This is a genomic window from Brevundimonas sp. LPMIX5 (genome assembly GCF_003576505.1).
In the GTDB taxonomy this organism is placed as follows: domain Bacteria; phylum Pseudomonadota; class Alphaproteobacteria; order Caulobacterales; family Caulobacteraceae; genus Brevundimonas; species Brevundimonas naejangsanensis.
In genome coordinates this window covers 1-57,671 of record NZ_QWTZ01000017.1, presented here as the reverse complement: position 1 = coordinate 57,671, position 57,671 = coordinate 1, and the positions used below count along the sequence as shown (strand labels likewise).

At 63.9% G+C, this 57,671-nt stretch carries 44 protein-coding genes and 2 pseudogenes (1 of these 46 running past the window's edge); 13 read left to right on the top strand and 33 right to left on the bottom strand.

The genetic code is table 11. The features are described from left to right. The 4 genes from D1604_RS14475 to aguB all read left to right on the top strand — a co-directional run. A protein-coding gene (locus D1604_RS14475) for a capsular biosynthesis protein (protein WP_233552119.1) crosses the window boundary here: on the top strand, window positions 1-412 show its end. It extends 752 nt beyond the left edge of the window; only the last 412 of its 1,164 coding nucleotides appear in the window; its start codon lies off the left edge, out of view; it ends in the stop codon at window positions 410-412. Window positions 413-582: 170 nt separating this feature from the next. Further along, window positions 583-3,873, top strand: a complete 3,291-nt coding sequence (locus D1604_RS14470; protein WP_119413859.1) for a TonB-dependent receptor — start codon at window positions 583-585, stop codon at window positions 3,871-3,873. Window positions 3,874-4,145: 272 nt separating this feature from the next. Continuing rightward, window positions 4,146-5,147 carry an agmatine deiminase family protein gene (locus D1604_RS14465; RefSeq protein ID WP_119413865.1) on the top strand — a complete coding sequence of 334 codons (1,002 nt, stop codon included), beginning with the start codon at window positions 4,146-4,148 and terminating at the stop codon, window positions 5,145-5,147. Beyond that, window positions 5,147-6,013, top strand: a complete 867-nt coding sequence (aguB, locus tag D1604_RS14460) for an N-carbamoylputrescine amidase (RefSeq protein ID WP_119413858.1) — start codon at window positions 5,147-5,149, stop codon at window positions 6,011-6,013. Before D1604_RS14465 ends, aguB begins: the two co-directional genes overlap by 1 nt. An 86-nt stretch (window positions 6,014-6,099) precedes the next feature. On the opposite strand, the gene D1604_RS14455 is transcribed toward aguB, so the two are convergent. The 7 genes from D1604_RS14455 to D1604_RS14425 form a co-directional block, all read right to left on the bottom strand. Further along, window positions 6,100-9,048, bottom strand: coding sequence for a TonB-dependent receptor domain-containing protein (locus D1604_RS14455; protein ID WP_233552118.1), 2,949 nt, complete (start codon window positions 9,046-9,048; stop codon window positions 6,100-6,102). Between the two features lie 213 nt (window positions 9,049-9,261). Beyond that, window positions 9,262-10,227, bottom strand: coding sequence for a right-handed parallel beta-helix repeat-containing protein (locus tag D1604_RS14450; RefSeq protein ID WP_119413856.1), 966 nt, complete (start codon window positions 10,225-10,227; stop codon window positions 9,262-9,264). A gap of 27 nt (window positions 10,228-10,254) precedes the next feature. Then, window positions 10,255-11,079: a PA-phosphatase gene (locus D1604_RS14445; protein ID WP_119413855.1), complete on the bottom strand. Its 825-nt coding sequence runs from the start codon at window positions 11,077-11,079 to the stop codon at window positions 10,255-10,257. Beyond that, the gene (locus D1604_RS14440) at window positions 11,079-11,546 is read right to left on the bottom strand and encodes a hypothetical protein (protein WP_233552117.1); all 468 of its coding nucleotides are present in this window, start codon (window positions 11,544-11,546) and stop codon (window positions 11,079-11,081) included. Before D1604_RS14440 ends, D1604_RS14445 begins: the two co-directional genes overlap by 1 nt. Window positions 11,547-11,627: 81 nt before the next feature. Continuing rightward, complete coding sequence (locus D1604_RS14435) at window positions 11,628-11,948, bottom strand: ribonuclease (protein WP_119413853.1); 321 nt, start codon at window positions 11,946-11,948, stop codon at window positions 11,628-11,630. Window positions 11,949-12,097: 149 nt separating this feature from the next. After that, the gene (locus D1604_RS14430; RefSeq protein ID WP_024355263.1) at window positions 12,098-13,150 is read right to left on the bottom strand and encodes a 1,9-bis(guanidino)-5-aza-nonane synthase; all 1,053 of its coding nucleotides are present in this window, start codon (window positions 13,148-13,150) and stop codon (window positions 12,098-12,100) included. A gap of 126 nt (window positions 13,151-13,276) precedes the next feature. Next, entirely contained in the window at window positions 13,277-14,539 is a 1,263-nt protein-coding gene (locus D1604_RS14425; protein ID WP_119413852.1) for a type III PLP-dependent enzyme, read from the bottom strand. Window positions 14,540-14,758: 219 nt separating this feature from the next. Here D1604_RS14425 and D1604_RS14420 point away from each other — a divergent pair, with 219 nt between their 5' ends. From D1604_RS14420 to D1604_RS14400, 5 genes are all read left to right on the top strand, one after another. After that, window positions 14,759-15,991, top strand: coding sequence for a DUF2254 domain-containing protein (locus D1604_RS14420; protein WP_119413851.1), 1,233 nt, complete (start codon window positions 14,759-14,761; stop codon window positions 15,989-15,991). Window positions 15,992-16,101: 110 nt separating this feature from the next. After that, window positions 16,102-16,896: a phosphonate ABC transporter ATP-binding protein gene (gene phnC / locus D1604_RS14415; RefSeq protein ID WP_024355260.1), complete on the top strand. Its 795-nt coding sequence runs from the start codon at window positions 16,102-16,104 to the stop codon at window positions 16,894-16,896. Continuing rightward, the gene (phnD, locus tag D1604_RS14410; RefSeq protein ID WP_003168683.1) at window positions 16,893-17,903 is read left to right on the top strand and encodes a phosphate/phosphite/phosphonate ABC transporter substrate-binding protein; all 1,011 of its coding nucleotides are present in this window, start codon (window positions 16,893-16,895) and stop codon (window positions 17,901-17,903) included. The genes phnC and phnD overlap by 4 nt, the downstream gene beginning before the upstream one ends. Next, complete coding sequence (gene phnE / locus D1604_RS14405) at window positions 17,900-18,718, top strand: phosphonate ABC transporter, permease protein PhnE (protein WP_119413850.1); 819 nt, start codon at window positions 17,900-17,902, stop codon at window positions 18,716-18,718. Before phnD ends, phnE begins: the two co-directional genes overlap by 4 nt. A gap of 78 nt (window positions 18,719-18,796) precedes the next feature. Then, a complete protein-coding gene (locus D1604_RS14400; RefSeq protein ID WP_119413849.1) occupies window positions 18,797-19,867 on the top strand; it encodes a substrate-binding domain-containing protein in 1,071 nt (356 codons plus the stop codon). Between the two features lie 411 nt (window positions 19,868-20,278). Here D1604_RS14400 and D1604_RS14395 read toward each other — a convergent pair whose 3' ends face one another. Both D1604_RS14395 and D1604_RS14390 read right to left on the bottom strand, forming a co-directional pair. Then, window positions 20,279-21,364: a glycosyltransferase family 4 protein gene (locus tag D1604_RS14395; protein WP_119413864.1), complete on the bottom strand. Its 1,086-nt coding sequence runs from the start codon at window positions 21,362-21,364 to the stop codon at window positions 20,279-20,281. A gap of 158 nt (window positions 21,365-21,522) precedes the next feature. Further along, a complete protein-coding gene (locus tag D1604_RS14390) occupies window positions 21,523-23,748 on the bottom strand; it encodes an AGE family epimerase/isomerase (protein ID WP_119413848.1) in 2,226 nt (741 codons plus the stop codon). A gap of 305 nt (window positions 23,749-24,053) precedes the next feature. On the opposite strand from D1604_RS14390, the gene putA reads away from it, so the two are divergent. Together putA and D1604_RS14380 are read left to right on the top strand one after the other, a co-directional pair. Then, window positions 24,054-27,164, top strand: coding sequence for a bifunctional proline dehydrogenase/L-glutamate gamma-semialdehyde dehydrogenase PutA (gene putA / locus D1604_RS14385; protein ID WP_119413847.1), 3,111 nt, complete (start codon window positions 24,054-24,056; stop codon window positions 27,162-27,164). A gap of 86 nt (window positions 27,165-27,250) precedes the next feature. Continuing rightward, window positions 27,251-28,465 carry a tetratricopeptide repeat protein gene (locus tag D1604_RS14380; protein WP_119413846.1) on the top strand — a complete coding sequence of 405 codons (1,215 nt, stop codon included), beginning with the start codon at window positions 27,251-27,253 and terminating at the stop codon, window positions 28,463-28,465. Window positions 28,466-28,518: 53 nt separating this feature from the next. Here the strand turns inward: D1604_RS14380 and D1604_RS14375 are convergent, their stop codons facing one another. The 3 genes from D1604_RS14375 to D1604_RS14365 form a co-directional block, all read right to left on the bottom strand. Continuing rightward, window positions 28,519-29,511 (bottom strand): class I SAM-dependent methyltransferase, encoded by a 993-nt coding sequence (locus D1604_RS14375; RefSeq protein WP_158584946.1) that lies wholly within the window; start codon window positions 29,509-29,511, stop codon window positions 28,519-28,521. A gap of 123 nt (window positions 29,512-29,634) precedes the next feature. Beyond that, window positions 29,635-30,558 carry a hydroxymethylglutaryl-CoA lyase gene (locus tag D1604_RS14370; protein ID WP_119413844.1) on the bottom strand — a complete coding sequence of 308 codons (924 nt, stop codon included), beginning with the start codon at window positions 30,556-30,558 and terminating at the stop codon, window positions 29,635-29,637. After that, the gene (locus D1604_RS14365; protein WP_119413843.1) at window positions 30,555-32,231 is read right to left on the bottom strand and encodes an ArnT family glycosyltransferase; all 1,677 of its coding nucleotides are present in this window, start codon (window positions 32,229-32,231) and stop codon (window positions 30,555-30,557) included. The genes D1604_RS14370 and D1604_RS14365 overlap by 4 nt, the downstream gene beginning before the upstream one ends. A 104-nt stretch (window positions 32,232-32,335) precedes the next feature. On the opposite strand from D1604_RS14365, the gene D1604_RS14360 reads away from it, so the two are divergent. Continuing rightward, window positions 32,336-33,073, top strand: coding sequence for a glycosyltransferase family 2 protein (locus D1604_RS14360; RefSeq protein WP_024355243.1), 738 nt, complete (start codon window positions 32,336-32,338; stop codon window positions 33,071-33,073). Window positions 33,074-33,212: 139 nt separating this feature from the next. On the opposite strand, the gene D1604_RS14355 is transcribed toward D1604_RS14360, so the two are convergent. The 3 genes from D1604_RS14355 to trhA all read right to left on the bottom strand — a co-directional run bounded on the left by D1604_RS14355 (window position 33,213) and on the right by trhA (window position 34,982). After that, entirely contained in the window at window positions 33,213-33,578 is a 366-nt protein-coding gene (locus D1604_RS14355) for a hypothetical protein (RefSeq protein WP_119413842.1), read from the bottom strand. A gap of 6 nt (window positions 33,579-33,584) precedes the next feature. Next, complete coding sequence (phaR, locus tag D1604_RS14350) at window positions 33,585-34,166, bottom strand: polyhydroxyalkanoate synthesis repressor PhaR (protein ID WP_119413863.1); 582 nt, start codon at window positions 34,164-34,166, stop codon at window positions 33,585-33,587. A 120-nt stretch (window positions 34,167-34,286) separates the two neighbouring features. Then, window positions 34,287-34,982 carry a PAQR family membrane homeostasis protein TrhA gene (trhA, locus tag D1604_RS14345; protein WP_119413841.1) on the bottom strand — a complete coding sequence of 232 codons (696 nt, stop codon included), beginning with the start codon at window positions 34,980-34,982 and terminating at the stop codon, window positions 34,287-34,289. A 183-nt stretch (window positions 34,983-35,165) separates the two neighbouring features. Here trhA and D1604_RS14340 point away from each other — a divergent pair, with 183 nt between their 5' ends. Continuing rightward, entirely contained in the window at window positions 35,166-36,338 is a 1,173-nt protein-coding gene (locus D1604_RS14340) for an acetyl-CoA C-acetyltransferase (protein ID WP_119413840.1), read from the top strand. Window positions 36,339-36,467: 129 nt separating this feature from the next. Here the strand turns inward: D1604_RS14340 and D1604_RS14335 are convergent, their stop codons facing one another. The 18 genes and pseudogenes from D1604_RS14335 to D1604_RS14250 form a co-directional block, all read right to left on the bottom strand. Continuing rightward, the gene (locus D1604_RS14335) at window positions 36,468-38,783 is read right to left on the bottom strand and encodes a S8 family peptidase (protein WP_233552115.1); all 2,316 of its coding nucleotides are present in this window, start codon (window positions 38,781-38,783) and stop codon (window positions 36,468-36,470) included. A 96-nt stretch (window positions 38,784-38,879) separates the two neighbouring features. Continuing rightward, window positions 38,880-39,749: a 2,3,4,5-tetrahydropyridine-2,6-dicarboxylate N-succinyltransferase gene (dapD, locus tag D1604_RS14330; RefSeq protein ID WP_119413839.1), complete on the bottom strand. Its 870-nt coding sequence runs from the start codon at window positions 39,747-39,749 to the stop codon at window positions 38,880-38,882. Continuing rightward, window positions 39,746-40,483 carry a pyrimidine 5'-nucleotidase gene (locus D1604_RS14325; protein ID WP_119413838.1) on the bottom strand — a complete coding sequence of 246 codons (738 nt, stop codon included), beginning with the start codon at window positions 40,481-40,483 and terminating at the stop codon, window positions 39,746-39,748. Before D1604_RS14325 ends, dapD begins: the two co-directional genes overlap by 4 nt. Then, window positions 40,480-41,409: an acetylglutamate kinase gene (argB, locus tag D1604_RS14320; protein WP_119413837.1), complete on the bottom strand. Its 930-nt coding sequence runs from the start codon at window positions 41,407-41,409 to the stop codon at window positions 40,480-40,482. The genes D1604_RS14325 and argB overlap by 4 nt, the downstream gene beginning before the upstream one ends. 357 nt (window positions 41,410-41,766) lie before the next feature. Then, window positions 41,767-41,954 (bottom strand): annotated as a pseudogene (locus D1604_RS15960) (transposase); the annotation flags it as partial. 387 nt (window positions 41,955-42,341) lie between these two features. After that, complete coding sequence (locus D1604_RS15690; RefSeq protein ID WP_147399931.1) at window positions 42,342-45,209, bottom strand: glycosyltransferase; 2,868 nt, start codon at window positions 45,207-45,209, stop codon at window positions 42,342-42,344. Between the two features lie 271 nt (window positions 45,210-45,480). Then, complete coding sequence (locus tag D1604_RS14305) at window positions 45,481-47,562, bottom strand: tetratricopeptide repeat protein (protein WP_158584945.1); 2,082 nt, start codon at window positions 47,560-47,562, stop codon at window positions 45,481-45,483. Window positions 47,563-47,798: 236 nt separating this feature from the next. After that, window positions 47,799-48,668 carry a glucose-1-phosphate thymidylyltransferase RfbA gene (gene rfbA, locus D1604_RS14300; protein ID WP_119413835.1) on the bottom strand — a complete coding sequence of 290 codons (870 nt, stop codon included), beginning with the start codon at window positions 48,666-48,668 and terminating at the stop codon, window positions 47,799-47,801. A 2-nt stretch (window positions 48,669-48,670) separates the two neighbouring features. Beyond that, entirely contained in the window at window positions 48,671-49,573 is a 903-nt protein-coding gene (gene rfbD / locus D1604_RS14295) for a dTDP-4-dehydrorhamnose reductase (protein ID WP_119413834.1), read from the bottom strand. Next, window positions 49,566-50,624: a dTDP-glucose 4,6-dehydratase gene (rfbB, locus tag D1604_RS14290; RefSeq protein WP_119413833.1), complete on the bottom strand. Its 1,059-nt coding sequence runs from the start codon at window positions 50,622-50,624 to the stop codon at window positions 49,566-49,568. Before rfbB ends, rfbD begins: the two co-directional genes overlap by 8 nt. 47 nt (window positions 50,625-50,671) lie before the next feature. Continuing rightward, complete coding sequence (rfbC, locus tag D1604_RS14285; RefSeq protein ID WP_119413832.1) at window positions 50,672-51,238, bottom strand: dTDP-4-dehydrorhamnose 3,5-epimerase; 567 nt, start codon at window positions 51,236-51,238, stop codon at window positions 50,672-50,674. A 351-nt stretch (window positions 51,239-51,589) separates the two neighbouring features. Then, window positions 51,590-52,453, bottom strand: coding sequence for a hypothetical protein (locus tag D1604_RS14280; protein WP_119413831.1), 864 nt, complete (start codon window positions 52,451-52,453; stop codon window positions 51,590-51,592). 2 nt (window positions 52,454-52,455) lie between these two features. Further along, complete coding sequence (locus D1604_RS14275) at window positions 52,456-53,124, bottom strand: ABC transporter ATP-binding protein (protein WP_119413830.1); 669 nt, start codon at window positions 53,122-53,124, stop codon at window positions 52,456-52,458. Next, the gene (locus tag D1604_RS14270; protein ID WP_119413829.1) at window positions 53,124-54,284 is read right to left on the bottom strand and encodes a chain-length determining protein; all 1,161 of its coding nucleotides are present in this window, start codon (window positions 54,282-54,284) and stop codon (window positions 53,124-53,126) included. Before D1604_RS14270 ends, D1604_RS14275 begins: the two co-directional genes overlap by 1 nt. A gap of 44 nt (window positions 54,285-54,328) precedes the next feature. Continuing rightward, window positions 54,329-55,153: an ABC transporter permease gene (locus D1604_RS14265; protein ID WP_119413828.1), complete on the bottom strand. Its 825-nt coding sequence runs from the start codon at window positions 55,151-55,153 to the stop codon at window positions 54,329-54,331. Between the two features lie 5 nt (window positions 55,154-55,158). After that, window positions 55,159-55,422, bottom strand: coding sequence for an adenylyl-sulfate kinase (locus D1604_RS14260; RefSeq protein ID WP_119413827.1), 264 nt, complete (start codon window positions 55,420-55,422; stop codon window positions 55,159-55,161). 59 nt (window positions 55,423-55,481) lie between these two features. After that, window positions 55,482-55,996 (bottom strand): annotated as a pseudogene (gene cysD / locus D1604_RS14255) (sulfate adenylyltransferase subunit CysD); the annotation flags it as partial. A 4-nt stretch (window positions 55,997-56,000) separates the two neighbouring features. Beyond that, complete coding sequence (locus D1604_RS14250) at window positions 56,001-57,323, bottom strand: glycosyltransferase family 4 protein (RefSeq protein WP_119413826.1); 1,323 nt, start codon at window positions 57,321-57,323, stop codon at window positions 56,001-56,003. Window positions 57,324-57,671: the final 348 nt, after the last annotated feature.

Below are 57,671 nucleotides of genomic sequence, written 5' to 3'. Positions count from 1 at the left end.
CCATCCGCTGGATCCCGGCGTGATCAACCTGGGCCGTGAGACGCGGCGCCTTGCGGCCAGGCATGGCCTGACTGGCCGTGTCGACTTCATCGACGGGGGCAATCTGGCTCAGCTGTGCCGGGCTTCGCGCGGCATGGTGGTCAATAACTCTAGCGCGGCCCTGTCGGCGCTTGGTTTCGGCACGCCCGTCAAGGTGTTGGGGCAGGCCTTTTTTGATTTCGAGGGGCTCACCGACCAGAAGTCCCTGGATGCATTCTGGGGCGCGCCGACGCCCGCGGACCGCAGCCTGTTCACGGCCTTCCGCGCCTATGTGATCAGTCGGACCCAGATCAACGGCAACTATCATGAGCCCCGTGCGCTGGACGCGACCGCCGAACGCGTGGCGGACGCCCTGGCCACACGCCTAGCCTAGGTCGCCGAACCGCCCTCTGTACGGTGTGGCTCTCAGGTCACCCTTGGGCGCTGTCATCGTTCTGTCATCCAGTTGTCGTCCGAGCGTCCGATGGGGGGCCTAAAGCCGCCTCATCAATGACCGCGCTGATTGTCGTTCTGGCAAATGCGTCGAAAAGGATCACAGCACCCATGTTGAACCGCAACCTCGCCTATGGGGTTTCCGCCGCAGCTATCCTGTTGGCGACCTCCAGCGCCGCCTTCGCCCAGGAAACCACGGGCGGCATCCGGGGCGTGATCACGGACGCGGCCGGCGCGCCGGTGGCCAATACGGCCGTCGTCGTCACCCACATTCCGTCGGGCACCAGCACCACGACGGTCACCAATGAAGACGGCCTGTACACCGCCCGCAACCTGCGCGTCGGCGGCCCATACTCGGTGACGGTGATGGTGGACGGCCAGACCGAGACGGCTCAACTGGGCAGCGTCGGCATCGGCGCCCCGACCGTGTTCGACGTCACCGTCTCGGCCATGGCGGCCGACGCGGGCGCGACCGAAGTGGCTGAAGTGGTCGTGCGCGGCGTGCGTGCTGTGCGCACCTCGCCGACGGCTCGCCTGAACCTGGAAGACATCGAGACGCTGCCGTCCATCAGCCGCGACATCAAGGACATCGTGCGCACGACCCCGTTCGCCACGGTGGACCCGACGAACAACGACGCCCTGTCGATCGGCGGCCAGAACACCCGCTACAACGCCATGCTGATCGACGGGATCAAGCAGGGCGATGACTTCGGCCTGAACGGCAACGGCTATCCGACCCTGCGCTCGCCGATCTCGCGTTCGGTGCTGCAGGCGGTCAGCGTCGATGTCGCCCCCTACGGCGTTCAGTACGGCAGCTTCACCGGCGGCGTGATCAACTCGGTCACCAAGTCGGGGGGCAATGAGTTCCACGGCGAAGCCTTCTGGGAAGTCACCAACGACAGCCTGCGCGGCGACAGCTTCAGCTATAAGGACTTCGTCTCGGGCGAGCGTCAGAACCGCTCGCTGACCGGCGAGTTCGAAGAGAAGACCTGGGGCGCGACCCTCAGCGGCCCGATCATCAAGGACCGCCTGTTCTTCCTGCTGAACTACGAAAAATATGAGTCGACCCAACCGGTCCTGTCCGGTCCGGAAGGCTCGGGCGCCGTCAACCAGGTGCCGGGCATCACCCAGGCCCAGGTCGACCAGGTCCGTGACATCGCCAAGCGCATCTACGGCTACGACCCGCTGGACTGGTCGGCCGACGCCCTGACCGTTCAGGACGAGAAATACTTCGCCAAGCTGGACTGGAACATCAACGACCAGCACCGCGCGGTCTTCTCGTACCAGCAGACCAAGGGCAGCGATCTGCGCCTGAACAACACGGTCACCAGCGGCAACTACGTCAGCGTCGGTCTGCTGTCGTCGGCCTATCAGATCGACCAGAACCTGACGGCCTACAAGGCCCAGCTGTTCTCCGACTGGACCGACACCTTCTCGACCGAGTTCTCGGTCAGCCGCAAGGAAACCGAAGGTCTGTCGACCGGCCTGGGCGGCAACGACTTCGCCGCCATGCAGGTCTATCTGGATGATCCGACCGGTCCGAACACCGGCGTGCGTCGTTCGATCCGCTTCGGTCCCGAGCGTTCGCGTCACGCGAACATGCTGACGGTCGACACGATGCAGTATCGCCTGGTCGGCAACTGGGAAGCCGGCTTCGGTCACCGCTTCACCGGCGGCTATGAGCGCGAAGAACAGGACATCTTCAACCTGTTTGTCCAGGTCGCCAACGCTGAATACGAGTTCGCGTCTCTGGCCGATTTCGAAGCCCGCAGGGCGTCCTCGGTCGGCTACACCAACGCCGCCAGCAACAACAAGAACGACGGCGGCGCCAGCTTCAGCTACGCGCTGAACACCTTGTTCCTGCAGGACGAATGGTCGGTCAGCCCCAACCTGACCCTGACGGCCGGCCTGCGCTACGACTGGTACACCTCGGACGACAAACCGAAGTACAACCAGGCTTTCTATGACCGCTTCGGCTTCGGCAACGACACCAACCTGGACGGCATCAGCATCCTGCAGCCGCGCTTCGGCTTCAACTGGCGCCCGGATCCCAGCCTGACCGTCTACGGCGGTTTCGGTCGCTTCCAGGGCGGTTCGCCCAACGTCTGGATTTCGAACTCCTACTCGAACCCCGGCAACCTGACGGGCTCGTTCCAGTGCAAGTCGGCCGCTGACTACCAGTCGCAGTTCGCCGGCGGCTTCGGCGTCTGCCCGGACGGCTCGTATCTGACCAACGTCGATGGCCTGAATCCGAACCAGCAGCTCAAGGACAAGGTCACCGAGAGCGCTGAACTCGGCACCGGCAACATCAACCTGATCAGCCCGGCGTTCAAGACGCCGTCGATCTGGAAGACCTCGCTGGGCGTCAATAAGATCTTCGATCTGAGCCGCTTCAACATGGGCTCGGGCTGGAGCGTGACGGCCGAGTACGTCCATTCGGAACTGGAAAACGCCATCGGCTGGGTCGACCTCAGCATGGCTCAGACCCAGAACGGCACGGCGCCTGACGGTCGCCCGATCTTTGGGCCGAACCCGGTCCGTCGCGGTCAGCAGGTGCTGATGCTGACCAACCTGAATGGCGGCAAGACCGACCAGTTCGCTATCGGTCTGGATAAGGCCTGGTACGACGGCTGGCTGGACGGCGCGGGCTTCAACCTGTCCTACACCTATCTGGACAGCACGGACCGTTCGCCGGCGACCTCGTCGACGGCTAGCTCGAACTTCGGCAACATCGCCCTGTCGGATCCTAACGACCCGACCCTGGCGGACTCGAACTATGAGATCGAGCATGCGCTGAAGCTGAACCTGACCTACTCGCGCGCCTTCTTCGGCGACTACCGCACGCGCTTCAACCTGTACGCCCAGCGTCGTTCGGGCCTGCCCTACAGCTATACCTTCGGCACCAGCCCGGCGAACCTGTACGGCGAACACGTCACGACCCAGCGTCAGCTGCTGTACGTGCCGGCGGCCGACTCGGCCGGGAACGTCACGGCGACCAGCGATCCGCTGGTCACCTATGGCCCGAACTTCAACGTCGGCGCCTTCAACGACTTCCTGCACTCGACGGGTCTGATCAAATACGCTGGCGAAATCTCGCCGCGTAACGCCTTCAAGTCGCCTTATGTGACGACGGTCGACCTGCACATCTCGCAGGAACTGCCCGCCTTCTTCCCGGGCGGCGCGAAGCTGGAAGGCTATGTCGACGTCAAGAACCTCGGCAACCTGATCAACGACGAGTGGGGCACGATCCAACAGATCGGCTTCCCCTACACCTCGAACAACGTCGCGGCCTCGATCGTCGACGGCAAGTACAACTACACGGGCTTCTCGACTCGCAGCCCGAGCACCTTCGGCACCGAGTCGGTGTGGCAGGTGAAGGTCGGCGTCCGCTATCGCTTCTAAGCGACGCTGAACGAAGACTAGGGGAGGGCGGTCCGGCGACGGGCCGCCCTTTCTTTTTGGTGGCCTATCGCGCGTTCGCGCTACTTGAGGCCATTCTAGGTCGCCTACCGCGCGGTCGCGCTGCTTGAGGCGAGTTGAGCAGGCCATGTACGTTGTGAAGCGGTTGACCCGGCGAGGCCCGTCGCCATTGAACCCAGGGCTTTCAGGGCCTATCTCGCCCCCTTCGTGCTTCATCCCTTTTATGTGGACGTTTTCGGCCCATGACTTCGCCCATGACCTTGCCTATCCCCGCTGAGTGGACGCCGCATCGCGCGATGTGGGTCGGCTGGCCCAGCCATGCCGATCTGTGGGAGGACAATCTCGAACCGGCGCAGGCCGAGGTCGAGGCCCTGGTGCGCGCCCTGGCCGGGCCGGGCCGCGAACAGGTCAAGCTGATGGTCGGCAATGACGAGGCCCTGGCCGACGCTCAGGCGCGCTTCGTTGGCGTGGCCGGCGTTACCGTCGTGGCCGGGCGTTTCGGCGACATCTGGCTGCGCGACACGGGGCCGATCTTCGGCGCCGGATCGGCGTCGGCCCAGGCCTTCGTCTTCAACGGCTGGGGCGGCAAGTACGACCTGCCGCACGATGATGAGGTCGCCGACCAGATCGGCCAACAGACGGGCGTCGCCCTGACCCGCCATGACTTCATTCTGGAAGGCGGCGCCGTGGATCATGACGGCGAGGGCACGGTGCTGACCACGCGCCAGTGCGTGCTGAACCGCAACCGCAACACCGGCTGGACCGAAGAAACGGCCGAAGCCGCCTTCGCCGATGCCCTGGGCGCCAGGAAGGTGCTGTGGCTGGGCGACGGCCTGCTGAACGACCATACCGACGGCCACGTCGACAACCTGGCCCGCTTCGTCGCGCCCGGCGTCGTCGCTTGCCCGATCGGTTTCGGCCCCAAGGACCCCAACGCCGAAGTCTATGACGAAGCCGCCGAGACGCTCTCGGCCATGACCGACGCCGCAGGCCGCCCGATCCGGGTGCTGCGCATCCCGTCGCCGGGCCTGATCCTGGACGAGGACGAACGCCCGATTCCGGCCAGCCATATGAACTTCCTGATCGCGGACGGCGCCGTCATCGTGCCGACCTATGGCAACGACATGGCCGCCCGCCTGGCCTGTGAGGCCCTGGCCACTGTCTTCACCGATCGCGAGATCATCCCCCTGCCGTCGATCGCCACCCTGTCGGGCGGCGGTTCCTTCCATTGCATCAGCCAGCAGGAGCCCGCGTGATGACCCGTCAAATCACTCTCGCCGCCATCCAGACCTCGTACGGCGAGGACATGCAGGCGAACATCGACAAGACCATCGGCTTCATCCGCGACGCCGCAGCCAAGGGCGCGCAGGTCATCCTGGCGCCGGAGCTGTTCCAGGGGCCGTACTTCTGCGTCTCGCAGGAGGAGAAGTGGTTCGGCGCCGCATATCCGTGGCGCGAGCACCCGGCCGTCACCCAGCTCCAGCCCGTGGCCAGGGAACTGGGCGTCGTCCTGCCCGTCTCCATTTTCGAGCGCGAGGGGCCGCACTACTTCAACAGCCTGGTGATGATCGACGCCGACGGCGAGTTGATGGGCGTCTATCGCAAGAGCCACATCCCCGACGGCCCCGGCTATCAGGAGAAGTACTACTTCCGCCCCGGCGACACCGGCTTCAAGGTCTGGGACACGCGCTTCGGTCGCATCGGCGTCGGCATCTGCTGGGACCAGTGGTACCCGGAAACGGCCCGCGCCATGATGCTGCAGGGCGCCGAGGTGCTGCTGTATCCGACCGCCATCGGCACCGAGCCGCATGACGATACGCTGGACACGGCCGCTCCGTGGCGGCGGGCGATGCAGGGCCATGCCGTCTCCAATGTCGTGCCGGTCGTCGGCGCCAACCGCATCGGCCATGAGCAGGTGACGGGCGCAGGCCAGACCTACTACGGCCACTCCTTCATCGCCGATCATCGCGGCGATCTGGTCGAGAGCCTGGATCGGGAGGAGGGCGTGCTGGTCCACACCTTCGATCTGGATTTCCTGGATCGCCACCGCGCAGCCTGGGGTTTCTTCCGCGATCGCAGGACGGATCTTTACGGCGCACTGGCCACGGGACGCCCGGCCTGATCCGGCCTTCGTAAAATCCGATCCCAAAAGAAAAGAGGCGGAAGACCGGGGTCTTCCGCCTCTCTCATTTCATGCGTTGAACGCTATCAGAACTTCAGCGTGGCGCCGAAGGTGAAGTAGCGACCGATCGCATCGTAGGTCTGCGGGAAGGTGTTCCCGTTGTTCGCAGCCGTGGTGCCGATCTGCGAGCCGACGATCGGCGGGTTCTTGTCGAACAGGTTGTTGATCGTCGCCGTCAGACGCACCGTCTGGGTGATGTCCCAGCGGCCGCTCAGGTCGAAGTAGTCGTAGCTGTCGATCTGGGCGTAGTCCGGGAACCACTTGGTGGCGCTCGGCTCGACTTCAACGCCGGACAGGTGACGCCAGTTCAGCGAGGCCGAGTAGTCGCCCAGCGTCCAGGTTGCGCGGCTGTTCCAGCGTTGCTTGACCTTGGGCTCGCCGCACGACACCGAGTAGTAGCCGACGCAGTCACGCAGCACGGAGGCCGGGGTGGCCTGGGTTTCGTGCTTGGTGAGGATGCTGCCGTTGACGCTCAGGTCGAGGCGGCCGATGTCGCCCCAGCCGAAGTCAGACAGTTCGACGCGGTAGTTGGCCGCGATGTCGAAGCCCGAGACGCGCTCGTTGCCGGCGTTGGTCGAAGGACGGATCACGCCCTTGGCGTCCACGCCGTTCAGAGAGCCGTTCAGGGCGCTGCGCTGGATGGCCTTACAGCTGTCGTTGAACGTCAGGTTCGGGTTCAGAGCCTTGTCGTAGCAGCCGTTCATGACATCAGCCAGGCTGGGGCTGTTGATCGTCTTGTCGATCTTGATGTCGTAGTAGTCCAGGCTCAGACGCAGGCTCGGCACGAAGGCCGGTTGCCAGACGGCGCCGATGGTCCAGGTGTCGGCTTCTTCCGGACCCAGGTTCGGGTTGCCGCCGGTCTGCTGGTTGACCTGGCCTGAGTTCGGCGCAGCCACATAGCCGATATTGCCCAGCGGCACGCCGGTCAGACGGCACAGGTTGCTCAGCGTGCCGGCCGTATTGGCGTCAGCCGAGTTGATCAGGTTCAACTGGCACGGATCGATCGCCATGTTGCCCAGGCCGGTGACCTGCGGGTTGAACAACTCGCCGATGTTCGGGGCGCGGGTGGCGCGCTGATACATGGCGCGGACGCGGACGTCCTCGATCGGCGACCAGTCGCCGCCGATCTTGTAGCTGCCGTAGTTGGTCTTGGAGCTGCCGGCCTTGAACTCGGTCTGGCGGTAGCCCGCTTCCAGGTTCAGGCTGTGGATGAACGGCAGGTTCTCGATCACCGGCACCGCCAGTTCGGCGAAGGCTTCACGCATTTCGAACTGACCGTTGCGATCCGGAACCGGCGCGCCGGTGCCCAGGATTTCGCCGTTGGTCTGCGAAGCCGCGTCGCCGCGCGTCGAGGCGCCCGACCGACGCCATTCGGCGCCGAAGGCGACAGCGATCTGGCGCTCGCTCCACGGGCTGGACAGATGCTCCGGCAGCAGGCCCGAGATCGAGCCCGAGGCCACGTCCTGCTTGATGGTGGTTTTGCTCATCGACGACAGGTTGATGTAGTCGATCATTTCCTGGGTGATCGTGCCTTCGGGCCCGAAGACGTTGATCGGCACGCAGCCTGCGACGGCGGTGGTCGCGCCCGGAACCAGGCACTCGGTCGCCGAGACCGTATTCAGGGCGTTGCGCAGCTTGGACAGCGAACCCCAGTTACGGCGCGTCAGCAGTTGCTGGGTCTCGCCGTGCGAGATGTAGGCGTCGTAGTTCCAGTCGGCGTTGATGTCGCCACGGACGCCAGCCAGCAGCTGGACCGTCTTGTTCTCGATGTCGACCGGACGGGTGCCCATTTCGGTGAAGCGACGGTTGATGGTCAGGTCCATCATGGTGTCGCCGCCGGCGCCGGCGACGCACTTGGCCGGATCGATCAGCAGGGCGCCGCAGAATTGCTGGCGCATGGCGTCCGGGATGAACGGGTTGCCGATCGGCACCTTATAGGTGTTGCCGAAGGTGCCGCTCGACGCGTTGTCCAGCGAGACATCGCTCTGGACGTAGGTCAGGTGGCTGTAGACTTCAGCGGCCGAGTTGATCTTGAAGCTGCCCAGACCGTTGATCTGGTAACGGCTCAGCGGCGTCTGGTACAGGTTGTACGGGTTGTAGTTATAGCCGGCCGAGTTGTAGTTCGGGTGGTTCGACCCGATCAGGGCGCCGGTGGTCGGGTCCAGCTCAGCGCCGGTCGGCAGGGCGACGCCGCCCGGAACCGGGGTCAGGTCGAAGCGGCCGGGAACCGAGGTGCCCGAGCCCAGCGGGTTGCCGGTGGTCGAGGAAAGAGCGACCTCGCCCCACGGACGACGCACCTGGTACAGCGGGTCGGTCTTGGTGTAGCCGAAGCTGACGACGGCGTTACCGCGGTCATCGGCGAAGTTGCCGCCCAGGGTGACGTCGAACTTGCGACGCACGGCGTCGTCTTCACCCGAGAAGCCGTAGGAGGAGTTGACCTCGACGCCTTCGAAGTTGTTCTTCAGGATGAAGTTGACCACGCCGGCGACGGCGTCAGCGCCGTACACGGCCGAGGCGCCGCCGGTGACGGTGTCGACACGCTCGACCAGCGCCAGCGGGATGGTGTTGGTGTCAACCACGCCTTCGAGGTTGAACGGCACCACGCGGCGGCCGTTGATCAGCACCAGCGTACGGTTGGTGCCCAGGCCGCGCAGGTTGATGGTCGCGCCGCCGCCCGAACCGTTGTTGGTGGCCGAACCGACAGCCGGCACGGCGGCCGGCAGGTCCTTGACCAGTTCTTCAACAGCCACCGGCTGCGACATCGCGATCGCTTCAGAGCTCAGCGACGTGATGGGGCTGGACGCCTCGTAGCCGGGCTGGCGGATGCGCGAGCCGGTGACGACGATGGAAGCGACTTCTGCAACATCTTCATCGGCCGACTGGGCGAACGCCGGGGTGGCGGCCATGAAGCTGAGGGCGGCGCCCCCGATAATGGTCGAAGCGAGCAAGGACTCGCGAACAATTCTCTTTTTCAAAAGAGACCCTCTCCTGAACAAAACAAGCCGCCGTCGGCCCTTGAACGAAGGGACCGATCGACAGCTCGCGGCACATCAGGGCCGTTCGCCCTGCGGTGGGGACATTACGGCGAGGCCTGCCACAAGCAAGTCGGAATTACGTCAATAATGGCACAGTGCAGAAAAAAATACTGACAAATGAAGAAAATTCGGGATGAGGCGCAAAAAATACGCTCAATTCCCAAAACTGTAACGAACGGTGTTGTGCGAGGATCCGTCCCGATCATCGGCGCTGCTGCCCCAGGGGTAGCCCTTGTCGTCGCCGCAATATGAACGTCGGCCCTGGCGAGCGTTCTCCACCACCAGGCGAGGGCGCAGTCGGGCTGCGCCGCTGAAGAGGTTGTCGGTGATGGTGTTGTAGGATGGCGTCTGGTGGCGGATGACGCCGCGCTCGCCGCAGTTGCGATAAAGGAAGACGCCGGGCCGCCCGCCCAGTTCGAAGCGGTTGCCGATGATGCGATTGCGGGCCGAACCGTCGATCGCGATCATTTCGCGCTGCGTTCGGGTGCGGATCAGATTGTCCTCGATCCGGTTATCGGCGCTTTCGGCGTCCAGATAGATGGCGGTCGAGACGCTGTCGCCGTCCAGGGTCGAACCCAGCAGGCTCAGCCGGGTGACGCCGGGTCCGACATAGAGGGGGATCGTCCCGGCGGCGCGGATGGTCACCTGTTCCAGCGTCACATGACTGGGCGCTGTCGCCTGAAGGCGGTCGGTGTGATCCTTTGTGCGCGAAGAGGCGCGCAGGTCGTCATAGTTTCCATCGGCGCCCATGCCCCAGACCCGCACGGCGCCGTTGATCCGGCAATTGCGGATGCGGACATCGGTCGGACGGCTCCACAAGGCGGCGTCGATACGGCGTGACCAGATGGCGATGGTCGGCGCTGAGGCCGCGACCGGAACGTCCGGGCGGCCGACCGTCCCGCCGCCGCAGTCCAACTGGGCGCCTGAAGCTTCGGCGCCGATGATGCGCACGGGGCGGACGATCGTCTGGTCAGGCGTCAGCGTCGCGCGGCAGGCCAGCAGATAGGGCGTATCGGCGTCGGCGGTCAGGGCGGCGATGTCCTGCGCGTCGCAGGGGCGGGCGGCGGGCAGGGACCAGGCCTCGGCGGAGAGCAGCAGGAAGGTCGCCAGAACGCTCATCGCACCGCCGTCATCAGGGCGCGGCCATCAGGGCAGAGGCGTGGCCAGCGCTTGCGCCTCGGCCGCGCAGCCGGGGTTGCGTGCGCCCGTCGCTCGAACGGCGGCCAATTCCGCACGGGCGGCGATCAGATCGGCCTGGAAAGCGGGCTGGGCGGCGGCGGCCTGAAACACGGCGCGGCCCAGGGCGTCGCCGGCGGCCACGTCGCGCGGATAGTGCATGGCGCAGACCAGTCGGCTGCGGCCCAGTTCGTCGCCCATGCGGCGGGCGGCCTCGGCGCGCGTCGGATCAAGGGCGGCGAAGGCTTCGCCATAGACGGCGCCGACCGTCGAACTGCCGGATGGATAGGAGGCGCTGCGTCGGCCCGTCTCGGTCAGCCTCTGGCAGGCGTTGCGCTGAAGATCGTCGCCGACGGGGCGCGGGCGATGGGCGCGGGCCTTGACCCGCTCGGCGGCGCTGTCCGCGTCATGAAACAGCCGCTGCATCAGCCGGGTCAGTTGCGGAATGGCGGCCGGATCCAGGCGCGCGTTCAGGGCGCAGTCGAAATGCTGCAGCGCCAGCGGCGGGCGCAATTCGGCATGAGCCGTGGCCAGCAGCCAGCGGTGAGTGTCTTCCAGGGCGATGAAGCGGGCGGAACGGGCCTTGTCGTCCAGATCTTCGGCCGAGCCGGGCGCAGGCGGCGGGGGGACGGCGTCGGCCAGGGCGGACACGACGGTTTCGTTCAGATAGCCCGCCACGACAGGCGCGCGGGCGGCGTCGGGCCGCAGGGCGGCGGGGGTTCCGGCGCAGGCGCTCAACAGGACGGCCAGGACGGCCGCCGTCGTGATGGCGCGCGGGCCGCCCGGCGCGCGCATCAGGCCCCGGCGCTCCAGGACAACTGTACTGAGGTCAGACCGTCTTCGCCCGGCGAGGCGACGACCTGAAGGCTGGCACCGCGATCGCCGGATGCGGCGGCGCCATAGGCGCGGGCCTCGCCCTGATTCATGGCCATGATCGAGGCCAGCCCGGCCTTCTCCGCCCGATGACGATAAAAGGCGACGACGGTTTCCGGGTCTGCATCGGTGCTGAAGGTGATCAGTCCGCCGGGCCCGCTCGGCCCATTGGCGGCGATCGGCGCGCCGTCAGCCTGGGCGCCGGGATAAAGGGCGGCGAAGGTCGGGGCGCCGTGGATGACGGCTGCCGAAGCTTCTGCGGCGCTGTCGGCCGTAGCCGCATCCGCGCCCGCTTCGACCGATGGGACCGCAGCCGCTTCGCCCTGGGACGCGGCGGGACTGTCGCACGCCGCCAGCCCGATGCTGAACGCCAGGACCCCGATCGCCACGCAACGCCTCATTCCCACTACATCCTTAATGTCGCTACTTGGATGCACCGTGGCCTATCCGTGCGGCGGCAGCAAGGCGGTTCAACCGGTAGGGGCGTCAACGTCGTCGCCGGGCTGGCCGGTGGACTTGCGCGCCTGTTCAGGTCCGCCGGCGGGGCGGGTGGCGGCGTCGCGCGCGGCCAGGCCTTCGCGGGCGAGCGCGTCGTTGATGATGTCCTGGTCCGGATCGATCTCGGAGCCCGACGCCGACCCGCCGCGCAGGGAGCCGGCGCGGGTGTCAGAGCCCGAATCGGTGCCCTCCAGCGCCTTGTTGAGGGCGTCGCGAAGGTGGCCGCGATCGGTCTTCTCGCCCATGGCGGCGGCTTCGCGGCTTTCGTCGTTTTCGGTCTTGGGGTCGGTCATGGAGCTCTCCCTTGGCTGGACTAGAAACAATCGACAGGAGGGCGGCCCGGTTCCGTGCGCGGGCGCCGCTGATGCAGTCCGGGCATGAAAAAAGGCCGGAAGCGTGCGCTTCCGGCCCTTGATGCGTCCGGCGAACCGGAGGCCTCTTCTTACTTGCCGAACAGTTTGGCCCACTGGCGCGGCTCGCGCTTCTTCCACGAGTCGCGATGATAGGCGTCTGAACCGATCAGCGGCACGACGGTGGTGGCTTCGGCGTAGACCATCTGTTCGTAGGTGGTCGAAACCTTGCCCCACGAAGCGGCTTCCTGCAGCGTCGAGGACGAGCAGGCGCCGTCGCGCACGTCGGCGACGGTGATCTGCACGGCGTATTTGTGCATCTCGGCGTCTTCACCGAGGATTTCGGCGCAGACGACGGTGTCCTGGGCGAAGTTCTTGGGCACGCCGCCGCCGACCATGAACAGGGCCGTGGTGCCAGCCGCGATCTTGATGTCGGTCAGTTCGCGGAAGTCCGCGACGGCGTCGATCATCATGTACGGCTTGCCGGCCTTGGCGCGTTCCTTCTGGTGCTTGACCAGACCGAAACCGGCCGAAGAGTCGACGAAGGCCGGGCAGAAGATCGGCACGCCCTTCTCATAGGCGGTCTGGATCAGCGAGCCGGGCTTCTTGGCGTTGCCTTCCGACAGCCACTTGCCCATTTCCCAGATGAACTCGCGCGAGGAATAGCCGCGCGGCTCCAGGCGATTGGCGATCTCATAGATCGCGTTGTCGCAGTCCTGCAGCTCTTCTTCGTCGATGTAGGTGTCGTAGATGCGGTCGATGTAGTTGTCGCGCAGGATGTTGTCGTCGACCGGGCCCGCAGCCTGATAGTGCTTGTAACCAAGGGCTTCGAAGAAATCCATGTCGACGATGGAGGCGCCGGTGGCGACCACGGCGTCGATCATGTTGAACTGCACCATGTCGCGATAGACGTGCATGCAGCCGCCGGCCGAGGTCGAACCGGCCAGGATCAGCCACGGCGAGCAGGTCTCGTCTTCCAGCGCCATGTTGAAGATGTCGGCCGCGCGGGCGGTGTCGCGCGAGCTGAACGACATCTTGCGCATGGAATCGATGATCGGGCGGGCGTCGAAGCTGGTGATGTCGACGTGCTCGACGGTGGTGGCCAGCAGTTCGGCTTTTTTGTTCGACTGAACGGGAGCGTTCATTTCAGCGGTTTCCCTCGGATTTGAGCGCCCGTCGTCAATAAGGAACAGCGGCCCGGACGGAGCGACGGGCCGCTGCTTGTACCAAAGCCTTGAGACATTTTTCAGTTCAAGGCGTGATGTGATGGATCAGCGCTTGCGCTTGCGCTGGCCCGCCTTGCCCTTGGGACGCGACAGGCGGACGACCTTGCGGGCGTTCTCCTCGGCCGTGGTGCGCACGGTCGGGATGGAGCGCGGCGCCAGGCCGTACATAGAACCCATCGGAGCGTCCTCGACCACGGCGATGTCATGCTCGCCATAGCCGTTGAAGCCCGTCGTCATGGCCACGCCATAGGCGCCCAGCATGCCGATCTCGATGAAGTCGCCTTCCTGCACATCGGCGGGCAGCCAGAACGGGCCCGGCATGTGGTCGATGCTGTCGCAGGTCGGACCATAGAAGCGGAAGGGCTTCAACTCCGACGCGGAGTCGCCATCCCGGACCAGTTTGGTCGGGAAGGGCCAGCGCGAGTGGGTGGCGTCGAATAGCGAGCCGTACGACCCGTCGTTCAGATAAAGGGCGTCGCCCTTACGCAGGTCCACGCGGCACAGCACCGACGACGATTCCGCCACCAGCGCCCGGCCGGGCTCGCACCACAGCTCGGTCGTTTCCGACACCGGCATCTCGTTGAAGCCGCGATGGATGGCGTCGGCGTATTCGCTCAGGTCCGGCGGGACCATGCCCGGATAGACCGAAGGGAAGCCGCCGCCGACATCGACGATATCGACGAAAACGCCCGCCTTCTTGATGGCGCGGCCGACCTGGGTCATCGCCGCCTCATAGGCCGAGGGGCGCATGCACTGCGAACCGACGTGGAACGACACGCCCATCAGGCCGTCCTGAACCGCCTGGCGCGTGGCCAGCAGCAGGGCGGGGGCCTGATCCGGGGTGACGCCGAACTTGCCCGACAGCGAATAGGCGGCGCCGTCGGCCGACACGCCCATGCGCACGATCAGGTTCAGGTCCTCGGCGTGGCCGGTGGCCTCGAGGATCTTGTTCAGTTCGTCATGGCTGTCGAGCACGAAGGTGCGCACGCCGTGGTCGGCATAGGCCGCACGGATGGCGCCGCGGCTCTTGACCGGGTGCATGAAGGCCAGACGTGCGTTGGGGCTGACCGACCGAACCAGTTCGATCTCGGCCAGAGATGCGACGTCGAAGGCGTTGACGCCCTGTTCGACCAGGGTCTCGATGACCCAGCGCGAAGGGTTCGCCTTCACCGCATAGAAGACGTCGGCTTTCAGATTGTCCTGGAACCACTGCGCCGCTACGGCAACGGAGCGGGGACGCACGAGTGCGACCGGACGCTCCGGGGACCGCTGACGGACCAGGTCCAGGGGAAGCTGGTACGTGTGCAACTCACGTAACCCCCTGATGATTGTTAAACCCAGACCCGGCGTTAGCGGCGCAAGTAGGACCTACGGGGTCCGCCGGAACGCGCGATATGGGGGCATTGGACTGTCATGTAAAGCGGAAAAATTGCGGCGGGTCCTCGATCCGGGGCGGCGTCGCGTCGCACGCCCGGCTGCGGCAACCCGCACGGCGCCCGTGCGTTGGGCGGTGCGGGAGGCGTGGGCATGAACCGCTGGCTGTTTCTGATTCGACGGGCGTCGCGCCAGCTGTGGTGGCGCGCCAGCCTCTATGCGCTTTTCGGCGTGCTGGCGGCTCTGCTGGCCGCGCTCGGCGCCGACTATGTGCCGGACGCATTGGCTGACCGTCTGGGCGGCTCCTCGGTGGAGGCGGTGCTGACCATTCTGGCGTCCAGCCTGCTGGCGGTGGCGACCTTCTCCCTGGGGGCGATGGTGACGGCCTACACCAGCGTCTCCTCCTCGGCGACGCCGCGGGCGGCGGCGCTGGTGACGGGGGATGAAAGCACCCAGAAGTCGCTGGCCACCTTCGTCGGCGCCTTCCTCTATTCCGTGGTCGGGGTGACGGCGATCAACGCCGAATATTACGGGCCGGGCGGTCGGGCGATCCTTTTCATCCTGAGCCTGGCCGTGGTGGCTCTGGTCGCCTTCCGCCTGCTGTCCTGGGTCAGCCGCCTGACCAGTCTGGCGCGTCTGGGCCACACCATCGCCCAGGTCGAGGTCCGCACCGCCGCCGCCATGCAGGCCTATGCCCGCTCGCCGCGTCTGGGCGGACGCGAAGGGCGGGTCGTTGACGGTGTTGAACTGGACTGCGCGGCGGCCGGGCATATCCAGAACATCGACGTGCGTCTGTTGCAGGCGCTGGCCGAGGCGGACGATCGTCAGGTCGAGATCCTGGTGCGCCCCGGCGCCTTCATGATGCGCGGCCAGCCCCTGGCCCGGCTGTCGGGGGATCGGCCTGATGAAGACCGGCTGAAGACCTATCGCGACGCCTTCACCCTTGAGGCCGACCGCACCTTTGATCAGGACCCGCGCTATGGGCTGATCGTTCTGGGCGAGATCGCGGGCAAGGCCCTGTCGCCGGGCATCAATGATCCGGGCACGGCCATTCAGGTCATCGGCGCCGGGGCCCGCCTGCTGGACGACTGGGCCATGACCTGTCAGGCGGCCGAGGGCGACAGCGGCCAGCTTGATCGCTTGTTCATCGCCGCCGTATCGGCCCGCGACATGGTCGAGGACCTCTATGCGCCCATCATCCGCTACGGCTCGGCCGATGTTTCGGTGGCGGTGAAGGTTCAGAAGACGCTGGCGGTTCTGTCCAGTCGCGACGGCGCCCTGGGTCAGGCGGCGGCGCAGACGGCCCGCTGGGGCCGCGAGGCGGCGCTGCGGCGGCTGGACGATCCGGTTGAACGTGCGGCTTTCGAGGCGGAGGCGCCGTGCTGAAAAGGCTCACCCACTGGACGTAATCGACGCAGACATGCCATTAAGACTTGCCCTTGCGCCCATCTCGCGTCATGCGGCGCCCCCTTTGTCGCAACCTCATCCATGGGTTCATGAGTTCTTCAACAGCCGCCGTCGCCTCTGTCCGCGACGTCTCGAAGACCTACGGGGCCAGAAAGGCGCTCGACGGCGTGTCCGTCGAGGTCGGCGCCGGTGAAATGGTCGCCCTGATCGGTCCTTCGGGTTCGGGCAAGTCCACCCTGTTGCGGTCGATCACGGGTCTGCACCCGATCGATCCCGGCGGGACCATCTCGGTTTTCGGCGATGTCGTTCAGCAGAACGGCCGCGTCACGGGCGCCGTCCGCCGCGCACGCGGACGGCTGGGCATGATCTTCCAGCAGTTCAACCTGGTGGGTCGGCTGAGCCTGTTCTCCAACGTCATGCTGGGCGCGCTTGGCCGTCTGCCGTCGTGGCGCGGCCTGTTCGGCGTCTGGCCGGGCGCGGACAAGGACAAGGCCATGGCGGCCCTGCACCGCGTCGGCGTGTCCGAATACGCCGCCCAACGCGCCAACACCCTGTCCGGCGGTCAGCAGCAGCGCGGCGCCATCGCCCGCGCACTGGTTCAGGGCGCCAAGGCCATTCTGGCCGACGAACCCGTGGCCTCGCTGGACCCGGTGTCGGCCCGCAAGGTGATGGAGCTGCTGGTCGAGCTGAACAAGCGCGACGGCCTGGGCGTCATCGTCACCCTGCACCAGGTGGACTACGCCATCCGCTATTGCGACCGCGTCGTCGCCCTGCAGAAGGGCAAGGTGGTTTACGACGGGCCCTCGACCGGCCTGGACACCAAGCGTCTGATCGAAATCTACGGTCCCGAATACGAGGACGCGTTCTGGGAAGCCAAGGCATGACCCATTCCAAACTGACCCGCCGGATGCTGGGCCTGGCCGCCGGCGCGGCCCTGGCCGTCAGCCTCGCCGCGTGCGGCCAGGGCGACAAGGCGGGCGCCGCCAAGGGCGCTCCGTCCGAGATCAGCTTCGCCATCCTTCCGGCCGAGGGGCAGGCGTCCTCCGGCCCGCTGTGGCAGCCCCTGCTGGACGACATGACCAAGGCCGTCGGCGTGCCGGTGAAGCCCTATTTCGCGTCCAACTACACCGTGCTGGTCGAGGCCATGCGCGGCAATCAGATTCAGGCCGCCTGGTTCCCGGCCAAGACCGCGATCGAGGCGATCGAACGCTCCAAGGGCGAAGTCGTCGCCCGCATCGTCGACCCTGAAGGCCGCGATTCCTACCAGTCGACCCTGATCGTCAAAAAGGGCTCGGGCATCACGCTGGATGACGTGCTGGCCTGCGGCAAACGTTACGACTTCGGCATCGGTGACGCCCTGTCGACCTCGGGCACCCTGGCCCCCATGACCTTCCTGTTCAACGCCAACAACGTCGTGCCGAACGAGTGCTTCAAGACGGTGCGCACGGCCAACCATCAGGCCAACTCCTTCGCCGTGGCCAACGGCCTGGTGCAGGTGGCCACGTCGAACACCATCAACACCGTCTTCATCGGCCGCTCCAATCCGCAGATCGCCGCCCAGATCGAGGAGATCTGGCGCTCGCCCCCGATCCCCGAAGCCGGCATCGTCATCCGCGAAGACCTGGACCCGGCGATCAAGGAAAAGATCCGCGGCTTCTTCCTGACCTATGGCCGCGGCGAGGGCGCTGAGGCTGAACGCCAGCGCAAAATCCTGAAGGACCTGAACTATTCGGGCTTCAACCCGGCCGACGAATCCTATCTGAACCCGGTGCGCGAGATGATCGCCGACCAGACCCTGACCGAGGCCAAGGCCAAGGGCGACGCCGCCGGCGCCGCGCGCGCCGAGGCCGAGCTGCAACGTCTGCGTCGTCTGCGCGAGGTCCAGCCTTGACCGACGCTTCGCTTACCGCCGCCGCCTCCGGCATCCCCAAGGCGCCCGCCAAATCGGCCGGGGCCTGGGCGCTGGACATCCTGATCTGGGGCGGTCTGGCCGTCCTGCTGCTGATCAGCATCGACGCGGTCGATCTGGGCAATCTGTCGCGCCTGATCACCAACTCGGCCAATATCCAGACCTTCGCCGCCGACCTGCTGCGTCCGGATTTCTCCGACTGGCGCCTGTTCGTCGGCAAGATGTGGGAGACGATCCAGATCGCCCTGTGGGGCACCTTCCTGGCCATCTTCCTGGGCGTGCCCATGGGTCTGGCCGCCGCGCGCAACATCGCCCCGGTCTGGGTGGTTCAGCCGGTGCGCTGGATCATGAACATGCTGCGCTCCATCCCCGACCTGGTGATGGGTCTGCTGTTCGTCGTCGCCGTGGGCCTGGGCCCGCTGGCGGGCGTTCTGGCCATCGCGCTGAACACGGCGGGCGTGCTGGCCAAGCTGTTTTCGGAAGCGGTCGAGTCGATCGACAAGGGTCCGGTCGAGGGCGTGCGCGCCACCGGCGCGTCCAAGCTGCACGAGATCGTCTGGGGCGTGATCCCCCAGGTGGCGCCTTTGTGGACCTCCTTCGCCCTCTACCGCTTCGAATCGAACAGCCGTTCGGCCACCGTGCTGGGCCTGATCGGCGCGGGCGGCATCGGCCAGGTTCTGTTCGACCGCATGAACGGCTTCGCCTTCCGCGACGTCTCGGCCGTGGTCATCGTGGTCATCGTCGCTGTGACCCTGATCGACTTCCTGTCGCAGGCCATGCGTCGACGTTTGCTCTGACTGTCACAAAGGTCTGGCCGGACCGTCACATTCTCCTGCTTTAAGCGTCGTGCACTGACGACTGGAGAAGGTCCGGCCATGACCCGCACACTGAAGTTCACGGCCTGCGCGGCCGCCCTGCTGGCCCTGGCGGCCTGCGGAAACAACGAGGGCGGCGCCCCCGGTTCGCAGAAGGCCCGAACGGGCATCTGGGCCGCTGGCTCCTCCACCGTCTTCCCCTTCTCCACCCGTGTGGCCGAAACCTTCGCCCGCAACGGCGGCGGATCGTCGCCTCGCGTCGAGGCCCTGGGCACCGGCGGCGGCATTCAGGCCTTCTGTTCAGGCATCGGCCCATCGACCCCGGACATCGCCAACGCCTCGCGTCCGATGAAGGCCAGCGAGTTCGACCGCTGCGTCGAGAACGGCGTCACCGACATCGTCGAACTGAAAATCGGCTATGATGGCATCGTCGTCGCCACCGCCCGCACCGGCGCCAGCTTCAATCTTGAACTGAACGACCTCTATGAGGCCCTGGCCAAGGAAACGCCGGGCGCCGACGGTCAATTGGGCGCCAACGCCGCCAAGACCTGGAACGACGTCAACAAGGCCCTGCCGGCCACCCGCATCCAGGTCTACGGCCCGCCGCCAACCTCGGGCACGCGCGACGCCTTCCTGGAGCTGGGCATGGCGCCGGGCGCCAAGCTGATCCCGGCCGTCGCCGCCATCGAGAAGCAGGACAAGACCCGTTTCGAGACCGTGGCGCACACCCTGCGTGAAGACGGCGCGTGGATCGACGCCGGCGAGAACGACAACGCCATCGTCCAGACCCTGACCCGCACGCCGGGCTCGCTAGGCGTGTTCGGCTTCTCCTTCCTTGAGCAGAACATGGACACGGTGAAGGCCGAGACCATCGACGGCGTGGCCCCCTCGGTCGCCACCATCGCCGACGGCTCCTACCCGCTGGCCCGCAGCCTCTACATCTATGTCAAGAAGGCCCATATCGGCGTTACGCCCGGCCTCGAACAGTTCGTACAGGAGTTCATGTCCGACGGCTCGGCCGGCCGCGGCGGCTATCTGCAGGACCGCGGTCTGGTGCCGCTGCCCGCCGATCAGCTGGCGGCCGAACGCGCCAAGGCCTCGGCCATGACCTCGATGTCGCGCCCGAACTGAGACGGCGGGTTGTAGGCCTGAGGCCAACCTTGCATGATCCTGCCGTTTCAAAGGCAGGATCATGCTCGCTCTTTTATTTTTCACCCTGTCTATCGGACAGTCCTCTGCGGATGGGGCAGCCGCACCTCAGGGCGTTGTAGAGCCGCGCTGGCTGGCGCCTCCGCGGGTCGATACCTCTCCCTGGCGCTATCGCCGCGGACTTGAATCGGCCACAGCGACCATAATCTGTAGAGCCAAGGCTGATGGCCGCGTGGATCAGTGCCAGATCGCTGCCGAGAACCCACCCGATTCTGGCCTCGGTCGGACGCTAATCATGGCGGCGCGCAAGGCGCGGGTCGATACGGCTACGCTCGGGCCTTCGGGCAGTGAAGCCCGGATCGCATTCACTGCGAATTACCAGCTAGAGTATTATTAAGCCGCCGCCCGACGTCTCAGGCGCGCCACGCGACGCAGGCGGCGCCAGAAGCGGCCGCGCGCGGGCTCGGGATAGGGCTGCAGGTTCTCGATGAACTGCTCGGCCGAGGCGCGCCAGCTGAACTTCTCCGCATAGGCGCGCACGTCCTTGCGGTCGAGCTCGAGGCACTTCAGGCAGGCGGTCTTCAGGTCGTCGTCGATGAAGCCGGCGCCCGAGCCGGGGATCAGGTCGATCGGGCCGTGCGCCGGATAGGCGGCGACCGGCGTGCCCGTGCCCATCGCTTCCAGAATCACCAGACCGAAGGTGTCGGTCCAGCTGGGGAAGACGAAGACGTCGGCGTCCGCGAAGCAGCGCGCCAGCTCCTCCCCGAACTTGGCCCCCAGGAATTTCGCGTCCGGATATTTCTCTTCCAGCTCGGCGCGGGCCGGGCCGTCGCCGACAACGATCTTGGTGCCTGGCAGGTCCAGGCCGAGGAAGGTCTCGATGTTCTTCTCGACCGCCACGCGGCCGACGTTCAGGAAGAAGGGACGGGGCCACTCATCGCCGCCCATTTCCCTGTAGATCGGTTCAAGGTCGGGGCGGAACAGCTCGGTGTCCACGCCGCGCGTCCACGGCGAGACGTTCTTGAAGCCATGCTCGACCAGTTCGTCGCGCAGGGTCGGGGTGGCCACCATCAGTCGCCCTGACGGTTTGTGGAACCACTTCATATAGGCGTAGCCGACCTGCACCGGGATCGGGAAACGGGCCGAGACGTATTCGGGGAATTTGGTGTGGTAGCTGGTCGTGAACGGCAGCTTCCACTCCACGCAGATGCGCCGCGTGGCGATGCCCAGCGGACCTTCGGTGGCGATGTGGACGGCCTCAGGCTCGAAGGCGCGCAGGCGTTCGCGGATCTCTTCCTCGGCGCCCAGGGCCAGGCGGATTTCCGGATAGGTCGGGCAGGGAATGGTCTTGAACTGGCTGGGTTCTATGACCTCCACCTCATGCCCCATGGCGCGGCACTCGGCCACGGTGCGGGTCAGGGTGCGGACGACGCCGTTGACCTGGGGCTCCCAGGCGTCGGTGACCAGAACAATGCGCATGAAGTCGATAGGGCCTTGAGCCATTCGCGAAGGTGAAACTTCTAGACGCTCCGCATGACGAAGGCGAGACGGGCTGCATCGGCGATGCCATCGCTGTCTTCACCTTCTCGAGAAAAGCATAGATCCGTGCTGCGCGCCAAATCTGTCGTGTGGCGGGTCTAGAACAATGAAACGCCCGCTTTCCTGTCTGGCGACAGGTTTGAAACAGCGCGCTCCACCTCGGCATAGGCGGCTATGATGTGATAGAAGGAGCTGGCTGGGGCCGGTTCATCGATAAAGCGTCCTATTTCGAGCAATTTGTCTTTCCACAGCCCCTCGGAGGTCAGGTAACGCCATAGGCTGGCTTCTGCCCGGGCTGCTTGGTTGAGACAGAACTCGCGTCGACCGTCGTCCGATAGAGTTGCGAAAATCAAGGAAGCCTTGAGCCATTCTGTCTGCGGCCAAAGGCGCGCGCGCTCGCTTCGGATTGTGCCGTTGATGTTGCGGCTGTCGATAATGACTTCCTTGTGAGGGTCGAAACCGTCAAGCCCGCTCAAGTAGAGGCTCCAGGCAAGATCCTTGAGTTCGCTATCTCCGCGCGCCCTCGCATGTTGTGCAAGCAGGCCTGACCATTCCAACTGATGACCGGGCTCAATGAGTTCGGCGCGTCGGTCGCCAGGAGGTGTCCAGTTCTCGTCGAAGAACTCGCCGATAAGACCGCTTTTCTGGTCGATAAGCCGAGTGCGGGCGATCGCGACGATGGAGTCGGATAGGTCGCGCCAGCCTCTGTCGGCGCTTATCGCCTCCCATCCCATGGAGGCTTCGAGCATGTGCATCAGGGGATTGGCTTGGTACGGCTTGGTGCCGACCTCCGTCAGCCCCCCTTTGTGGCTTCGTTCTATCAGCAGCAGTTCACGAATTTTTGCAGCCCGTGCTTCCAGGTCTGCTCGATCAAGTGAACGGCGCGTGATAGCGAGAGCCAAAAGCAGGAAGGCCTGATCGTATAGACTTGCATGTTCATCGATCGGCTGGCCGTCCATATCAAGAACGGAGCGAAGAAGCCCGTCCGGTCGCGTGAAGCGCTGGTCCAGATAGTCCATGCCGCTTTCAACCGCTCGCCGCCAAGGGCCTTGCCAGCCCATCAGGCCTGCTTGGCCGTAGGCATAGATTTGCCTCGCTTGGACGCGAGCGCGTTTTGAGGATCTTACGCGGCGGCCGTCCAGCGCGAGGGTTTCCTCGAACGCACCGCTGTCATTCTGGCCAAGCGTGCACCAAATCGGCAATGCCTTGCTTCTGAGCCAAGCGCTAAGGCGCGCGGCGCTCTCATAGAAGGAAGGAGGGGCCGACACCTCAAAATCGAGATGCCTGGGGGATAGGTCGCTCAGGCGCCTGACGACTTTTTTAACGTCTTGGCTGCGCTTGAGGTCGGTAACGAGAACGGCGTCTTGCTCGACGACGATCGCGACATTTCTCAAGCCGATAGCTGCAACCAGAACACCATCACGGGCGCGAATCAGGCAGCCTTCAGAATCTTCTAGAACGTGCAGGCCGACATCGCCTTCTCCTGAGGCGTGTACGGAATCCCATGCGCCGAGATCTGACCATTCGAACGACACTGGAAGCACTGAAGCGCAGCGTGTCGTCTCCATTATCGCGTAATCAACGGAGATCTTGGCGGCGGATCTGAAGGATTCGCCCAGAATGAGGCAGCTGCTGTCATGGACTGCGGTGTCGACCGCATCTCTGACACTTGCGTGCAGTGAGGCTGTTGACTGTGCGAACTCCTGTTCAAGCACTTCAGCCTGCACGATGAAGTTGCCGCTATTCCAAAGGTACCCGTTGTCGATATATCGTTTCGCTGCGCTTTCAGTCGGCTTTTCCACGAAGGCGGCGACTTCGCTTAGGCCTGTGTTCGTGGGGGCGATGTAGCCATAGGCGGAAGAAGGCGATGTCGGCACAATGCCCAAGGTTACGATTCGTCCAGCCAGTGAGGCTTCAACGGCAAGCTCTACGGCGTTCTGGAAGGCGTTATGATCTGGTATGTGGTGGTCGGAAGGCACGAACAGATTGACGGCGTCTGGCGACTGCCGCCGTGTCCAGATCGCTGCTGCCGCCATTGCCGCGGCAGAGTCTCGTCCTTCCGGCTCCAGTAAGATAACGGCTGAAACGCCGATTTCAGATAGTTGGTGCAGAATTGTTTTCTGGTGCTTGGCGCCGCCCACGACGACGAGGCGACCGTCGCCGCTCGCTAGAGGAGCGACGCGTTGTGCCGTTTCTTGAAAGAGCGACCGATTGCCTGCGAGAGGAATGAAGTGTTTGGGACGGGATGGCCGTGACGCGGGCCACAGCCTCGTCCCGGCTCCGCCGCAAAGAATAACGGGATAAACAGATGGCCTCGACTTCATAGGTCCGGGTTTAGCTGGGCGTTTCCGGTTGGTCGAGACCTGGTGGAGCGGGGCGCTCTTCTGGATGCCCAGGGGCAGTGTTCATCTCCAGAGTGCGCTCTGGAGAAGGTGATTCTTCCGGCACGTCTTAGGGTGACGAAATCGAGCGCCTAGCCTCGCTGAACCTACGGTAAAAATCATACGTCGCCTGTGCATTTTTTCCGAAGGATTGGTATAGATCTATTCAATCATCCAATGCACATTCGGATAATCTCGCCATATATGATTAAAATTAGAGGCTTTTTGTCCTGGGGTTTTATAGATTCATGACGCCGACCGATCTTCGCCATTGGGATGAGCTGGACCGGAACAAGTACCGGGACGAACGTGAGGTGGTGGCCGAACTGCTGGCCGCCGAACCCCTGACGCCTGATGGTCGCGCGGCGGTCCTGAACGACGCCATCGGCCTGGTCGAAAGCGCCCGCAAGAGCCAGAAGCGCCAGGGCGTGGTCGAAAGCTTCCTGCAGGAGTTCTCCCTGGGCACCCGCGAAGGTCTGGCGCTGATGTGTCTGGCCGAGGCCCTGCTGCGCACGCCCGATGCGGACACCCGCGACCGCCTGATCGCCGAGAAGATCGGCTCGGCCGACTGGGCCTCGCACCTGGGCCAGTCGGACAGCCTGTTCGTCAACGCCTCGACCTGGGGCCTGATGCTGACCGGTAAGCTGGTCGACGTCGACGATGAGGCCCGCAGCGACCTGCCGAACTTCCTCAAGCGCATCGCCGGCCGTCTGGGCGAGCCGGTCATCCGTCAGGCCGTCGCCACGGCCGTCAAGATCATGGGCGAGCAGTTCGTCGTCGGTCGTACGATCGAGGCGGCGCTGAAGCGTTCGGACCGCGAAAACTGGCTGTGCAGCTTCGACATGCTGGGCGAGGGCGCCCGCACCGCCGCCGACGCCGAACGCTATGAAAAGATCTACGCCGACGCCATCGAGGCCGTGGGCAGGACCGCCAAGGGCGAAGGCCCCGAGCGCGGCCACGGCGTCTCGGTCAAGCTGTCGGCCCTGTCGCCGCGCTATCAGGCGGTGCAGGAAGATCGGGTGTGGGAGGAGCTTTATCCCCGCATCCTGCGTCTGGCGCTGATCGCCGCCAAATACGACATCAACTACACCATCGACGCTGAAGAGGCCGACCGTCTGGCCCTGTCGCTGAAGCTGCTGGAGCGGCTGGCGCGCGAACCGGCGCTGGGCGACTGGCAGGGGCTGGGCCTGGCCGTTCAGGCCTATCAGAAGCGCACGACCGAGACAGTGGCCAAGCTGGCCGAACTGGCCAAGTCGTCGGGCCGCCGCCTGATGGTGCGTCTGGTCAAGGGCGCCTATTGGGACACTGAGATCAAGCTGGCCCAGGTCAACGGCCGCACTGACTATCCGGTGTTCACGACCAAGCCGGCGACCGACCTGAACTATCTGGTCTGCGCCAAGGCGTTGATCGAGGCCTCTCCCCACATCTTCTGCCAGTTCGCCACCCATAACGCCCACACCCTGGCCGCCGTGCACCGCATGGCCGCCGATCGCGGCGTGACCATCGAGTTTCAGCGCCTGCACGGCATGGGCGAGGCCCTCTACGACGGCGCCAAGGTCGAGTGGGGCGATGTCGTCGTGCGCGCCTACGCTCCTGTCGGCGGCCACGAAGAACTGCTGCCCTATCTGGTGCGCCGCCTGCTGGAAAACGGCGCCAACTCCTCCTTCGTCCACGCCCTGCTGGACGAGCGCGTGCCTGCGGCCGACGTGGCCGCCGATCCCATCACCTCGGTCGAGGCCCAGCCTGACCGCCATCCGAAGATCCCTGTGCCCATGAACATCTACGGTGACCGCAAGAACTCCCTCGGCCGCGACTATTCGCAGGCTTCCGACCGCGAGCTTCATGCGGCGGCCCTGGAGCGCGTCGACAGCGAGAAACTGACCGCTGGTCCGATCATCGGCGGCAAGCTGCGCGCCGGCGTGAACCCGCAGGATGTCACCAATCCCTATGACCGCAGCCGCGTGCTGGGCCATGTTTCCGAAGCCTCGGTTGAGGACGTCGACGCGGCCGTGGGCGCCGCCGCCGAGGCCCAGGTCGCCTGGGACCGTCTGGGCGGCGCGGGCCGCGCGCCCGTCCTGCGCGCCATGGCCGACGCGCTCGAAGCCGACCTCGACCGTCTGGTCGCCCTGCTGTCGCGTGAAGCGGGCAAGACGCTGAACGACGGCGTGGCCGAGGTGCGCGAAGCCGCCGACTTCTGCCGTTACTACGCCCAGCTGGCCGAGCGCGACTTCGGCGGCCGCCAGACCCTGAAGGGCCCGACCGGCGAGACCAACGAACTGGTCCTGCACGGGCGCGGCGTCTTCGCCGCCATCAGCCCGTGGAACTTCCCCCTGGCCATCTTCACCGGCCAGATCGCGGCCGCCCTGGCCGCCGGCAACGCCGTCGTGGCCAAGCCCGCCGAGCAGACGCCGCTGATCGCCGCCGAAGCCGTGCGCCTCTACTACAAGGCCGGTCTGAACCCCGACCTGCTGGCCCTGGTCCCGGGTCGCGGCGAGACGGTCGGCGTCGCCCTGACCAACCATCCGGGCGTCGACGGCGTGGCCTTCACCGGCGGAACCGACACCGCCAACGCCATCAACCGCGGCCTGGCCGCGCGCCCCGGCGCCATCATCCCCTTCATCGCCGAGACGGGCGGCCTGAACGGCATGTTCGTCGACACCACGGCGCTGAAGGAGCAGATCATCGACGACGTCATCCTGTCGGCCTTCGGCTCGGCCGGTCAGCGTTGCTCGGCCCTGCGCATCCTTTACGCGCCCAAGGATTCGGCCGACGCCCTGATCGAAGGCCTGAAGGGCGCCCTGGCCGCCCAGGTGCTGGGCGATCCGACCGACGCCAGGACCGACGTCGGCCCGGTGATCGACGCCGAAAGCCGCGCCAACCTGGAAGCCCACGTCGAGCGCCTGTCCAAGGAAGCCAAGATCATCGCCCGCGCCGAACTGCCGGCGGGCGCCGATAAGGGCGATCTGTTCGCCCCGGTCATCGCCGAAATCCCGACCCCGGACTTCCTGGAACGCGAAGTCTTCGGCCCGATCCTGCACGTCTACCGTTATGAGCCGAAGGATCTGGAGACGGTGGCGGGCAAGCTGGCCGCGCGCGGCTTCGGCCTGACGCTGGGCGTCCACAGCCGTATCGACGCCTTCGCCAAGGAAGTGATGGAGCTGGTCCCGGCGGGCAACGTCTACGTCAACCGCTCGATCATCGGCGCGGTGGTCGGTGTCCAGCCCTTCGGCGGCGAAGGCCTCAGCGGCACCGGCCCCAAGGCCGGCGGCCCCAACAGCCTGATCCGCTACGCCGCGGAAAAGGCCATCAGCATCAACATCGCCGCCCAAGGCGGCGACCCGGCCCTGCTGAATCTCTAAAGGATGTCGGCGCGTCGCTTCGGCGGCGCGCCGTATTTTTATCTTCTTGCCAAAAATCAGTCTAAGGAGAGCGGCAAGGAGCTCGAATGTCTGACCTTTTCCGCAGCGACAATGTCGTCGTCCGCAGCGTCCCTGCTTCGGACCTCAGCCGCTGGGTGGTGACGTTCGACAACTACGGTATCGGCCACGGTTTCGATCGCCCCGGCTTCGGCGAGGATTTCCTACGCAACGCAGGCATCTCGGCCATCCATGTGATGGGCGTCCGGGAGGACTGGTATCAGTATCCTGAGATGGCGGCCGCCATGCAGGCGGTGCGTCAGGCGACAGCGGGCGCCGAGCGGGTCATGACCTATGGCTCCAGCATGGGCGGCTATGCGGCGCTGCGCTTCGCTGACGCCGCCGGCGCCAACGCCGTGCTGGCGATCTCGCCGCAATATTCCATCGACCCGAAGAAGATGCCGTTTGAAACGCGCTGGCTTCAGGAGGGCCAGTGTATTGAGTGGCGGCCTGAGATTGAAGGTCGAATCGTTTGTGAGGTTAGGCCGATCGTGGTTTTCGATCCGATAGAAGACGGACGGCAGGTCGAGAGGATACAAGAAGACATCGATATCTGGCCGATCCGGCTGCCCCATGTCTCTCATCCCGCCAGCACATATCTGGCTGAGATAGGATTTCTAAAGCCGTTGGTGTTTCAGACGCTCTCGGGGGAATTGGACTCAGCCGCATTTGGAATCGAAGCCCGAAGACGCCGTCGAGCGAGCGGCTTCTACCTGTCCAAACTGGCGATGAGCCAGCCGGCGCATCGGCGGGGTCTTGCTTTCGATTTGGCAAGGTTAGCTGTGAAAACGAACCCTTCAAGTCCGCTCGTTGGCCTGGCGTTCGCCAAGCTGTTGTCAGCTGAGGGACAGCATGACGACGCCATCGAAAGGCTGGAGGGCATTGTCGCTTCGACCAATCGGGCGCCAGTCTATCTCATACCCTATGTAGACGCTCTGATGGCGGCGGGACGCTTTGAGGAGGCTCGACCTCATGCTCGAGAGGCGGTCGAAGCATTCTCACATCAGGCGCACCTTCACGCATGGGAAGGGTTTTTGCTGCAGAGCCTAGGTGAGAAACAGGCGGCTATTGAAGCTGTGGAGCGGGCGATCGCCCTGGACCCTAACCCGCAGTATCGGCAAATGCTGAAAGCCTACCGACGCGGTTCCGAGGCGGATGATCTCGGCCAGCGGCGCGTTGCAGGCTGGGCGGCACGCGGGCTTACCCGGCTTCGCTCGGTGATGCGAGGCCTTCGCAAGGCCTGAAAGGCGTTTAAGGCTGGTCCGCTGCGCTGTTGATCGCGAGGCTTTGCGACGAGCTATGCTCCGCGTTGCACGATGATCCCAAACGAGGTCGTGGAGAAGCCGGACAGAGCCATCTGCAGGTGGGGCTGCTCCCGATAAGGCGGCACGTCGATGTAGCGATCCACCGGGCCGTCTCCGGGGTTGAAATCGAAGGGCACGACGGTGTGCCCCTGTTGTCGTAGCCGTTGAGCGAGCGCCTCGAGATCGCGCCGCCGGAACAAGACCGTGCCCAGATTATCGACTGTCGCCTCGTTGGAACTGGTGTTGAACTCGGTGGTGTGAACGGCCCAACCGCCCGGCTTCAGGCACTGAATGGACCGTTCAATAAAGGCGAGGCCTTTTTCGATGGAACCAAGGTGTTCCAGTGCGCAGGCCGACCAGCAGAAGTCGAAATCGACAAACTCCGCCGGCACGTCGTTCATGTCGCACGCCTGGAAGGAGACGTTCTCGGTGAACAGATCATCAGGGCAGACGTCCGGTTTGCGTAGGGCTTCCTTGCCGACTGCGTGTTGATTGGTCAGGGTCCATCCCATCGCTTCGGCCATTTCGACATCCATGTCGGTGGCCAAGATGCGGCAGTTCTGAGAGGCGAAGAAGGCGCTCAGGGGCTCGGCTCCGACCCCGAAGCCCAGTCCGCGCGCGCCTGCAACGACCGCGCCGCGTTCCCATAAAACCTGACAGATAAAGACGAACTCCCACAGCTTGCGATGATAACGCAGGCCTTCGCGCAGGCGATGAGTCCAGTAAGAGAAATAGGCCTCGTGAAAGCTGTCCTGACGGCACAGGGTGCTGTGCGGAAAGGCCAGTTTAGCGGGCTCGCCCTGGATCATCGGGGGCTGACCGTGCCACTCTGCCCGAGCGGGCAGAGCCAGGCTGTTGTAAAATAGACGAGTTTCGCGCCGATGTTCTTCCAGGGCTAAGGAAAGAGCGTTTATTTGGTTGGTCGCCAGCTGAAATTTATTCGCGACCGCTTCTGCTTGACGGGCTTTTTTACGCCAGAACTTCAACGGGTTTATCAAAGCATTCTCGTCGGGAGGAGTTCGCGGTCGCCTCAAGGGCATCTTAACCCTGCTCGTATCGCATTTTAGCCTTCACGGGAAAGCCATCAGGGGCATTTTTCGTGCGGGCGATCAGCCCTTGATTTGCGGCCATCCGCCCGCACGGCTGAGCGCGCTGGGGTTGGGCTTGCCGATCTGGGCGCCGATCCAGCGGGCGGTTTCGATCAGCGTGTCCAGATCGTAGCCGGTCGAGTACCCGGCTCGCTCCAGCATGTAGACCAGATCCTCGGTGGCGATGTTGCCGGTCGCGCCGGGTGCGAAGGGGCAGCCGCCGATGCCGCCGACCGAGGCGTCCAGAACGTCCACGCCCGCCTCGACGCCCGCATAGGCGTTGGCCAGACCGGTGTTCCGGGTGTCGTGGAAATGCAGGCGCAGGGTCGCGCCGGGAGCAGCCTTGCGCGCGGCTTCGACCTTTTTCGTCACGCTCCAAGGATCGCCGACGCCGATGGTGTCGGCCAGGGCGATCTCCTCGACGCCCAAGGCGGCTATGCGGGCGACCAGGTCGCTGACCTGCTGGACCGAGACCTCGCCGTCGAACGGACAGCCCCAGACGCAGGACAGGGTGGCCGACAGCTTCGGCGTTGCGCCCGGCGCGCCGTCAGCATTGGCGCGGCCGGCGACGATGTCGGACAGCATCTGCACCTGCTGGTCGACGCTGAGGCCCTGGTTCTTCAGGCCGAAGCCGTTGGTGGCGGACATGGCGACATTGACCTCGTCCACCGCCGTGCCCAGAGCGCGGTCATAGCCCTTGCCGTTCAGGACGAGGCCGATGCGGCTGCGGCCCTCAAGGCGGGGCAGGGCGGCCATGACCTCTTCGGCGCCCGCCATCTGGGGCACGTATCTGGGGTGGACGAAGCTGACGGCCTCGATGCGTTTCGCCCCGGCCGCCTCCAGCCGCTGGACGAAGTCGGCGCGAACGGCGGGCTCAAGCACCGCCTTCTCATTCTGAAGGCCATCGCGGGGGCCGACCTCGACGATCTGAATGAAACGGCTCATGGGCGGATGCTTCGCTCGCCCGCCCCAGCCGGGGCATAGACGGTCAGGCGCACGTCGTCGCCCGAGGAATAGTTGTGGCCGCTGACCACGCCCACGGCGCGCCCGGCGGCGCCCAGTTCGGCCAGGGCGCGGCGGAAGGCCTCGTCGTCGCGGGCCTCGACGATGGCCGGACGACCCTCGGCCAGGGCGCGGGCGGCGCCGGCGCCGTCGGTTAGCTGGGTGTCCTTGCCGGTCAGGAAGACGAAGCTGGGCTCATGGAAGGTGGTGATGGCCACCGGCCCCGGATAGCGGCCTTGAGCGGGGTTCAGCTCGGCCGAGTCCAGCGTCTGCACCAGACGCGGCGCGATCGAGAGGGGACGCAACTGGCGGATGGTCCCGGCGAGCCCCGCGTGGGCCAGAACGCCGAAGACGACGGCGATCAGCATCCCGGTGATCGCCGCGCGGTTGACCAGCAGGAACCCGCCCACAGCGGCGGCCATGACGGCGAAGACGATGGTGACCGTAGCCCAGGTCTGGGCGGTCGAGCGGCCGAACTCGGTCAGGCCGTAGACGGTGATCAGGCAGATGATCACGGCTGCGAACAGGCCCAGCAAGGCGCCGGACACGCGCGAGACCTTGCCGATCGGCTGGGTCAGGGCGGCGGCGGCCAGCAGGGCGATCGCCCCGAAGGTCGGCAGGGTATAGTGCCACAGCTTGGTCGGCGCCAGTTCGAACATCAGCCAAGCCGGGACCAGCCAGCAGACGGCGAAGCGCACAGCCGGTTCCGCCCGGCGATGCCAGCCCGCCGACAGGGCGGCGGGCAGCATCAGGGTGACGGGAAACAGCAGCAGCGGCGACAGCAGCAGATACATGCCGGGGAAGCCGCCGTGGCTTTCATGAGCGCCCGCGATCTTGGGCGCCAGATCGCCGCCGATGGCCTCGCGCCAGAAGCCGCCGTCGGTGGCGATGGTGATGGCGATGGCCCACGGCCCGACCAGCAGGGCCACCAGCGGCAGGCCCCAGCCCCAGCCCAGCTGCCCCAGCCACCGAATGTTCCGGTCCCACAGCGACAGGGCGATGATGGTCAGGGCCACGACCAGCAGGCCGATCGGTCCCTTGATCAGGATGGACAGGCCGATGCCCGTCCAGAACAGCAGCTTGTGCAGCCGATCGGCCTTCTCGCCCGCTCGCGTGGACATATAGATGCGCGCCAGCGCCGCCATCGACAGGGTGGTCAGGCCCGCCAGCATGGCGTCGGTCTTGGCGATGCCCGCCTCGGTCGACAGCAGGAAGGTCGCGCCCAGCATCACGCCCGCCAGGAAACCCGCCCTCTGGCCGAACAGGGCCGCGCCCGCCCAGGCTACGGCCCAGGCCGCGAGCATGGCGCCCAGCAGCGACGGCAGGCGATAGGGCTGGATGTTGCGGTCCTCGACGTCCGAGGTCGCGGCGACGGCCGCCGCCTGCATCCAGTAGATGCCGATGGGCTTCTTCCAGCGCGGATCATCCTGGAAGCGGATGTCGACATAGTCGCCGCCCTCCAGCATCTGGGCCGTCGCCTGAGCGAAACGGCTCTCGTCCCGATCGAGCGGCGGCAGCAGCAGCAGGCCGGGCAGACCCGCAATCAGAGCCAGCAGGGCCGCAAGGACGGGGCCGCGCCAGCCGGCGATGTAGCGATCCAGGTTCGGGCGGTTCATGCCGCACTCGTATCACGCCCGGTGCGGCGCCCGGAAGCTTCACCTTGTGCGACGGCTGTGGACGCGCCGTTTCGCCGAGGCGCGGCCTGCGCTAAAGAGCGTCGATGATCGACCGCTCCGCTTCCTCGCCCGATATCTCCGTCGTCGTGCCCGTGCATGATGAATCCGGCGCCGCCGTGCCTCTGGCGCGCGAAATCGCCGAGGCTTTCGCCGGGCGGTCCTATGAGATGATCTTCGTCAACGACGCCAGCCGCGACTCGACGCTGGCCGAGCTTCAGGCGGCGATGGCCGAACTGCCCGCCCTGCGGGTGCTGTCGCACGGGACCAATGCGGGGCAGAGCCGGGCGGTGCGCACCGGAGTGCTGGCCGCGCGGGCGCCGATCGTGGTGACGCTGGACGGCGACGGCCAGAACCCGCCCGCCGATGCGCCGCGTCTGGTCGACGCCCTGCTGGCCGCTCCGCCCAGCGTCGCCCTGGTCGGCGGGGTGCGGGCCAAGCGTCAGGACAGCAACGCCAAGCGCCAGGCGTCGCTATGGGCCAACCGCATCCGCAGGAAACTGCTGGGCGACGACGCCGACGACACCGGCTGCGGGCTGAAGGCCTTCCGCCGCGACGTCTTCCTGCGCCTGCCCTACTTCGATCACATCCACCGCTACCTGCCCGCCCTGATGATCCGCGAGGGGTATGAGAACCGCTACCTCGACGTCGATCATCGCCACCGCGAGACGGGCCGGTCGAAATACACCAACTGGGGTCGGTTGCGCGCGTCCTTCTCGGACCTGCTGGGCGTGATGTGGCTGAAGTCCCGCTCGCGGCGTCCGGGGGCGATCAGCGAGTTCTGAGGCCCCTAGCTGAACGCCAGAAAAATCACCGCCACCACTGTGGCGTCGAACAGGCGGGCGGCGAGGCTGAGAACGGCGGGCATGGCGCGATCCGAAGACGGTTGAGCCTGCGTCCTCGCAATTCAGGCGCCAGTCGCCGTCAGATCTCGGTCTTGCGCGCGCGTCCCGGCGAGGGGCGCCGGTCGTGCCGTCCCGAATACTCCCGGCCCAGATAGGTGGTTCGCGCCGCATCCAGCACCGGAACGCCGCCCTTCAGCCCGCGCTTCTGCCCCGACTGGCCCAGCACCTGGGCGGCGAAGGCGGCGGGCGGGGGAGGCGGGGTGACGGCAGGCTTTGCCGGGGAGGCGGCAGGATCAGCCGCCTCTTCCGGTCCCTCGGCCTCGGTCGGGACCAGGGCGCGCGCGCGACGCCGCTCACGGCGACGGCGGTCGGTCTCGCGCCGATCCTCGACGACAGGATCGTTCATCGGACCCGCGGCGCCGACCGGACGGATCTCGTCCGTCATGCCGGTTCAGCCCTTGGACTGGGCGAGGCGGTCGATCTGGGCCCGCATCTCGTCCATCTGGCGGCGCATCTCGTCCAGCGCGGCGTCTTCCTTGGCCGGTTCCGCCTTGGCGGCGGCGGGCGGGGCCTCGGCCGCTTCGCCCTCCGGACGAGCGTGGGCGAAGCCGGGGAACATCCGCATAGCGCGTTCGAACATGGCCATGTTCTGGCGCACGGCCTCTTCCATCAGATTGCTGCCGGGCGCAGCGGCGAAGGCGCGGGTGAACTGACCGCGCAACTGCTCCTGCTGGCGGGTGAAGGTATCCAGCGACATCTCCAGATACGACGGCAGCACGCCTTGCATGGAGTTGCCGTAGAAGCCGATCAGCTGACGTAGGAACTGCACCGGCAGCAGGGCCTCGCCCCGGCTCTCCTCCTCGAAGATGATCTGGGTCAGGATCTGGCGCGTCAGATCATCGTTGGTCTTGGCGTCATAGACGGTGAATTCCACGCCTTCGCGCACCATCCGCGCCAGATCGTCCAGCGTCACATAGGCGCTGGTGGCGGTGTTATAGAGCCGCCGGTTCGCATATTTCTTGATGACGACCATGCCGTCACGGGTTTTTCCGCCCTCGGATTTCTTGTCGGCCACGCTTGTTCTCGCGATGTTGCAACGCCCAAGCATCCCGCATTGCGGCGGCGAAGGCGAGTCCCGTCTTTCGTTGCGGCCTCAGCCGTTGACCAGCACCACGCCGATCAGCACGGCGGCCCAGTGGACGCCCGCGCCCGTCACCACAAAGCCATGCCAGATGGCCCGGCGGAACTTCACCTTCTGGCTGATGAAGACGAAGACCCCGGCGGTGTAGATCAGCCCGCCCGCGACCAGCAGGCCCAGCGCCAGCGGATGCACCGTCTCGATCATCGGCTTGAGCGCAAACACGGCCACCCAGCCGAACAGAACGTAGATCACGCTCCAGAAGGCGTCGGACAGGCGCGGCGCCAGCATCTTCACGCCTGCGCCGACAAAGGCCATCGTCCACACGGCGATGGTAAAGCCCACGGACCAGGCGCCCTCGAACCGCACGGTCGTGAACGGGGTGTAGCTGCCCGCAATCATCAGGAAGATCGCCGCCTCGTCCAGCCGCCGCAGCACCGGCCGCGCCGCACACGGGTGGGTCAGGTTGTAGATGGTCGAGGCCGTCAGCATGCCTACCAGGCAAAGGGCGTAGATGGCCGTCGAAACCGCCGCGCCGACGCCCGCATAGACGCTGGCCAGCACCGCCAGCACCACGCCTCCCGCCGCCGCCAGCGCCAGACCCACGGCGTGGACCCACAGATCGGCCAGTCGCTCGGCCCGCGTCTGATAATGCTCGATCATGTCGAACTCGTCCGGGGTGCAGATGCGGCGGGTCAGACTTTTCAGCATGGGCGGGCTTTCGACACGGCGACGTCTCCTTCCCCTTGTGAAAGCGCGGCTGCGGGCATCGTTCCTTCACCATGCTGCGGCGCGGCGATGACGTTTTGCTGATTGCTGCAACGCAACAGGTGACGGCCGCATTCGAATGCGGCACAACCTCGCGCGAAAGATTTCTCCAGGGAGTGAATAAAAATGACCGACGTCGTCATCGTCTCCGCCGCCCGCACGCCGGTCGGCTCCTTCCTCGGCGCCCTGTCGACCCTTCCGGCCTCCAAGCTGGGCGAGGTCGCCATCAAGGCGGCGCTGGAGCGCGCGGGCGTGGCCGCCGCTGATGTGGACGAGGTGATCCTGGGCCAGGTGCTGCAGGCGGGCGCAGGCCAGGGCCCGGCGCGTCAGGCCGCCATCGGCGCCGGCCTGGCCAATGAGACTCCGGCCTGGAGCCTGAACCAGCTGTGCGGGTCGGGCCTGCGCGCCGTCGCCCTGGCCTATCAGCAGATCGTGCAGGGCGACGCGAAAATCGTCGTCGCCGGCGGTCAGGAAAGCATGAGCCAGTCGCCTCACGCCCAGCAGATTCGCACCGGCCAGAAGATGGGCGATCTGACGCTCAAGGACACCATGATCCTGGACGGCCTGACCGACGCCTTCCACGGCTATCACATGGGCCAGACGGCCGAGAATATCGCCGCCAAATGGTCGATCGACCGCGAGGCTCAGGACGCCTTCGCCGTCGCCTCCCAGAACAAGGCCGAGGCCGCCCAGAAAGCTGGAAAGTTCGCTGACGAAATCGCGCCCGTGACGATCTCCACGCGCAAGGGCGATGTGGTCGTCGATCAGGACGAATACATCCGCCACGGCTCCACCATCGAGGCGATGCAGAAGCTGAAGCCCGCCTTCGTCAAGGACGGCACGGTGACGGCCGCCAACGCCTCGGGCATCAACGACGGCGCGGCCGCCCTGGTGCTGATGTCGGCTGAGGAAGCCAAGGCGCGCGGTCTGGAGCCGCTGGCCCGCATCGCGTCGTGGGCCACGGCGGGCGTCGATCCGGCCATTATGGGCACCGGCCCGATCCCGGCGTCGAAGAAGGCGCTGGAGAAGGCGGGCTGGACCGTCGCCGACCTGGACCTGATCGAGTCCAACGAAGCCTTCGCCGCCCAGTCGCTGTGCGTGGTCAAGGAGCTGGGCCTCGACCCGGCCAAGGTCAACGTCAACGGCGGCGCCATCGCCATCGGCCACCCCATCGGCGCGTCCGGCGCGCGCGTCCTGACCACCCTGCTGCACGAGATGAAACGCTCGGGCGCCAGCAAGGGTCTGGCGACTCTGTGCATCGGCGGCGGCATGGGCGTGGCCATGTGCGTCGAGCGCTAAGGCGCGAAGCCACAGGCTGAAACGGGAAAGGCCGGCGAGCAATCGCCGGCCTTTTTTGTTGCGCCCTATCACTCCCCGCTCATCCCGGCGTCCGCCGGGACAAGCGGGGGGTGATTGCGGAGCCTCGTTTCAGAATCCCCGCCGCCAGCTGCCGAGCAGGGCGTAGCCGGTCGGGGCGTCGGCGCGGTGCTGTTCTTCGCGGCTGGCCACGGCCTCCAATTGCAGCCACGACCCGCCGGGCAGGGCGTGCAGGCTGCGGACGCTGAAGTCGATCTGCCGCCCCGACGGCGCGGCCGAGAAGCGCCGCTCCGAGAAGGTCACCGGGTCGAAATATTCCAGCGGCGCATCGGCCAGGAAGGCGCTGAACGTGCCGTCCTCGATCCGCAGGGGCTGGGAAATCTCCCAGCTCAGGCTGCTGCAGCCCAGCGCCTTGGCGATTGACCAGGACGGGCAGGCCGATTGCAGGGCGATGCGCCATGTCGAGCTGAGCGCCGGGGCGGACAGATGCAGGAAACGCCCCTCCAGTTCGGTGCGGCCGAAGCCCGCCTCGCCCGACAGCGTCAGGCCGCGTCCCAGCGCCACATCCGCCCCGACCGCCGCGAAGCGGGTGCGCGACGGCAGGGCGAAGTCCGAGCGGGTCGGCAGATAGGCGCCCAGCGGCCCCATCCGCTCGTCCAGCGACCCGAGGCTGAACGACAGGCCGCCACGATCCTGTTCCTCGTCTGCAAAACGCCAGTCCAGCCCGGCGCGGGCATAGGTCGAGGCGTCGCGCTCGACCGGGCGCAGCGGGGCGCGGCGGTCGCCCGATCCGCTCTCGGCGCTGAAGGTCAGGGCGCCGAACTTCATGGCCCCGAACTTCATGGCCCCGCGCAGGGCGTGGTCCGCCTGGGTCAGGGCGACAAAGCCGTCGCCGGACCCGCTGCGGAAAGGCGAACTGGCTCCGCCCTGACCCTGCCAGGCGGTCAGGGACAGCCGCCCCGCCTGCACGTCGAACACGGCCTCGCTGCGCGTCTCGTCGCCCAGCCACGGCGCGTCGAATGGGGTGTAGCGCGCGACCACCGGCTCGGGCACGGCCACCGGCGTGGCGGCGGCCAGCGACAGCCGCGCCCCGCCCGGCGCGTCCAGCGTCACCTGCGACTGCTGCATCGGCGTCGGATTTCTGGGCTGATAGCTGCGGCGCGGCGCGGGGCCGTAGGCGGCGCCCAGGTCCACGCGGAACAGCCGTTCATACTCGTCATAGGCGATGGTGCTCAGCGCCCCGGTGCGGCTCAGGGCATCGCCGAACGGTCCGCCCACATGGGCGCCCGGCTCCAGCGCGATATTGACCGCCGCGCCGTTCGCCATCGGCGCTGAGGTCGCGCCCACCGGCTGGAAGGCGCGGGCGATGTCCAGCAGGCCGCGGCCGTAGACGATGTCGGTTCCCGGATCGCCCGCCTCGCGCCCGGTGCGCAGCAGGATGTCGACGGCTTCGCGTCCGGTCAGGTTAGGAAAGGCCTCCAGCAGCAGGGCCAGCGCCCCCGCCACAGCGGGCGAGGCGAAGGAGGTGCCGTTCACTCGCCAGCAGGTGTCGCCCTCGCAGTCGACGATGACATCGACCCCCGGCGCCGACAGGAAGGCGTTCTGCGACACCCCGGCGCGGTTGGAGAAGTCGGCGATCTGCTGCGCCTTGTCGTGCGCCCCGGTGACGATGATGGCGCCGGCGAAGCGTGAATCGCTGGCGTAGCGGCCGGGCCATTCTGGATTGGCGCCCTCCTCATTGCCGGCGGCGATGGCGAAGACCACGCCCGCGTTGATCGCGCGCAGCAGGGCCGCCTCGAATTGGGCGCCCAGCGGGCCTTCGCCGCCGAGCGACAGATTGATCACGCGCGCTCCGTTCTGCACCGCGTAATCCAGCGCGCGCGCCAGATCGCCGCTTTTGAAGCAGATCTTGTCTTCGGGTTTGGTGCAGTCGCTGACGTCGGCGCGGATCGACAGGATGGTCGAGTTGAAGGCCACGCCCACGGTGCCGTAGTCGTTGAAGGGCGCCGCGATGACGCTGGCCACTCGCGTGCCGTGGCCGTCCTGATCCTCGCGCTCATTGCGTCCGGCGACGATGTCCGTGGACAGGGACGAGACGTTCACGCCCAGGTCCTGATGGTTCATGCGGATGCCGGAATCGACCACCCCGACCGTGATGCCGCGTCCGGTCGCGCCTGTGCGCCAGGCGGCGAAAGCGTTGATGTCGCTGACGCCCCAGTTGCGCTGATATTCCCGCGACGCCTCTGACGGAATCGGCGGAGGCGGCGGGGGAGGAGGCGGCGGAGGCGGTGGCGGAGGGGGCGGCGTTGGCGTGACAATGCCGCCTCCGGTCCCCCCTCCGCCTCCGCCACAGGCCGCCAGCGGCGTCGCCAGCAGGCCCAGGACGCTGACCGAAATCGCGATACGGCGCAGTCGATGAACAGCCATGGTTCCCTCTCCCGAAACCCATAGAGCCATTAGGCCTGTTTCAGAGAGATTGACGAGCCTGTTTCGTCTGCGCCTTTTCGCGGTCCTGGCTCAGGATCAGTCGCGCAGCAGTTCGTTGACCCCGGTCTTGGCGCGGGTCTGGGCGTCGACGCGCTTGACGATGACGGCGCAGTACAGGCTGGGGCCGCCGCTCGGATCGGGCAGGGCGCCCGGCACCACGACAGAATAGGCCGGGACCTCGCCGCGGAAAATCTCGCCGGTCGCCCGGTCGACGATCTTGGTCGAAGCCGACAGATAGACGCCCATGGCCAGGACCGCGCCCTCGCGCACGATGACGCCCTCGGCCACCTCGGCGCGGGCGCCGATGAAGCAGCCGTCCTCGATGATGGTCGGATTGGCCTGCAGCGGCTCCAGCACGCCGCCGATCCCAGCGCCGCCCGACAGGTGGACGTTCTTGCCGATCTGGGCGCACGAGCCGACCGTGGCCCAGGCGTCAACCATCGAGCCTTCATCGACATAGGCGCCGATGTTCACGAAGGACGGCATCAGTACGACATTCTTGCCGACATAGGCGCCGCGGCGGACGATCGCGCCCGGCACCGAGCGGAAGCCCGCGGCCTGATAGTCAGCGGCGCCCCAGTCGCCGAACTTGTTTGGCACCTTGTCCCAGAAGGGGCCGATGGCGACCGGATGATCCGCCGACAGCGGGAGGGTCGGCGCGTGGCCCGCGCGCATGATGACGTTGTCGTTCAGGCGGAAGGACAGCAGCACCGCCTTCTTCAGCCATTGGTGCGTGCTCCAGACTCCGTCCTCGCCGCGCGAAGCGACGCGCGCCTGGCCGGAGTCGAGCAGGGCCAGGGCGGTCTCCACGGCGTCGCGCACCTCGCTGCGCGTAGCGGACGACACTGCGGCGCGATCTTCCCAGGCGGCCTCGATCACGGATTCCAGATGGGTCAGGTCGGTCATTGCGCGTCTCCGTCAAGCACGGCGGTGGTCAGGAAGGGGCCCAGGGAGGCGGCCCGGTGGTGAATATGCTCGCCCTCAGCGATGAAGGCCTTGGGCCCGACCAGCACGGTAGTCATGCCCAGGTCGTGCGCCGGCTCAAGGTTCTTGGGCGTATCTTCAAAGAAGCAGGCGGTCGTAGGATCGACCCCGAAGCGCGCCAGCATTTTCTGGAAGGTGCGCGGGTCCGGCTTGGGGATCAGATCGGCGTCCTCCAGCGCGAACACCCCGTCGAAAAGGTGCGTCAGCGCCAGCTTCTCCATCACCCGTTCGGCATGGCCGGTCGAGCCGTTGGTGAAGACCAGCCGGGGGCCCTGCAACCGCTCCAGCGCCGCGTGCAGCCCCGGATCGGGCGTCAGCGCGTCCAACGGCACGTCGTGGACCTCGGCCAGAAAGTGATGCGGGTCGATCTGATAGTGCATCATCAGACCGGCCAGAGAGGTGCCGTAGTCGTGGAGATAGCCGCGCTGCACCGACAGGGCCTCGGCCGATTCCAGACCCGACGTCCGCACGACATACTGGTTGATGCGCTGCTCCACCTGACGCAGGAACTGCGTCTCGGGCGGATACAGGGTGTTGTCCAGGTCGAAGATCCAGGACTGCACATGACGCAGGTCCGCGCCGATCTCGGTCGCCGGCCTGATCTCTGTCGCCGGGCGGGCGGCTTCAGGCGCCGCCTGCGACGCCGGGCCCGTCACTTCCTTTTGACCAGCGTGCCGGCGCCGTGCTCGGTGAACAGTTCGACCAGCATGGCGTGCGGACGGCGCCCGTCCAGAATGACCACGGCCTCGACGCCCGCGCGCACGGCGGCCATCGCCGTCTCCAGCTTGGGGATCATGCCGCCGGTGGCGACGCCCGTGTCGATCAGGCCTTGCGCCTCGTCCAGCGTCATCTGGCGGATGATCTCGCCGTCGGCGCCCTTGACCCCCGGCACGTCGGTCAGCAGCAGCATCCGCTTGGCGTGCAGGGCGCCTGCGACGGCCCCGGCGACGGTGTCGGCGTTGACGTTATAGGTCTGGCCGTCCTCGGCCACGCCGATAGGTGCGATGACCGGCACCCAGTCCTCGGTCTCGGAGGCGATCAGTCCCTTGATCAGCTTGGGGTCCACCTTGGTCGGCTCGCCGACGAAGCCCAGATCGACTTCGTGCTCGATCATGCTGTCGGGGTCGCGCTTGGTGCGGCGCGTCTTCTCGACCGTCAGCAGGCCCGCGTCCTTGCCCGACAGGCCGACGCCGCGCACATCGGCTTCCTTGCCGGCGACGGTGATCCAGTGGGCGATCTCCTTATTCACGGCGCCGGACAGGACCATTTCGGCCACCGCCATCGTATCCTTGTCCGTCACGCGCAGGCCGTCGACGAAGGCCGACTTCACCCCCGCCTTGTCCAGCATGGCGCTGATCTGAGGGCCGCCGCCGTGCACGACCACGGGGTTCACCCCCATCAGTTTCAGCAGCACCACATCGGCGGCGAACTGCCTGGCCACGGCGCTCTCGCCCATGGCGTGGCCGCCGTATTTGATGACCACGGTCTCGCGGTCATACACCTGGATATAGGGCAGGGCCTCAGCGAGCGTCTTCGCCGTCTCCCAGCCGCGTTCCTCGGATTGCCGATCAGTCTCTATCATGGTGCGCGCTCGATAGCGGGCAAGGGCGCGGGAGTCACGTCAGAAGGCGATGCCATGGGGTTCTCTGGCCCATTTGGCGCCATCAGGACCAAGGCGACCGAGATATCAGGATGGGACGGCGGCTAGCCGCGAGTGAGGCGAAGGGTGCAACCATTTAATCTTAGCAAGGCACGGACTAGGCAGCGCGGACCATCTAGCTATTTAAGCCAGAGCATGATGGCGGCAAGTGTGATGAGACCTTTGAAGGAGGAGGCGAGCTTGTCGTATCGGGGGGCTATGCCTGATACAGCTCAAGAAGTGTTCGACATGGTTGCGCTTCTTGTAGGTGGCTTGTCGTAGGCGTGCTGTCGCTTGCGGCTTGGCCGTCTGATAGGGACCGAACCGCTCCGGCAGGTCACGCCATCGCGCGCCCGACCGCGCCATCCAAAACAGGCCTCCACGAACAGCCGCCCATTGCCGCGCGGACCCTGCTTGTCCTTGCGACCGCTCGGCACGAACGGCTCGATCCGCGCCCACTGATCGTCCCGAAGAACCTCGCCTTCCATCCACGTCTCCAAAAGAAAGCGTTGAGTCAGAATAAGGCCCAACGGGGGGGGCGCCGCTCAGCGTAATCGCGACAGCGAGGCCTCGAGCATTGTTACGGCGATGGATCTTGGTCGAGAAGTCGCCGCGAAAGCGGCCAGGATTCTGGTTCTGATCACCTTTTTAGCGCGCCTGCGGCGTGCTGAAGGGCGCGAATGAGGGTGGAAGCGTTTATCTGGACCCTGTCGGCGCTGATCGGTCTCGTTCAGCGCCTCCAGCATCATATCCTAGATCCCCGCCAACGTCGCTCTCCACAAAGAACAGCTTCAGTTAGCGATGATGTGATATGGGAACTCTCTTTGTCCACACAATCTCTGATATCATTTTGTTCTCAAGTTGCGCAAACATTTCTAGTGAAAAAATGGACGCGATAGCCGGGAGCGGCGCTCTAGTGCAGTGCGATACACCGCCTCGTATCTTTGCGCCATTAGTTCTGTACTTTCCCGTGCTCCCTCGCCGCGCTGCCAGCGCTGGACTGCCGCCCGTTTGATTTTCATCTGGTCGTCTTTTCCTGCGCGAGAGAGAATTTCTGCGTAAAGCAGATCTGTCGATGACTCGTTCTTTAGGACCCAACCCGCACCAGAGCGCCGCACACGGCCCGCTACAGTTGAATAATCAAATGTCAACGCTGGTATACCAACGGACCAAAGCTCGGTAAGCGTGTGGCACCACGTTTCATCCCAGATCGAAAAGATCGCTCCGACATGCGGCCGTATCACGCTCACTTTTTCTGAGAATTCTTCACGATTATACCGTCCGTGAAACACGACGTTTGGAGAAGAAATTTCACGCTGTATATTGCCTAAGACATGAAACTCAAGTTTGCGATCAACATCCAATTTGGCGAGAGCCTCGATCACATCAAGGCCCTTAGCTTGATTGATGTTACCTGGTACAAGAATCCTAATGGGCTCATCATCGCTTAGGGTTGATGCCAAATCACCAAAATACGGAAAATCTCTTCCGTGGGGAATAATCGAAAATCGCTGATGATCGATGCGCGGCAGTCCCCGCCGAATTGTTGCACGAGTGCTCTCCGACGTTGTGATGAAGGCATCGCAGTCTTCAAGGGCGCGGCTGTAACGTGCACGCCACTCGTAAACCCAGGAGTGTTTAAGGTGAGGGAAGGCGTCTTTCTCCCATAGTTCGGGTTTACAGTGTCCGTCTCCAGCTGTGCAAGATCCTGCGCAATATCGCATTTCATTATCAAGCAGTTTAACGGTTGGGCACAAGACGTGATAATCATGAAAAGACATAATTGTCGCTGCTCCCGACTTTCCAGCAATCTTTGGAAGATTAATGGAATGCCACGCCAAGTGTCGGATGTGAACAATATCGAACGAAAGGTCGTTTAGCCAAGATCGAGCGATGTTGTCGTACTCAAAACTAGAAAAGGTAACTGGTTCAATAGGCTCTTGAAGGGTGTGGCTGTAAATTTCCACTAGATTACCATCCACTAACTGCGATAATGTCATGTGTATTTTGTCGCAGCGTAATAACCAGCATTCCCACGCCTCATTTAGGGCGCGCATGAGGTCGCGATTAGTTTGAGGGGTTCCCCCAGTTTCTGTGGCGACTACAAACAGGGCTCGAGGGCGAGGACGTTTATCAGCAACATCGAAGAGAGCTTGAGCAGCACGAAATCGCGAAAGATTCAGGAGTGGGCTATCGTGGAATATCCGGATAAGTTTCGAATATTCTGGATACCTACGATCTAAAATTTCCCGACCTTGCTTAATCAGAGATTCTTTCTCACTGCCAAAACTTTTGTTCCTCTCGTGAAAGACGTAAGTACGATCATCTATGATGTTGCGCCAGCCAGACCTCAAGGCTCGCATGCAAAAGTCATTTTCCTCGCCATATCCTCGTGGAAAAGCTTCGGCATCGAGCAGTCCGACGTCCTTGAGGGCTGTTCGTCGAATATACATGCAAAACCCATTGCCAGTAGGTACCGAAGGATACAGAGCGTCGCTTCGGCGTCGAAATGCGACGGCAAACTCTTCTTCTGTCACCCCCTCTGGTAACGGGTTTATCCCTGTTTTATTTGGAGCAGAGAACACGCCAGCGCGGTCAGACATTGCTGTTGCGGTGGCGATTCTCTCGTCGCTAGCCACCGCTTGCTTTAGGCTTTCTAACCATCGCGGGGTGACCCTTGCGTCTGAATTCAGGATCACAACGTCCATATCGCCAGCAACTTCGATGCCCCGGTTTACAGTTCGTGTGAAGCCCAGGTTCGTTGGGTTTGTGAGAACTTCGACATTAGGCCAATCGGCGATGCCTTCTAGATAGGCGCTTATACGGGGATCGGTGCTGCAATCATCAATCAGTATAAGATGTGCGGGCGCAGTTGTGTGCGACCGCAACTTTTCCAAACAAACTTCGAGGTCCTCGAAAGCGTTGTAGATTGGCACGACTACTGCAACCGCCGTTTCGGCCGGCGACGCCGAAACGCGGAAAGGTGTTGGTTGTCCGTCGACGTCCATGGAGACTGCCGCGTCGGTGCCAACGACTGAGACAGAGACTACATGCCGCGATCGATTGAGAAGGCCGGCGGGCAACAGGAATTGAAAGCCACCAAGTCCACTGGACTTCCCGGCTCTCAGAAGGTCGCCGCGATTTCGCCCATTGGTTGATCTGGCGAACTCGCCTCCGTCAATTTTGAGCGATAGGGCGAATTCTGCTCCCGGCTGGTCTTTGCTTACGGCCCACCCTTGGACGCGACCACGGTCCGCAGTTTCTATCCGAATTTCGTAGATTGGATGATCAAGGAGCGCGCCCCTTCGGTTCCTTGGTTTAGGCTTAGCGACAAACGCGGGCACCATAGGCGGCGCGTATTCGATCGTCGCTCCAGTAAGTTCTCGAATCTGGGCCGCAGCAACATCCATCAGAGGGCTATCAATCAGCTTTTTGAACTCAGCGATAGACTCATCTTCCCGCCCCATACGTTTGAGAAGAAACGCTTGATGTAAAATAGGATCATGGTCGGAACTTAACTGGATAGCGACTGAATAGCTTTGGCTCGCCTTTTCAAGCTCATCGATCTCCTTAAGAGCATGACCATGCTGTACCCATATTGGCCAATCTGTCGGATTTTCGACCAGATGCTGAGCGTAATAGGAAACCGCCTTGCGCCAGTCCTTAAGGTCTCTCGATTTGTTTCCGCTAGAAAGCGGCGATCTTCTCGAAAGCCGGCTTAGGCGAAGGGTGCGTTTAAGCATTTTGTTCAGACCTTAAAAACTCATAGGCTTGGTTGACTGCGGCCATGCGCACTGTGAAGGCTCCGTGGTTGAGCTTCTTGGGTTCGTTGGAGTGACCAAAAAGGACGTCGTAGGTATGGCCGAAAATATTCGCAAGATCCCAGAAAAAACTCTGCCCCGACTCGGTCGAACAATAACCGCGGATTAGTCTGAAACCGTTGCCGTCGAACAGGCGGGGCGGTCGCAGCGGTTAAGATGGGTATGTGCGGGCCGGCGAACGGATTGATCGGCCTTATTCCATCTTCGTCTTCTCTTGGCGTATTACCCAAGGATTAATCAAAGCGCTGCGATCCAGGTGATGAAGAATCTGGCTCATGCTTAAATCGCGATAACCGTCATGTGCGCGGGAGCCAACGGAAACCCAGTGCGGATTTTTGCCAGGCTCGTGCAGCATGGCTTCTCCCCACTTGTCATACATGTCTGCGAGCTCGCCATCATCCCATGCCACCCGGGCGTCATCGACGTTATGGCCGCGTGTTTTCGACTCGTGGTGAATAGCCTCGAGCCGGGGCTCGTATAGGACACGGAAGCCAGCCTCTCTGATGCGCAGGCACAGATCAATGTCGTTATACGCGACCGCGAGTCTTTCATCGAAGCCTTCGACTGCTTCAAATATACTTCGCTTAATCGCCATCAACGCCCCCGTGACGGCGGATGCCTGGCGCGGACGGCACCAACGATTCATCGGCCCACCTGACGCCATGTCTGCGCCGACGCCTTCGTGAACAGGCCGGCCCTGGTTGATTCCCATGGCTATGCCTGCATGCTGGATCGTCCGATCTGGATAGAGAAGTCTGGCGCCTATAATCCCTACGGCTTCATCAGCCAAACTACTGCGAACGACGTCGTCCCACCCCTGGGTGAGGAACTCGATATCGTTATTAGCGAACACGAATATGTCGTGGTTCTGCCGGGTAGCAGCCAGGTTGTTGAAGCGTCCCCAGTTGAAGGGTTCATCCACTTTCATGACTTCGATATCGCCGCTCAGGACGCGTTCGGAAAGAAGGTTCAGGGCGTCAGCTTCGGTGCTGCGGTGGTCGATTACCAGCACATCGACAGCCTGCGGATTTGATAGCTTCTCTTTCAAGCTGTCGAGGCATGACATGAGAATGTCAGCCTGATCCCGAGTCGGGATAATGACCAGTATTCTCTCGTTACTATCGGTGCAGCGCGTACTTTTGCGAGTAGATGGAGCGTGCACCATTGTCGCCGTATCTGAAATACGTTTGCTGCTAAGTATGCGAGGTAAATGGGCGACGATCAGGCCGCTCGCCAGGGCGTTAACCAGGATGCTACGGCGCCATTCGCTACCCGCAGCCGCTCCGAAAGTCACCATCAGGGGGTGCGCAACAGTGCGTACAAGCAGGGACAACGGTGGATCGGGAGTGTTTGTCTGATCGTGGATGTCGGGCATGGCGTGTAAGGCGGGTCTGCTATAGGTCGCCCCGCGCCGCCAGTCGTAAGTGTGGTGGTCGTGATCAGCATAGATAACGTCGGCGCCCGTTCGCTCCGAAGCATAGCGCAGCCATCCGACAGCTTCACAGTCTAGACTGCAACCTGCCTCCGTTAACAACATCAGATCTGGACCTTGCGTAGGCCAAGGCTCCTTAGCGTCGTCGCTGATGAAGGTGATCCGGCTATCCTGACAGGCATAACTGGCGACAGGGTGTTCGTGCAGGTTCGCCGATGCACGGATCACGGCTGTCCAATTGCTGTCCCTTTGGTCGAGAAGACTGTTGAGCGATAGACGAAGAAGGTCGGGATCCACGTCGACTGCATCGATTAATACGACTAGACTAGAACCAGCCGCTGCTGGGGGAGGCTGTACAGGGAAGGTCGATCTGAAGTTATGGTAGGCCTCTACCGGGTAGGTTGATACTGTCAGCCATTCTCGAATTGCATCTAGATTCTGATCCAGGAGGCCGCTGATCCGCCCGAGGCTGGCAGAGATAGCCGGGCGTCCATATTGCCCCTTCGGCAGGAAGTCGCGCCCACCCATGGCGATTAGTTCGTTGCGTGCAATGATTAGGCTGGGATCAATGTCCAGCGCTTCCAAGTATATCTCAATAGCTTCCTCTCGGCGTTGCTGCATCTTGAGAACGTGTCCAAGGTGCAGCCGTAGCTCTGCGTCTGCTGGGTCCGCGGCGCAGGCAAGGCGATAGGCTGCTTCAGCTTCGGACCAACGCCCGGCTTCCTTCAGCACATGCCCTAACTGAATGCGAATAGGCAGATTCGTGGGAGCGAGTACTAGCGCAAGGCCGTAATTTGTAATGGCGTCCTGCCAGTCTTGCCGATCCCTAGCAGCGTCACCCAATCTAGCCGCTGTCTTTGCAGCATCCTCCGCTGGGAGCGAAGGAGAACGGCGAGACGAGTGAGTCATAGCCTTACGATACGCCCGCGCGAGCCACCTCGAGATCTTCACAGATCTAACCGCAGATTAGAGGATTGCATCAGTCCACCGGTAGCTATGGTGTCATATCGGTCGAGATCGCTCACTGGGCGAGGGGTTGGCTCGAAAGTAAGAAGCGCCTCGCCGCCAAGCGCATCCATCTAGTATTTTGCGATGACATTGCGCAGATAATGGCCATAAGAGCTTTTTCCGAAATCGTGTGAGAGTCGTTCCAGCTGATTGACGTCGATGAAGCCGCGATCGAATGCGATCTCTTCGGGACACGCAATCTTGAAGCCCTGACGTTTTTCAAGTGTACGGACAAATTCGCCCGCCTCTAACAGGCTGTCAGGCGTACCGGTGTCCAGCCAGGCGAAGCCGCGGCCCATGATTTCTACAGAAAGCTTTCCTCGCTCCAGATAAATACGATTGACGTCGGTGATCTCCAACTCACCGCGAGCTGAAGGCTCCAGGTTGGCTGCAATTTCAACCACGTCCTTGTCGTAGAAATAAAGCCCAGTCACTGCCCAATTGGATCTAGGGGCGGTTGGCTTTTCCTCTATCGACAGGGCCTTCATGGAAGTGTCGAAATCGACCACTCCATATCGCTCGGGATCGTTGACGTGGTACGCAAACACGGTCGCGCCTTCTGATCGCGATATAGCGCTGGCGAAAAGGTCGTTAATGCCGTGGCCGTAATAAATATTGTCGCCTAGAATGAGGGCTGATGGCTCGTCGCCGACAAAATCGGCGCCAATGATATAGGCCTGCGCCAATCCGTCTGGACTAGGCTGCACAGCATACTGGATGTCCATGCCCCAGCGCGACCCGTCACCGAGAAGCGCACGATAGGCTGGCGTATCGCGGGGCGTGGAGATGATCAGGACTTCTCGAATGCCCGCCAGCATCAGTGTAGAGAGCGGATAATAGATCATCGGCTTATCGTAGACGGGCATGAGCTGCTTCGATGTGACCAACGTCATTGGATGCAACCGTGTGCCGGAACCGCCGGCGAGAATAATACCTTTCATGGTCACTCCTTGGCGGACAACTGGTCCACAATTTCATAAACGGCAGACTGCCACGGGCGAGGAACAACGCCGTACTCACGCTGGATTCTCTGCGTCGCCAGTCGGGAATTGGCTGGACGGCTTGCGAGAGTAGGAAACTCGGCCGTGGTAATGTTCTCTACTTTGGCTGTCGGGCCGCCGTGGGCTTCGCTGAGGGCTAACACTTCACGCGCCAGTCCTGCCCAGGTTGTAGCGCCGGCGTTGACGAAATGAAAAATGCCTCGCGGGGCAGCCTCGTCCGCAATCATGCGCAGCGTGATCGTCTTCAGAGCTTCGGCGATATCCCTAGCTGAAGTGGGATTGCCGTGTTGATCATTCACGACGCGCAGCGTGTGACGCTCCGTCGCCAGCCGAAGCATGGTTTTGATAAAGTTGGTGCGGTGTTGGCTAACGACCCATGCGGTCCTCAACACTGCGGAGCGAGGGTTGCCCCTCAGAACGGCCATCTCGCCAGCCAGTTTAGAAGCTCCATACACGCCAAGGGGGCGTACGGCTTCGTCTTCATTGTACTCACCGACACGCGCACCGTCGAAGACGTAGTCGGTCGAGACCTGGATCAACGGGATGCCCGCTGCACGGGTTGCGTCAGCCAGGAGCGCCGGCCCTAGAGCATTGGCGGAATAGGCGGCGGCCACTTCGTTCTCAGCGTGATCCACGGCGGTGTAGGCGCCTGAGTTGATAACCGCAGCATAAGCACGCGACGAGAATAGCCGCTCTATCGCGCTTGGATTACCAAGGTCCAACTCGGAACGGGCGGGGGCATGAAGTGTGATGTGATCTGGCCATTTGGCCGCCAAGAGCTCCAGTCCGACCTGTCCAGCACCGCCGGTGACGAGGATGGAAAGCGGTTGCTCAGTCTCAAGCATGGGCTTTGCCCAGGCGCTCGGTGGCATAGCTATTAGCCACAATAGTTTGCCACCACTCTTGGTTGTCGAGGTACCAGCGGACCGTCAGACCGATCCCCTCTTCAAATGTCTTTGTCGGCTCCCACTCCAACTCTCGCCGGATCTTCGACGCATCAATGGCGTAGCGGTGATCGTGGCCCGGTCGGTCTGCGACATGGGTTATCTGATCGGCATACGGACTGCCGTCGGCCCGGGGGCGTTCCCTGTCCAGCACGGCGCAGATGGCACGCACAACCTCGATGTTCTTGCGTTCTGCATTACCACCTACATTATAGGTTTCGCCTGGCGTGCCGCGTTCGAACACGGCTTGCAGGGCGCGAGCGTGGTCATCGACAAAGAGCCAGTCGCGCACATTGGTCCCGTCGCCGTAAACGGGCAATGGCTCACCATTCAGGGCGCGAATGATGATCAAGGGGATTAGCTTTTCAGGGAAATGATACGGGCCGTAGTTGTTCGAGCAGTTGGTAACCAGGATGGGGAGGCCGTATGTATGCCCCCAGGCGCGAACGAGATGATCGGATGATGCCTTTGATGCCGAGTAGGGAGACCGGGGGTCGTAGGCGGTAGTTTCCGTAAATAAGCCTGCATCGCCCAGCGATCCGAATACCTCGTCCGTGGAGATATGGTGGAAACGGAAAGCTGCTTTGGCCTGATCATCCAGGCTGCGATAATAACCTAGTGCCTGTTGTAGCATAACGTAGGTGCCGACGACATTGGTTTGGACAAATTCGCCAGGCCCGTCGATCGAGCGATCAACATGACTTTCAGCCGCCAGGTGAGCGATTATCTGCGGTTTGAAGTCGGTCAGGGCTTGAGCAACGGCTTCTGGGTCGGTGATGTCGGCGCGAACGAAGCTATAGCGTGGATTGGAGACTACAGGTTCAAGAGAGCTGAGGACGCCTGCATAGGTGAGCTTGTCATAGACGAGGACCTCGTGGTCCGTGTGATTCATCAACTGACGAACTAGAGCCGAGCCGATGAAACCAGCTCCGCCCGTAACCAGAATGCGCAAAACAATTTCTCCGTTAGTAACGTCGCCGTATCGGGCCGCGGTGCAGCCTAGTCGGATAGTGCTGTGAGGGGGACCCCGTCATAGTCAAACGGGCTGTCAAACTCGGCTAACGCAGGCAGGGCTGCGTCTTTATCCGATAGGATCGGGCCCGCAGCCGGGAGCGGCCAGTCGATTCCGATCTCGGGGTCGTTCCAGAGCAGCCCGCCATCACAGTCCGGCGCATAAACGGCGGAAACCTTATAAATTACCTCGGTATCGGGCTCGAGGGTAATGAAGGCATGGGCAAAACCAACAGGCACATAGAGCTGGGAGCCGTTATCAGCCGACAGTAGAGCGGCAACCCACTTGCCATAGGTTGGAGAGTCTCGACGAACATCTACAGCATAATCCATTATCGAACCGCGTGCGCAACGAACCAGCTTGGCCTGTGCATACGGAGGCCTCTGAAAGTGCAATCCACGAATGGTCCCGGTTAAGGCCGAATACGAGTGATTGTCTTGAACGAAACTATGGTGGATGCCCGCTTTGGCCAGTGATTGCTCAGAATAAGTTTCTGAAAACCAGCCACGAGTGTCGCCAAATCTTTTGGTTTTTAATAGCTGGACCGTCGCCATATGTTCGTCGCTTCTCTCAACAAGGTCACGCAATCCTAGAGATCATCAGCGTGCGAGTGCATGTAGCCTAAGGGCTCTCGGCAGGGCAATCCATCGCTTCATGTTCCCAGCGTCTCAGGTACTCAGCACCACCGCAGCCCCGTCTCATGATTTCCTGTAGTAGGAACTTCGAAGTTCCGGGATCGCTTCCGGGCGATCTGGAGCGGTTATCCAATCGCGTCAACTTGCCGAAGGTTTGTCGGGTGCAAACGGCAAGTGATGTTCCCACTTGGTCAAGGGGCGCGGACCGCGATATCCTGATGGGATTGCGCATGGGCTTCCTGCCGGGGCCGGGAAACGTCTCGGCAGGCTCTAACCAACCCGGACGATTTCAACGCCAAAGAAAGTCACTTCGCCGTCGAAAGCGCCCTCTAGCAACAGCAGTCGAAATTCGGACGCCGAGGGCTTGTCCCATTCGTATTCGATTTCAACCTGGAACACGCCTTCCCGCTCCGGACGAAAGTGATGTGAGGTGTATGTATCCTGAGCCCCCCAATCAGCCCTGTATTGGTGTCTTGCGGTGGGGGCGCTGAAGCCAATACGGGCGACAGCTTTCCAGCGTCCCGCTGGCATGACGATGTAAGGGCCGAAGATCAGGAAGCGCGGACGGCCGGTCAGGTCGAGAGCGACTTCTTCCTTGTTGTGGCGCACATCCTTTGCGTTGATATCAAAAACCTCACTTCCCCAGAAAGCGTGGTCGGCCGCGTAGATGGAAAGGGCCTCCTTCAGCGCTCTGTTACGGTTGGACGTTGAGGTGGATGTTGGGCCAAGCAAGGAGAAGCCGGGAAAGAGTTTGATTGAAGTTCCTGAGAAGTCTTCGGCCTTGAAAACCCGGTCGGGAAAGAAGGCGTATCCGCGTCGGATGAAGTCAGAAGCAATCTTCACCGCAGTATGGCGTGGCGCAGGGTCGTTATCTGCGTCCAGCTTGGCGGAGAGGGGACCGCTGGTGCTCAGTAAGACGGCAACGTCCTTTGCCTGAACGCCAGCTTTGCGAGCCTCTTCAGGGTCTGGCGACAGGGTCAATGTCTTGCCCAACGCGGCCGTGTTGGCGCCAGCTGCCGAATTGATGACCGTAAAGCCCGCATCCGTCGCCTGTGCTGTGATCGAAGCCACCCAGTCGTCCCGATCGGCGCATGGCGGAATGATCAGCCACAGATGTTGTTTGGTGTTAGGCATGGTCAGGCGGCGCGCAGCCAGGTGTAGACTTCGACGGCTTCCTTGATGTCGTCGAAAATCTTGGCCTTGCCGCTCTCGATGATCAGGGCCCGATCGCAATAGCGGGTGATCAGATTGGTGTCGTGCGACGCCATCAGGAAGGCGCAGTGGCCGCGATCCTCGAACAGGCCTTCCTGACATTTGCGCTGGAAGCGGGCGTCGCCGACCGCCACCAGCTCGTCGATCAGATAGCAGTCGAACTCGATCGCCAGCGACAGGCCGAAGGCCAGGCGGGCGCGCATCCCCGACGAGAAATGCTTGACCGGTTCGCGCAGCGCCTTGCCGAGTTCGGCGAAGTCGTCGACCCGCGCCAGGGTCTCCTTGTAGTCGCGCTTATACAGACGCGAGAGGAAGCGGACATTGTCCAGCCCGGACAGACTGCCCTGGAAGCCGCCTGCAAAGCCGATGGGCCATGACGTCGTCATGTTCCATTCGATCTTGCCCGTGCTGGGGGGCATGATGCCGCCCAACATTTGGATGAGCGTCGACTTGCCCTGGCCGTTGCGGCCTAGTAGGGCGAGCCGACCAGAGCGGCCGAGGTCGAAGTTGACGTCCTTGAACACGGGACGTTTGCTCGACTTGAATTTCTTGCTGACGTCGACGACGCGCAAGCCCGGCTCTTCGAGCGCCATCAGCTCTGCCTGTGTTCCCGAATGCCGGCCCAGACCAGCCATCCGATGGCATAGGCCAGAAGCGACGAGGCGAAGATGGTCAGGATCGCCCGCCAGCGGCGCGGCTCGCTGCCCTTGTCCGGCAGGCTGGGCGATACGATGCGCTCCAGATAGAGCTTTTGGCGGCTGGCGTCCTGTTGAGCCGTCAGGAGGCTGGCTTCGGCCTGGGACACCCGGCGCTCGGCGATCTCGCGCTGCAGGACCAGATCTTCATAGGCGCCCAGCTTGGGCGCCAGGGAGTCGGCGCCGCCTGCGAGGCGGGCGCGGGCGTCCTCCACCTGGCGTTCCAGCCCGGCGATGCGGCGGTTCAGGATCGGCAGTTGCGGGCTGGCCGGCGCCTCGGCGGCCAGCTGGTCGCGTTCGGCTTTCAACTGGGCGATTGAGACCAGCAGGGTGGCGCTCACCTGAGTGCTTTCAGCCGCTTCGGCGCGCGGATCGAGGAAGCGCGTCGAGGTGCGGAAGGCGGTCAGCGCCTGTTTGGCGGTTTCGGCGGCGGCCAGGGCGGCCTGGCGGTCGCGTTCGGCATCGCGCAGGGCGTTGGCGGCCGCGCGTTCGTTCAACTGGTTGATCAGGGTCTCGCCGCTGTCCAGCATCGCCAGGTTGAGCGCTTGGGCTTCGCGGGCGGAAAAGGCCTGCACGCGGATGGTGCTGATGCCGGTGCCGGAATCATGGCCGACCGTCAGGAAGCGCTGGAAGGCCTTGTAGAGGCTCTCTTCGCTGTCGCCTTCCCAGGGACGCGGGTAGCGCGACAGGGCGTCTGCTCCGGGGCGACCCAGAATGGCGCGCAGGTCGAACCGCTTCTGCATTTCCTTCATGCCGTCACGTGAGGTCAGATACTCGTGCACGGCGAAGGCTTCGTTGACGCTGGTCGAGAAGCCGACGACGTTCAACGCCATGCCGACGGCCGTCGGTTGGGACACGTTCGCTGAACGGACGACGAAGTGCGCCTCCGACACGTATCGCGGCGAGGCGATCAGCAGATAATAGATTGCAGCCAACGCGGTGGGCACGCCCACGACGATCATGAAGGCGATCGGAAGCTTGCGCTTCTTACCGGTCCTGCCTGGCCCCGGAAGCATCTTGGGCAAGGAGCCTAGGTACTGCAGCTTGGAGTCGGCCATGCGTGCCTTTTACCCTTGGGAGTGGTCATAAATGGTAAATAAAGTCAGTCAGACGCCATGTGTTCGCGGGCGCCGGCGATCAGCAGCAGGCCTGCGATATTGAGACACGCGCCCCAGATGATCGGGTACATCGGATCGTAGTGGGTGACCACGAACTCGCCGAACACCGCCGCGCGTATCATTTCCACACAGTGGACGAAGGGCACGCTCAGATAGATCTTCTGGGCGGCTGGCGGCACCCACGCAACCATGAAGAAAACGCCCGACAGCGGGATCATGGCGTAGCTAATCAGGCCGATCATGCGTTCGAACACCTCGAAACGCATGGCCAGACCGGCCAGCACCAGAGCCAGGCCCGAAGCGACCCAGGCCAGGGTGAACCAGCCTTGATACAGCAGCAGGTAGTTGAACGGCAGGCTGACCTGTTCAAGGCTGAGCAGCACCAGATAGACGATCAGGAAGGCGGTCGTGCTGCCGGCGAGTTCCAGGATGATGCGCGCTGACAGTATGTGCATCGGGGTGATGCGGCGATGGTAGAGCAGTCCCAGATTCGATTGCAGCGCGGTGGACAGCAGGCTGATCATGTGCCGGATCATGATCAGGCTCATATAGCCGGTCATCACGAAGGGCGCGAGGCGGATGCCGTGCTCATAAGGCGACTTGGTAAAGCTCCACAGGATCATCACGCCGAAACAGAAAATGAGAGGTTCGCCCACGATCCAGACGAAGCCCAGCCCCTGACGGCCATAGCGGGTCGCCATCTCGCGCAGGATCAGAGCTCCGATGATGCGCAGATGGTGCTCGACGCCGGCGAAGAAGCGGCGCGGAAACGAGGCCGACTTGTCGGGGATTGAGGTATCGGAAGCCATCGAACCTACCTGGATCGAGCGCCAGACGGACGCCCCGATGCGTTCAGGAAAACGTCAAGGATGACGCCTGCCGCTTCTTCTGCCGTATTTTTTTCCGTTTGAACATGGATTTCAGCCCCTTCCGGCGCCTCATACGGGCTGTCGATGCCGGTGAAGTTGACCAACTCGCCGCGCCGGGCCTTGGCGTAGAGGCCTTTGACGTCGCGCGCTTCGACCGTTGCGGGCGGGGCGTCGACGAAAATTTCCAGGAAGGGGACGTCGCCCATCATCTCGCGCGCCGTCGCCCGTTCGGCGCGAAGGGCGAGATCAGCGACACCAGGACGATCAGGCGCGGGTCCCAGCGGTGGCAGGGGCCGCGGAAGGAGAAGACCCGCTCCTTGGCTCGGCTGGCCTCCTCGTCGCGGCGCGCTCCGCCGATGGCGGCGTCGAAGCCGTGCAGGTCCAGCGCCTGCCTCAGCCCCTGCGTCTTCCACATATCCGTATGCACGGCCGAGCCGTGATCGAACGGATTGACGCCGCGCTCGACGGCTTCGGGGTTCTTGTAGACGATCAGTTCCATGCCGCTTTCGGCGGCCATGCGGCCATGCGGTCGCGCAGGGCGTACATGGCGCGGAACTTCCACGTCGTATCGACGTGCAGCAGGGGGAACGGCGGCGGGGCCGGGTGGAAGGCCTTGCGCGCCAGGTGCAGCAGGGCGGCCGAATCCTTGCCGATCGAATACAGCAGCACCGGGCGCACGCACTCGGCCGCCACCTCGCGCAGGATGTGGATGCTCTCGCTCTCCAGTCTCTGGAGGTGCGTGAGCCGTTCAGCGGAAAGGGCGGCGGGCACGGTGTTAGACACGGCGTCAGGCCAGCGTCAGGCCGACCTTGCCGTACAGGTCGCGCAGTCGAGCCTGATAGGCGGCGGGCGTGAACTGGCCGGCCTGGATCAGGCCGCGCGCCTGCAACTCGTGGCGCAGGCCCTCGTCGGCGTCCAGCGCCTGAATGCCGCGCGTCATCGCCTGGACGTCGTAAGGATCGACGATCACGGCCGCATCCCCGGCGACTTCGGGCAGGGAGCCGCCGGTCGAGGTCAGCACTGCGGTGGACAGGGCCATCGACTCCAGCACCGGCAGGCCGAACCCCTCATACAGGGAAGGGAACAGGGTGGCCTTGGCGCCCCGGATCAGGCTGACCAGCATGGAAAAGGGCATGTACTCATATTGGCGGATGCGGTCGGCGCTGGGGCCGCCGTCGCGCTTGACCTGGTTCAGCAGGGCGGTCTCGCCCTCGTCAAGCCAGGCGCGGCCGCCGATGATGACCAGCGGCGTCTTGCTGCCGGACGCCAGATAGGCCTCGACGATGCGACCCAGGTTCTTCTTCGGCTCGATGGCGCCGAAGTGCAGGAAATAGTCCTTCCAGCCCAGGTTGAAGACGCCCTCCAACTCCAGCTCCACCTCGGCCTGAGAGCGCGAGGTCAGGCTCTCGGGCAGGTCGACGGCCTGATAGGTGTTGGTGACCCGGTCTTCGGACACGCCCAGCAGACGGATCACGTCCTGACGGGTCGTCTCGGACACCACGGCGATGTGGTCGGCGCGTTTCGCCACGGCCTGACACAGGCGCATATAGACGGCCTTGTCGTCCATTGTCGTGTGCGGCAGGCGCAGCGGGATGAGGTCGTGGATGGTGTATAGGTTCGCCACGCCCTTGGCGTACAGCGGCAGGGTCGCCGTCCAGTGCATGGCGTCGGGCCGAGGCGCCTCGGTCGAGGTCTCGAAGCTTACCGGGGTTTCCTTGCCATAGGCCGCGAAGCTGCGGTTGGCGATCTGGAACAGGTTCTGGGCGGCCCAGAAGCTGTCGGCCGCTGGTCGGCCGCCGCCACGACTGGGCCAGATCACCTCGCCCGAAGGCATAATGGCGTGCGCTTCACGTCCGAAGCGCGACATATAGGTGTCGCGGAAGCGCTGGATCTTCTTCTTTCGGTTCAGCTTCTCGGGAGGGCGCTCGGCGTCGGTCAGAGCCGTTTCATTGACGACATTGCTGGCCTTGCGAGCCGCCGCCGGGCCGTACAGCACCTGCGTGCCCAGACCGATTTCGCGCGCATTGATCAGCAGGTTTCGCCCATAGGTGGCGATCCCCGAGCCCTTTGCGAGCGCCAGGTTGAAGCCGTCGATGCAGATAGAAGACATTGAGATGAGCTGATCCGATGAAGCAGCCGGATGTGGACGACACCCTGATCCTCAGGTCAAGGGGCGCAAGAGGAGCCTTTGTTAACCTGTGCTTCATCCCTGTAGCCCGCAGGCCACGTTTTGGGCTTAAGCTGTGGTTTTGGCGCCTTTCACGCTCGACCCTTCATGGCAACGCTGCTAGGGAAGCTGCAGGTGACTTTTCTCGTCGCCATACTGACAACAGATCTCGGAGGGCCGCATCACATGCGTGTCAAGAGTTTGATCCTGGCGTCGAGCGCGGCGGCTGCCCTGGCCCTGTCGGCCGGCGCAGCATCGGCTGAGCCCGATGGCTGGTACGGCGCGATCGAC

Bases quoted from the DNA above. Each gene is read 5' to 3' on its own strand.
- D1604_RS14470 (WP_119413859.1), top strand. From the start codon at position 583: ATGTTGAACCGCAACCTCGCCTATGGGGTTTCCGCCGCAGCTATCCTG.
- D1604_RS14465 (WP_119413865.1), top strand. From the start codon at position 4,146: ATGACCTTGCCTATCCCCGCTGAGTGGACGCCGCATCGCGCGATGTGG.
- aguB (WP_119413858.1), top strand. From the start codon at position 5,147: ATGACCCGTCAAATCACTCTCGCCGCCATCCAGACCTCGTACGGCGAG.
- D1604_RS14450 (WP_119413856.1), bottom strand. From the start codon at position 10,227: ATGAGCGTTCTGGCGACCTTCCTGCTGCTCTCCGCCGAGGCCTGGTCC.
- D1604_RS14445 (WP_119413855.1), bottom strand. From the start codon at position 11,079: ATGCGCGCGCCGGGCGGCCCGCGCGCCATCACGACGGCGGCCGTCCTG.
- D1604_RS14435 (WP_119413853.1), bottom strand. From the start codon at position 11,948: ATGACCGACCCCAAGACCGAAAACGACGAAAGCCGCGAAGCCGCCGCC.
- D1604_RS14430 (WP_024355263.1), bottom strand. From the start codon at position 13,150: ATGAACGCTCCCGTTCAGTCGAACAAAAAAGCCGAACTGCTGGCCACC.
- D1604_RS14420 (WP_119413851.1), top strand. From the start codon at position 14,759: ATGAACCGCTGGCTGTTTCTGATTCGACGGGCGTCGCGCCAGCTGTGG.
- phnC (WP_024355260.1), top strand. From the start codon at position 16,102: ATGAGTTCTTCAACAGCCGCCGTCGCCTCTGTCCGCGACGTCTCGAAG.
- phnD (WP_003168683.1), top strand. From the start codon at position 16,893: ATGACCCATTCCAAACTGACCCGCCGGATGCTGGGCCTGGCCGCCGGC.
- D1604_RS14400 (WP_119413849.1), top strand. From the start codon at position 18,797: ATGACCCGCACACTGAAGTTCACGGCCTGCGCGGCCGCCCTGCTGGCC.
- D1604_RS14395 (WP_119413864.1), bottom strand. From the start codon at position 21,364: ATGCGCATTGTTCTGGTCACCGACGCCTGGGAGCCCCAGGTCAACGGC.
- D1604_RS14390 (WP_119413848.1), bottom strand. From the start codon at position 23,748: ATGAAGTCGAGGCCATCTGTTTATCCCGTTATTCTTTGCGGCGGAGCC.
- putA (WP_119413847.1), top strand. From the start codon at position 24,054: ATGACGCCGACCGATCTTCGCCATTGGGATGAGCTGGACCGGAACAAG.
- D1604_RS14380 (WP_119413846.1), top strand. From the start codon at position 27,251: ATGTCTGACCTTTTCCGCAGCGACAATGTCGTCGTCCGCAGCGTCCCT.
- D1604_RS14370 (WP_119413844.1), bottom strand. From the start codon at position 30,558: ATGAGCCGTTTCATTCAGATCGTCGAGGTCGGCCCCCGCGATGGCCTT.
- D1604_RS14365 (WP_119413843.1), bottom strand. From the start codon at position 32,231: ATGAACCGCCCGAACCTGGATCGCTACATCGCCGGCTGGCGCGGCCCC.
- D1604_RS14360 (WP_024355243.1), top strand. From the start codon at position 32,336: ATGATCGACCGCTCCGCTTCCTCGCCCGATATCTCCGTCGTCGTGCCC.
- D1604_RS14355 (WP_119413842.1), bottom strand. From the start codon at position 33,578: ATGACGGACGAGATCCGTCCGGTCGGCGCCGCGGGTCCGATGAACGAT.
- phaR (WP_119413863.1), bottom strand. From the start codon at position 34,166: ATGGTCGTCATCAAGAAATATGCGAACCGGCGGCTCTATAACACCGCC.
- trhA (WP_119413841.1), bottom strand. From the start codon at position 34,982: ATGCTGAAAAGTCTGACCCGCCGCATCTGCACCCCGGACGAGTTCGAC.
- D1604_RS14340 (WP_119413840.1), top strand. From the start codon at position 35,166: ATGACCGACGTCGTCATCGTCTCCGCCGCCCGCACGCCGGTCGGCTCC.
- D1604_RS14335 (WP_233552115.1), bottom strand. From the start codon at position 38,783: ATGGCTGTTCATCGACTGCGCCGTATCGCGATTTCGGTCAGCGTCCTG.
- dapD (WP_119413839.1), bottom strand. From the start codon at position 39,749: ATGACCGACCTGACCCATCTGGAATCCGTGATCGAGGCCGCCTGGGAA.
- argB (WP_119413837.1), bottom strand. From the start codon at position 41,409: ATGATAGAGACTGATCGGCAATCCGAGGAACGCGGCTGGGAGACGGCG.
- D1604_RS15690 (WP_147399931.1), bottom strand. From the start codon at position 45,209: ATGCTTAAACGCACCCTTCGCCTAAGCCGGCTTTCGAGAAGATCGCCG.
- rfbA (WP_119413835.1), bottom strand. From the start codon at position 48,668: ATGAAAGGTATTATTCTCGCCGGCGGTTCCGGCACACGGTTGCATCCA.
- rfbD (WP_119413834.1), bottom strand. From the start codon at position 49,573: ATGCTTGAGACTGAGCAACCGCTTTCCATCCTCGTCACCGGCGGTGCT.
- rfbC (WP_119413832.1), bottom strand. From the start codon at position 51,238: ATGGCGACGGTCCAGCTATTAAAAACCAAAAGATTTGGCGACACTCGT.
- D1604_RS14280 (WP_119413831.1), bottom strand. From the start codon at position 52,453: ATGCCTAACACCAAACAACATCTGTGGCTGATCATTCCGCCATGCGCC.
- D1604_RS14275 (WP_119413830.1), bottom strand. From the start codon at position 53,124: ATGGCGCTCGAAGAGCCGGGCTTGCGCGTCGTCGACGTCAGCAAGAAA.
- D1604_RS14270 (WP_119413829.1), bottom strand. From the start codon at position 54,284: ATGGCCGACTCCAAGCTGCAGTACCTAGGCTCCTTGCCCAAGATGCTT.
- D1604_RS14265 (WP_119413828.1), bottom strand. From the start codon at position 55,153: ATGGCTTCCGATACCTCAATCCCCGACAAGTCGGCCTCGTTTCCGCGC.
- D1604_RS14260 (WP_119413827.1), bottom strand. From the start codon at position 55,422: ATGATGGGCGACGTCCCCTTCCTGGAAATTTTCGTCGACGCCCCGCCC.
- D1604_RS14250 (WP_119413826.1), bottom strand. From the start codon at position 57,323: ATGTCTTCTATCTGCATCGACGGCTTCAACCTGGCGCTCGCAAAGGGC.